This is a genomic window from Burkholderia stagnalis, assembly GCF_039848545.1.
In the GTDB taxonomy this organism is placed as follows: Bacteria; Pseudomonadota; Gammaproteobacteria; order Burkholderiales; family Burkholderiaceae; genus Burkholderia; species Burkholderia stagnalis.
The window spans coordinates 1,181,383-1,235,906 of sequence record NZ_CP156685.1 but is presented as its reverse complement, the minus strand read 5'-3'; the positions used below and the strand labels follow the sequence as shown (position 1 = coordinate 1,235,906).

Sequence of the window (54,524 nt, the reverse complement as noted above, 5' to 3'; positions counted from 1 at the left end):
CATCGAGCGCTATCGCAACATCGGGATCAGCGCTCACATCGATGCCGGCAAAACCACGACTACCGAACGCATCCTGTTCTATACCGGCGTGAGCCACAAGATCGGCGAAGTGCACGACGGTGCGGCCACGATGGACTGGATGGAGCAGGAGCAGGAGCGCGGCATCACGATCACGTCGGCCGCGACGACCGCATTCTGGAAGGGCATGGCCGGCAATTATCCGGAACACCGGATCAACATCATCGACACCCCCGGGCACGTCGACTTCACGATCGAGGTCGAACGCTCGATGCGCGTGCTCGACGGCGCCTGCATGGTGTACGACTCGGTCGGCGGCGTGCAGCCGCAGTCCGAAACCGTGTGGCGCCAGGCGAACAAGTACAAGGTGCCGCGCATCGCGTTCGTCAACAAGATGGACCGCGTCGGCGCCGACTTCTTCCGCGTGCAGCGGCAGATCGGCGATCGCCTGAAGGGCGTCGCCGTGCCGATCCAGATTCCGATCGGCGCGGAGGATCATTTCCAGGGCGTCGTCGATCTCGTCAAGATGAAGGCGATTCTCTGGGACGACGAAAGCCAGGGCGTGAAGTTCACGTACGAGGACATCCCCGCGAACCTGGTCGAGCTCGCGCACGAATGGCGCGAGAAGATGGTCGAGGCCGCGGCCGAAGCCAGCGAGGAACTGCTCGAGAAGTATCTGCACGACCATGAATCGCTGACCGAGGACGAGATCAAGGCCGCGCTGCGCAAGCGCACGATCGCCAACGAGATCGTGCCGATGCTGTGCGGCAGCGCGTTCAAGAACAAGGGCGTGCAGGCGATGCTCGACGCGGTGATCGACTACCTGCCGTCGCCCGTCGACGTGCCCGCGATCCTCGGCCACACGCTCGACGACCAGCAAGCGGAACGTCATCCGAGCGACGACGAGCCGTTCTCCGCGCTCGCGTTCAAGATCATGACCGACCCGTTCGTCGGCCAGCTGATCTTCTTCCGCGTGTATTCGGGCGTCGTCGAATCGGGCAACACGGTGCTGAACCCGACCAAGGACAAGAAGGAACGGCTCGGCCGGATCCTGCAGATGCACGCGAACGAGCGCAAGGAAATCAAGGAAGTGCGCGCGGGCGACATCGCGGCCGCGGTCGGCCTGAAGGAAGCGACGACGGGCGACACGCTGTGCGATCCGGCCAAGCCGATCATCCTCGAGAAGATGGAGTTCCCGGAGCCCGTGATCTCGCAGGCGGTCGAGCCGAAGACCAAGGCCGACCAGGAGAAGATGGGCCTCGCGCTGAACCGCCTCGCGCAGGAAGATCCGTCGTTCCGCGTGCAGACCGACGAAGAGTCCGGCCAGACGATCATTTCGGGGATGGGCGAGCTCCACCTCGAAATCCTGGTCGACCGGATGAAGCGCGAGTTCGGCGTCGAGGCGACGGTCGGCAAGCCGCAGGTCGCGTATCGCGAAACGGTGCGCACGAAGGCAGAGGACGTCGAGGGCAAGTTCGTCAAGCAGTCGGGCGGCCGCGGCCAGTACGGCCACGCGGTGGTCACGCTCGAGCCGAACCCCGGCAAGGGCTACGAGTTCCTCGACGAGATCAAGGGCGGCGTGATTCCGCGCGAATTCATCCCGGCCGTCGACAAGGGCATCACCGAAACGCTGAAGAGCGGCGTGCTCGCGGGCTATCCGGTCGTCGACGTGAAGGTGCATCTGACCTTCGGCTCGTATCACGACGTCGACTCGAACGAAAACGCGTTCCGCATGGCCGGCTCGATGGCGTTCAAGGAAGCGATGCGCCGCGCGAAGCCGGTGCTGCTCGAGCCGATGATGGCGGTCGAGGTCGAGACGCCCGAGGATTTCATGGGCAACGTGATGGGCGACCTGTCGAGCCGGCGCGGCATCGTGCAGGGGATGGAGGACATCGCGGGCGGCGGCGGCAAGCTCGTGCGCGCTGAGGTGCCGCTCGCCGAGATGTTCGGCTATTCGACGTCGCTGCGTTCGGCGACGCAGGGCCGCGCGACCTACACGATGGAGTTCAAGCACTACGCCGAAACGCCGGCGAACGTGTCGGAAGCGGTGATCAACGCGAAGCGCGTCGATTCGAAGTAAGCGCCCGCCGCGCCAGCGGCATGCAGGGCCCGTCCGTTCGCGGACGGGCCTTTTTCATTGGCGCGCCGCATTTTTGACCGGACACCGCGATGTTTTTGCCCGTGCCACAATCCACGGCAATCCCTCATACGAATTCACGCCGATGCCGCCCGCCCCTTCCCTGCGCCGCCTGCTGATGCTCTACGCGGGGCTGCTCGCCGCCAACGCGGCCGTCTGGCTGTGGGCGTTCGCGGTGCTGCGCGACCGGCCGCTGCTGCTCGGCACGGCCGCGATCGCGTACGGGCTCGGGCTGCGTCATGCAGTCGACGCGGATCACATCGCCGCGATCGACGTCGCCACGCGCAAGCTGATGCAGGACGGCCAGCGCCCGCTGACGGTCGGCCTGTTCTTCTCGCTCGGCCATTCGACGATCGTGGTCGCCGCGACGCTCGGCGTCGCGCTGACCGCGTTCGCGTTGCGCGAGCGCTTCGATGCGTTTCGCGAGGTCGGCGGCACGATCGGCACCGCGGTGTCGGCCACCTTCCTGCTGGTGCTCGCCTGCGTGAACCTTGCGATCCTGCGCGACGTGTGGCGGCGCTACCGCGGCGGCCGGCCGGGCGACGCCGGCACCGCGCACACGCATCGGCGGGGCGGCGTCGTCGCGCGCCTGCTGCGGCCGCTGTTCCGGTTCGTCACGAAGAGCTGGCACATGTATCCGGTAGGCGTGCTGTTCGGCCTCGGTTTCGATACTGCAACCGAAATCGGCCTGCTCGCGATCGCCGCCGCGCAGGCGAGCCAGGGGCTGCCGCTCTACGCGATCCTGCTGTTCCCCGCGCTGTTCATGGCCGGCATGACGCTGATCGACTCGACCGACAACGTGCTGATGATCCACGCGTACGGCTGGGCGATGGACGATCCGCAGCGCAAGCTGCTCTACAACGCGAGCATCACGTTCGTGTCGGCGGCCGTCGCGCTGGCGATCGGCGGCATCGAGGCGGCCGGCCTGCTCGCCGACAAGCTCGCGCTGACGGGCCCCGTGCGCGACGCGCTCGATGCGCTCGGTGAACGGTTCGGTGCGCTCGGGTATGGCATCGTCGCGCTGTTCCTGATCTGCTGGATCGCATCGATCCTGTTCCATCGCTGGCAACGCGCGGCCGACGCGACGGCGCGCTGAGCATCGTTCAGACGTTTCATTTCGGAAACAAAACCCCCACCCGGACGTTTCATGCGCGGTTGCGCGGCATGCGGCCGCCTTGCGCCACGGGCGTAGGCGGCCGATGGCACGGATCTCGCAGTTAAGGCCTCGCACGGCGGGCCCGCGTGCCGATCCGCGTTCGCGGCTGGCTTGAAGCAGCACCAGTCCGGACGTCATCGGCCGCCGAAACGACAACGCATCTTTGCTGGCCCCCCTGCACTGCACGCATACAGCCGCGCGGCGACGAGGCATCGCGCGCATAGGGAGGCCAATGATGCATAAGACGAAACAGACGTCCCGCGCGGCGGGACGGCGCTATCGCGCAACCTTGCTGGCCGTGGCCGCGTTTGCGTGCTGCTGCTCGTATGCCGTCGCGCAGGACTCGGGGGCCGTCGGGCCGGTTGCCGCGCCGGCGGGCGGCGACACTGCCCTCACCGCGCCGTTGACGGTGGCGCAGAACGCGGCGCCCGAGACGTCCGCCAGTGCGGAAGCCATGATGATGCTGGCCGACGACGCATCGTCGTGCGCCGCCAATCCGGCTGCGTGCAGCGCGCGCGTGTATGCGGGCGGTGGCGTCGGCGGCAGCGGCGCCGGCGGTAGCGGCGCCGGCGGTAGCGCCGGTGGCGGCAGCACGGGCAGCGGGAGCGGCAGCAGCGGAAACAACGGAAACGGTGCCGTCGGGCCCGCGGGGGTCGGCGGAACCGCGGGCGCGACGTCCGGCGGAACGGGCGGCACGGGCCGCGGGGCCGGCAACGCCGCAGGCAGTGCAGCCGGCGACGGGGGGGCTGGTGGTGGGACTTCGGGTGGCGGCACCTCGGGTGGCGGTACCTCGGGTGGCGGTACCTCGGGTGGCGGTACCTCGGGTGGCGGTACCTCGGGTGGCGGCACCTCGGGTGGCGGTACCTCGGGTGGCGGTACCTCGGGTGGCGGTACCTCGGGTGGCGGTACCTCGGGTGGCGGTACCTCGGGTGGCGGTACCTCGGGTGGCGGGAGTTGTGGTTGCGGAGGCCATGGCGGACATGGTGGCCATGGCGGTGGGAATGGTGATGGAGGCAATGGCGGCGGTCACGGCAACGGGGGCGGCGGCAACGGCGGCGGTCACGGCAATGGTGGCGGCGGCGGTAACGGCGGTGGCAACGGCGGTGGCAACGGCGGTGGCAACGGCGGTGGCAACGGCGGTGGCAACGGCGGTGGTAACGGCGGTGGTAACGGCGGCGGCAATGGCGGTGGTCATGGCAACGGCGGCGGCGGCAATGGCGGTGGTCATGGCAACGGCGGTGGCGGTGGCGGCGGTGCTGGCGGCGGCGGCGGCGGCGGCGGCGGCGGTGGCGGTGGCGGTGGCGGCGGTGGCGGCGGTGGCGGCGGTGGCGGCGGTGGCGGCGGTGGCGGCGGCGGTGGCGGCGGCGGTGCTGGCGGTGGCGGTGCTGGCGGTGGCGGTGCTGGCGGTGGCGGTGCTGGCGGTGGCGGTGCTGGCGGCGGCGGTGCTGGCGGCGGTGCTGGCGGTGCTGGCGGTGCTGGCGGTGCTGGCGGCAACGGCGGCCACGGCAACGGCGGTCACGGTGCGGGCGGCAATGGCAACGGTGGCCACGGCAATGGCGGCGGCAACGGCAATGGCAACGGCAGTGGCGGCGCCGGCAATGGCGGCGCCAATGGTGTCGGCAACGGCGGTGGTAACGGCAATGGCAACGGCGGTGGCCATGGCAACGGCGGCAATGGCGGCAACGGCGGCAACCGCCGCTGACCCGACACGCTGCCCGGCCTGATGCCGTCAGAGCATTTCGAGCGCGCGTTTGCTGCGCGGCGGACGGAAGTACGCGTCAAGCTGCGCGCGCTCGTCATCGCTCAACACGAAATCGAGCGCGGCGCGGTTGTCGCGTACGTGCTCGATCCGCGCCGCCTTCGGGATCGCGAACACGCCTGGCTGCGCCAGCACCCACGCGAGCGCGACGCGCATCACCGACACGCCGCGCACCCGCGCGATCTCGTCGAGCGGCGAGCGCTTCGGCAGACGCGCATGATCGACCGGGCTGTACGCCATCGCGGGCATCCGGCGCGCCGCGAGCCACGGCAGCAGGTCGAATTCCGGCCCGCGCCGCGCGATGTTGTAGAGGATCTGGTTGGTCGCGCACGCCGCGCCGTCCGCTTCGTCGACGAGTTCCACCATGTCGGCCGTATCGAAATTGCTCACGCCCCAGTGGCGAATCTTGCCGGCCCGGCGCAACGCCTCGAAGCCTTCGACCGTCTCCGCGAGCGGCACCGAGCCGCGCCAGTGCAGCAGATAGAGATCGAGGCAGTCGGTACGCAAGCGCCGGAGGCTCGCCTCGCACGCCGCGACGACGCCGCGCCGGCTCGCATGATGCGGGTACACCTTGCTGACGAGAAACACGTCGTCGCGCAGGCCGTCGAGCGCTTCGCCGACGAGCGTCTCGGTCGCGCCCTCGCCATACATCTCGGCGGTATCGATCAGCGTCATGCCGAGCGAGACGCCTTCGCGCAGCGCGGCGATCTCGTCCGCGCGCCGCGCCGGACGCTCGCCCATCTCCCAGGTCCCCTGCCCCAGCTTCGGGATCGTCTCGCCGTCGGGCAGGACGACCGTGGCGATCGTATCTGTCATGTGTTCCTCGCTGCGAATGCGTGACCGCGCGCGGCGGCAGTGGTACGGAATGCGACGCATCAGTGTAGCGATTCGGCCCGGCGCGCGACTGTCATGCGGCAAAAACCGGCTATAACGGCGCCGCATGATGACTTAGAATGGCCGCACCCTGATCGATACCCATTCCATGAAGGCAACGACGGACGACCGCTGGCAGGACCTGCGCCCCGACCCGGACAACGATACCCCGCTCTATCTGCAGCTCGCCCGCAAGCTCGGCGACGCGATTCACGACAACCGCTGGACGGCCGGCGAGGCGCTGCCGTCCGAGCGCGTGCTGTCGGAGGCGCTCGGCGTGTCGCGCATCACCGCGCGCAAGGCGATCGCGCTCCTCGTCGAACAAGGGCTGATCCGGCGCACGCAAGGCGCGGGCAACTTCATCCAGCCGCGCTACGAGGATCCGCTGTCGCGCCTGTCGAGCTTCAGCGAAATGCTCGAACGCCGCGGTTTCAAGCCGAGTTCGCAGTGGCTCGCGCGCGAGATCCAGCCCGCGAGCCGTGATGAAGTGATCCAGCTCGGCCTGTCGCCGGCTGCGTCCGTTACACGATTGAAACGTCTGCGCCTCGCCGACGGCATCGTGATGGCCGTCGAGAACTCCACGCTGCCCGCGACGCTGCTCCCCGATCCGCAGGCGATCGGCGATTCGCTGTACAGCTACCTCGAAGCGCGCGGCACGCCGATCGTGCGCGCGCTGCAGCACTTCCGCGCGGTCAACGCGACCGACGAGATCGCGCTGCAGATGGGCATCGCGCCGCACGACGCGCTGCTGCTGATCACGCGGATCGGCTACACGGCCGACCAGCGCGCGATCGAGCTGACCGACACCTACTGCCGCAACGACTACTACGACTTCGTCGTCGAGCTGCGCAAGTAACGCGCAAGTAACACGCGATGACCGCGCGGGGCGCGGCAGGCGAGCCCGAACGCGCGCTACCCCTGCCCGTCCGAATCGATCCAGCACGGCGCGTCCGTGCCGAGCGGCACCGGCGGCAAAGCAAGGAACGGCGGGGTCGCCGACAGCCGTTCCGCCGGACGCACCGCATCGACGACGCCGAACGGCGACACAATCCGGTCGTACCGGTCGCGCATGTCGTCGGGCGCGATGTCGGGCGCGTGCGCGCCATCCGGCACGAGGCCGAACGATTGCAGCCAGCGGCCGGCCTGCGCGAGCGACAGCCGCACGTGCCAGCTGCCGCCTTCGCGCGCGCGGCGCGCCAGCGCGATCATCGCGCCGAACGCCGCGAGATAGCCGGTCGCGTGATCGAGCGCCTGGCACGGCAGGTGCCGCGGCGCGTCCGCGAGCACAGCCTGCCGCTCACGCCACGCGATCCCGCTCGCGGACTGCACGAGGCTGTCGAAGCCGCGCCGCTGCGCCCACGGCCCCGCATGCCCGTACGCGGAAATCGACACGCACACGATCCCCGGCCGCAGCGCGGCCAGCGCCTGCGGCGCGAAGCCGCGCGCCGCAAGCGCGCCGGGACGGTACGCCTGCACGAAGACATCCGCTTGCCGCACGAGCTGCCGCAGCGTGTCGACGCCCGCGGCCGTGCGCAGATCGAGCCACGCGGAGCGCTTGCCGCGCCCGTTGTCGATCACGAGCGGCGCGATGTTCGGCAGGTGCGGCCCATTGACGAGCAGCACCTGCGCGCCATGCGACGCGAGCGTGCGGCCGGCGACCGGGCCCGCGATGATGCGCGTGAGATCGAGCACGCGCACGCCCGCCAGCGGCCGGCGCGCGTCGTCGCCACCGATCGCCTGCACCGGCGCATCGCCGACGCGCTCGATCTCGAACAGCGGCAGCGCCGCCAGCGCGCGCGCCTGTTCGTGCGCGGCCCATTCGTCAGGTGTTCTGATCAGTGCCGCGCACAGGCCCGCGTCCGCGAGCTCGGTATCGAGCGTCGCGCCGTCGCGCGTGCGGATCGCCGCCGCGACCGATTCCCGCCGGTCGTCGCAGCCGAGCACCCGAAGCACGCCGCGCAGATGATGCGGAAAGTTCGCGTGCAACTGGATCCAGCGCGCATCGCGCGTCTCGTAGAAGCCCGTCACCGGATGGCGCAGCTCGGGCGGCGGCCCGCCGTCGACGCGCAGGTAGCGCTCGCTGCGAAACGCGACGAGCGCGTCGCGCACCGATACGTCGACGCGTTGCACGACGCCCGTGCGCAACCGGTGGCATTCGGCGGCGGCGAGCCCGGCCGCCGCGATCGACGCCGCGGCCAGCGTGCCGACATGGAACGCCGACGGCAGCGCCGGATCCTGCCCGTCGATCGCGACGCGCGCAAGTGCGCCGGGCTCGCCGTGCGCGAGCTGCCAGAGATGGGTCAATGCGAGTCGGGGCGTCATCGGCGCTCGCCACGAGATGGGCACATGGAATCGAGTCTAGAATTCGCGGCAGGCGCGATCAACCTCGATCGCGCGAATCCGGCCGTGACCGCCGGCCGAAGCGGGGCTGCGCGTCATGCGGCCCGACAGGAGCGATCCGCATGACGTCTCTTAGCGCCCCCGAAGCCGCCGACGTGCTCGGCGTCAGCGTGAGCACCCTCTATGCGTACGTGAGCCGCGGCCTGCTGCACTCGCTGCCCGACGGCGCGAGCAAGCGCCGCCGCTACGACGCCGACGAGGTACGCCTGCTCGCCCGCCGACGCGCCGACGCGAAACGCGCGGGCGGCGTCGCCGAACGCTCGCTCGACTGGGGCATGCCGGTGCTCGAATCGCGCATCACGCAGATTGCCGACGGGCGCCTCCTCTATCGGGGCGCCGACGCGATCGCGCTCGCCCGCGACGCGACGCTCGAAGCGGTCGCCGCGCGGCTCTGGGGCTGCCCGCCCGCGCGGCTCGCGGCCGGCGGCGTCGATGTCGTGCAATGGCACGACTGGGCGCAGCGCTGGGCGCATGTCGCGCCGCTCGAGCGCGCGCTCGTGCTGCTGCCCGCCGCGGCCGCGGCGCAGCCGCCCATCGCGTCGCACGATCGCGGCGCGCAACTTGATACCGCCGCACGGCTGCTGCGCGTCACGGCCGCCGCGCTCACGGGCATCACGCCCGGCCACGCGCCGCTGCACCGCCAGCTCGCCGCCGCGTGGCGGGTGCGCGGGCGCGCCGGGGCCGACCTGCTGCGCATGGCGCTCGTGCTGTGCGCGGACCACGAACTGAATTCGTCGACGTTCGCGGTGCGCTGCATCGCGTCGACCGGCAGCCCGCTGTTCGGCGCGATCGCGGGCGGGCTCGCGGCGCTGGCGGGCCCGCGCCACGGCGGCGAAACGTTCCGGGCCGGCCTGCTGCTCGACGAGGCGGCCCGCGCCGCCGATCCCGGCCGCTATCTCGCATCGCGCCTCGCGCACGACGAGCGCGAAGCCGGCGGCCGCACGGCACTCGCCGGCTTCGGCCATCCGCTGTACCCGAACGGCGACCCGCGCGCGCAGGCGCTGCTCGACGCGCTGCACGCCGCGGCGCCGGATCGCCCCGCGCTGCGCGCGGCGCGCGCGCTCGCCGCACGCGTCGAAGCCGACAGCGGGCTGAGGCCGGCGATCGACTACGCGCTCGCGGTGCTGGAACGCACGCTCGCGCTGCCGGACGGCGCCGCGTTCATGCTGTTCGCGGCCGGGCGCACGGCCGGCTGGATCGCGCATGCGCTCGAACAGTACGCCGACGGCAAGCTGATCCGGCCCCGCGCCCGCTACGTCGGCAGCGACGCGTCGGCCTGACGGCCGCGCCCGAGCCACCCGGCCAGCCGCTGTCGCAGCGCGGCGGCAAGCGACGCCGCGTGCGCATCCGGACGGCTCAGCGCGAAGCGCGCGCCGGGCGGCCCGGCGCTGAGCCAGACCCGCGCGCCGGGCGCAAGCGTCAGCACGTCGCCGGGCCGCAGCCAGTGGTCGGCCGGCTCGCCCTCGATCGTCAGCCACAGTTCGCCGTCCGTCACGCGCAGCAGGGTACGGCGCACCGGGCGCCACCGCCCGGCGGGCTCGTCGGCATCCAGTTCGTAGAGTCGCAGTTCACGCATGGCGCCCTCCCGGTCGTCGCGCTTGTCCACACCCGTCCAGTATCCGGACAGTGACAGCACACCGACAGATACGCCCGCAGACACTTCCGGCTGAACTGTACTGGCCTGTCGGGCGATGTGCATCCGGCCGCGCACCGGGCCGCTACTGCGCGGCGCGGCGGCATTCCCTACAATGGCGGCTGTCCCGCGTCCAGCCGCCCACGCCTTCATGTTCCAACGCCCGCCTGCTGCCGCCCCCGGCGAAAAAAACCTCACCGTCATGCTCTGGCTCGTCGCGACGGGCTTTTTCATGCAGACGCTCGACGCGACGATCGTCAACACCGCGCTGCCGTCGATGGCCGCGAGCCTCGGCGAATCGCCGCTGCGGATGCAGTCGGTCGTGATCGCGTATTCGCTGACGATGGCGGTGATGATTCCCGTGTCCGGCTGGCTCGCCGATACGTTCGGCACGCGGCGGGTGTTCTTCAGCGCGATCCTGGTCTTCTCGCTCGGCTCGCTGCTGTGCGCAAACGCGCACACGCTGCCGCAGCTCGTCGCGTTCCGCGTCGTGCAGGGGATCGGCGGCGCGATGCTGCTGCCGGTCGGCCGGCTCGCGGTGCTGCGCACGTTCCCGGCCGAGCGCTACCTGCCCGCGCTGTCGTTCGTCGCGATTCCGGGCCTGATCGGCCCGCTGATCGGCCCGACGCTCGGCGGCTGGCTCGTGAAGATCGCGTCGTGGCACTGGATCTTCCTGATCAACGTGCCGGTGGGCGTCGCGGGCTGCATCGCGACCTGGTATTCGATGCCCGACGCGCGCAACCCGGCGGTCGGCCGCTTCGACCTGAAGGGCTACCTGCTGCTGACGATCGGCATGGTCGCGATCTCGCTGTCGCTCGACGGGCTCGCCGATCTCGGCATGCAGCACGCGGCCGTGCTCGTGCTGCTGATCCTGAGCCTCGCGTGCTTCGTCGCGTACGGGCTGTACGCGGTGCGCGCGCCGCAACCGATCTTCTCGCTCGAGCTGTTCCGGATCCACACGTTCAGCGTCGGCCTGCTCGGCAACCTGTTCGCGCGCATCGGCAGCGGCGCGATGCCGTACCTGATCCCGCTGCTGCTGCAGGTGAGCCTCGGCTACACGGCGTTCGAGGCGGGGCTGATGATGCTGCCCGTCGCGGCCGCCGGGATGTTCTCGAAGCGCATCATCACGCGGCTCATCATGAAGCACGGCTACCGCAACGTGCTGCTCGCGAACACGATCATGGTCGGCGTGATGATGGCGAGCCTCGCGCTGATGCGCGAGTCGATGCCCGTGTGGCTCAAGATCGCGCAGCTCGCGCTGTTCGGCGGCTTCAACTCGATGCAGTTCACCGCGATGAACACGCTGACGCTGAAGGATCTCGGCACCGGCGGCGCGAGCAGCGGCAACAGCCTGTTCTCGCTCGTGCAGATGCTGTCGATGAGCCTCGGCGTGACGGTCGCCGGCGCGCTGCTCGCGACCTTCACCGGGATGCTGCGCACCGTGACGCCGAGCAACACGCTGCCCGCGTTCCATGCAACCTTCGTCTGCGTCGGCCTGATCACCGCCGCCTCCGCGTGGATCTTCGCGCAGCTCGCGCCGGAGATACGCGGCGCCGCGCGCAAGACCGATCCGTCCGAGCGCGCGTGACGCGCGCCCCGCTTCGGACCGCACCCCCGCACGCGACGCACCACGACGGTGCAGCGGCGGCCGCCGCGCGCGCCACGGCGGCGCGCCGCGCCGGTGTGGCGTTGCGCACGCTTCTTGCTCGCCTATTCTGTAGGTAAACTGGCAGCCTTCCCTCGGCCGACATCATGATGAGCATGATCGACATCGATCCCCCCGGCTTTCAGCCGCCCCGCCCCGTCGCCGGCGACGACGGCAACCGGCGCACCGTGCTGTACGGCGGCTACACCGTGTTCAGCGTGTTCCAGCCGGTGTTCTCCGTGTCGCACCGGCGCGCGATCGGCTATCACGCGTCGCTGCGCGCGCACGACGAGGAAAGCCGTCAGGTCGCGTCGCACGAAGTGTTCACGCAGGCCGCGCGGCGCGGCGACCTGCTCGAACTCGGCCGGCTCGCCGAATCGCTGCATCTCGGCAATTTCCATGCATTCGACAGCCATGACGAGTGGCTTTTCCTGAGCCTGCATCCGGCGGCGCTGATGGATACCGTTTACGGCGACGCACTGCTCGCGAACCTGAAGGCGCTCGGCCTGCCGCCGCATCGCGTGGTGCTCGAGGTGCCCGAACAGGCGGGCGGCGAGACGCCGCGCTACGCGGCGATCGTCGACGGCCTGCGCAAGGCCGGCTTCCTGATCGCGCTCGGCGGCTTCGGCGCGAAGCATTCGAACATCGACCGCGTGTGGCACCTGCATCCGGACATCGTGTCGCTCGACCGCGGCATTCTCGCGCAGGCGAGCGAGCACTCGCATCTCGAACGGGTGCTGCCGGGGCTCGTGTCGCTGCTGCACGAATCCGGCCAGCTCGTGCTGATGGGCGGGCTGTCGACCGAGCGCGACGCGCTGATCGCGCTCGAATGCGACGTCGATTTCGTGCAGGGGCAGTATTTCGCGGGCCCGAGCGTCGACCCGGTGCAGTCGCAGGCCGCAGCGGGCAGCATGGATACGCTGTCGGCCGCGCTGCGGCTGCGCGTCGCGGAACGCGAGCGCCAGCAGGCGACGCGGCTCGCGCCGTACGTCGCGGCGCTCGAGGAAGCCAGCACCAAGCTCGCCGCGGGCGGCACGCTGATCGACGCGGCCGCCACCGTGCTCGGCCTGCCCGAAACCGCGCGCTGCTTCCTGCTCGATGCGTCGGGGCGGCAGATCGGCGACAACGTGCTCGCGCGCGGCAGCGTGTCGCAACGCGCGAAGCGCTTCCGCCCGCTGCTGCATTCCGAAGGCGCGAGCTGGGAACGCCGCCCGTATTTCATCCACGCGACGCGCGCGCCGGGCCGCGTGCACCTGACACCGCCCTATCTGTCGATCAACGAGGCGCACCTGTGCGTGACCGCGTCGATCGCCGCGCCATGCGCGGCCGGCATGCAGGTGCTGTGCGTCGACATCAACTGGGAAGCGGCCGCGCACCGCGACTGACGCGCCGCGCACCGCGTCACGCGGCCGCTTCGGCTGCCTTGCGGACGATCAGCCGGTGCACGCGCTTGCCCGACGACGCGCTGACGACTTCGTGCTCGTCGACCACCTGCACGCCGGCGCCGAGCGCGGCGCGCATCCGGGCGCTGTCGAGCGCCGTGTACAGCCGGCCGCGCTCGTCGCGCTGCGAGCCGTTGCCCGCGACCCGCCAGCTCAGGTACAGCGTGCCGCCGGGCGCGAGCAGCTCGACGAGCCGCGCGGCGGCCGCCGCCGCCTCCACATGATCCAGATGCATGACGACGGTCTCGCACAGCACGTTGCGGAACGCGCCGGACGGCACGCCGGCCAGCGCCGGCAGCACCGCCTGTTCGAACCGCAGCGCCGGGTAGCGGCGGCGCGCCTCGTCGAGCAGCGCGGCGCTCGCATCGTAGCCGTGCACGTCGTAGCCGCACGACGCCAGCCATGCGGCGTCGCGCCCCGCGCCGCAGCCGATGTCCGCCGTCGGCCCCGGCGCGAAATACTGCTCCAGCAGCGCGTACATGTCGTCGGGCGGGCCCTCGTCGAGCCAGGTCTGCGCATATTCGGCCGCGTGGGCATCGTAGGCGTCGAGGGTCGGGCGATCCACCATGGCGCGTGCGCTCCGCAAAGGCGTCACATGACGCCATCGACATCTTAGTCCTTGCTTCGCATGCGCTGTGGCCCCGCGCGATGCCGCCGCGTGCGCGTCGCGACAGTCATCCGGCCAGCGCGGCGCGCAACGCGTCCGCGCCATGACGGCCGCTGCACCGCCGCCTCGGCGTCGTGCACGAGCGCGCACAGGCGGGCGTTGACCGGTGGATCGCGTCGCCGATCCGCGCGCGGCCGATCAACTGCACGGGCGCCCCGGCCGCCGCGAGCCGCCCGCCGAGATAGCAGCCGACGGCGCCCGCGCCGACCACGCAGATGCGCGGCATCGCGGCGTTCACACGTGCGCGTCGTGCGCGCCGCCGTGCACGGGCCCGGCCCGCTGCTCGACCGCGCGCCGCACGTCGCCGCGCAGCCCCGCGAAAAACGCGACCTCGGCGACCACGAACAGCGGCCCGACCATCAGCCCGACGAGATCGTCGACGAACGCCGGCTTGCGCCCCTCGAAGTAATGCCCGACGAACTGCACGATCCAGCCGACGACGAACGCGCCGATGCCGATGCCGAGCCATTGCGCGGTCGGCAGCACGGCGAGCGTCTGCCCGGCCCACAGGCCGAGCGCGAACAACGCCGTCATCACGACGCCGAAGCGCAGGTCGAGCCGCAGGTAGAACGCGGCGAACGCAAGCGCGAGCAGCAGCGCCGGCGACAGCGCGACGCCCGCCAACGTGCCGAGCGCGGGCCGCGACAGCAGCACCTCGACCGCGAACACGATCATCGGGATGCCGACCAGGTGGGTCGCGATGTTGCGCGCGTCGCGGTGATAGGCCGCGTACTGGGACAGATGGTCCTCGAGCGTCTTCATGCCGTCTCCTTGTCGTGGGGTTGCGCGCTATGATGCCCGTCACGCCCGAGAACCTCTGTCGGCTACCCGACATCGCGCCGCCCATGCCCGAGCCCCTCGACCGATACCTGCCGCAACTCGACGCGCACCCGTGGTTCGGCGCACTGCCGGCGGCCCTGCGCGCGGCGCTCCTCGCGCGCGCCGCGTTGCGCCGGCTGCCGGCCGGCCACGCGCTGTTCCGCCGCGGCGGCCCGCCGTGCGGGCTGTACGCGGTGCTGGACGGTGCCCTCACGATAGGCGCGGTCGATCCGCAGGGCAAGGAGGCGCTGCTGACGGTGGCCGAGCCGGTCACGTGGTTCGGCGAGATCGCGCTGTTCGACGGCCTGCCGCGCACGCACGACGCGATCGCGCTCGACGACGCGCTGCTGCTGCACGTGCCGCAGCCGGCGCTGCTGGCGCTCCTCGACGCGACGCCGCCATACTGGCGGCAATTCGCGCTGCTGATGGCACAGAAGCTGCGGCTCAGCTTCCTGACCGTCGAGGCGATGAGCGTGATGCCGGGCGCGCAGCGGCTCGCCGCGCGCCTGCTGATGATCGCCGAAGGCTACGGCGGGATCAGCGCCGGCCGCACGCGCATCCGGCTGTCGCAGGAGAAGCTCGCGGCGATGCTGTCGCTGACGCGGCAGACCACGAATCAGCTGCTGAAGTCGCTCGAAACGGACGGCGTCGTACGGCTGCACGTCGGCGAGATCGAACTGGTCGACGTCGCCGCGCTGCGCCGCGCGAGCGGGCTACCGGAATAAGCACGGCGGCCAGGCCGTTTACTCAGCGTTCCTCTGCGTTCGGAGCGCAATCATGAGACAGGTCCATACGGCGCTCGGCGCTGCGTTGGCGGCTGTCGTGCTGGCAGGTGTCGTCGCGTGCGGCGGTTCATCGCACGAAAGACAATACGCAGTCAGCGCGCTGGTCTCGGACGGCGCCGTTCCCGCCGCCCACGTGGATGCCAACCTGAAGAATCCGTGGGGCATTGCGTTCAATCCGAAGGGCTTCGTCTGGGTCGCGGACAACGGCACGCAGCGTGCGACGCTCTATGACGGCAACGGCGTGCCGCAGTCGCTCGTCGTGACGATTCCGCCCGGCACGAGCGGCGACCCCAGCCCGACCGGCATCGTGTTCAACGGCACGACCGACTTCGTCGTGACCCAGGGCGCCAAATCGGGGCCCGCGGCGTTCATCTTCGCGGGAGAAGGCGGGACGCTGACCGCGTGGTCGCCCGCAGTCAACCCGACAGCGGCGATCACGGTGTTCGACAGCGGCGGCGCCGCCGTCTACAAGGGGCTCGCGATGGCCGGCAACAACGGTGCGAACTTCCTGTATGCGACGGATTTCCACAACAACAGGATCGACGTGTTCGACCGGACCTTCGCGAAGGTCACGCCGGCCGGCGCGTTCCAGGATCCGTCCTTGCCGGCGGGGTTCGCGCCGTTCGGCATCCAGGCGATAGGCTCGAAGCTGTTCGTCACCTACGCGAAACAGGACGCGGCCGCGCACGACGACGTGGCCGGCGCGGGCGTCGGCCTGGTCGACGTGTTCAGCCCGTCGGGACAATTCCTCCAGCGCTTCGCCACCGGCGGGCCGCTGAATGCGCCGTGGGGCGTCGCGCTGGCGCCCGCGGATTTCGGCCGCTTCAGCCATGCCGTGCTGGTCGGCAACTTCGGCGACGGCATGCTGCATGCGTTCGATGCGACTTCCGGAATGTTGCTCGGAACGCTGCAGCAAGGCGACGGCAGCGCGATCGTCGAGCCGGGGCTGTGGGGCATCGCGTTCGGCAACGGCCTCAACAATCAGCCCGCCAACACGCTGTTCTTCGCGGCCGGCCCGAACGACGAAGCGGATGGTCTGTACGGCCGCATCGACGTCGGTCCGTGAGTGCGGTCGCCGGGCGCGGCTTGCGGCGCCCGTGCAATGAAAAAGCCCTCGCGATGGAGGGCTTTTGGATCGGTCACGGCGCGCGACTGGCTGCCGTTTCCGGACGTCTGTCGCGATGCGACAGCGCCGTGTGACTTACGCGAAGTTCTTCGCTGCGAAGTCCCAGTTCACGATGTTCCAGAACGCTTCGACGAACTTCGGACGTGCGTTGCGGTAGTCGATGTAGTACGCGTGTTCCCACACGTCGATCGTCAGCAGCGCCTTGTCGGCCGTCGTCAGCGGGGTAGCTGCGTTGCTCGTCGACACGATGTCGAGCGAACCGTCGGCCTTCTTCACGAGCCATGCCCAGCCCGAACCGAACGTGCCGACCGCGGCCTTCGTGAACGCTTCCTTGAACGCGTCGTACGAACCCCACTTCGCGTTGATCGCGTCGCCCAGCGCGCCCGTCGGTGCGCCGCCGCCGTTCGGCGACAGGCTGTTCCAGAAGAACGTGTGGTTCCAGATTTGCGCGGCGTTGTTGAAGATGCCGCCCGACGACTTCTTCACGATCTCTTCCAGCGACAGGTTTTCGAATTCCGTGCCGGGGATCAGGTTGTTCAGGTTCGTCACATAAGCCTGGTGATGCTTGCCGTAGTGGTACTGGATCGTTTCTTGCGAGATGGTCGGCGCAAGTGCGTCTTCAGCGTACGGGAGCGGCGGGAGCGTATGAGCCATGGCGATTCCTTCGTTGAGTATGTAGGGAGGCTGTGTTGAATGCTGCCGAGCGTCCGATTGTAGGCGAGGACGAATAACCCCGCAAACCCGTGGGCCATTTATCCGCGGTATGCGGAAAACCGGCGTTTACGCAACGTCCGGACGGACGAGCGCGACCGCGCGCGCCCGTTCCGCGGGTGGTGCATCGCCGCTGCGCGCCGCCCTGCCCGCGTGGTCAGAACGTATCGGTCAGCCGCGGCTGCACGTCCGCCAGCGACACGTCCGCCGAGCCCTCGGCGAGATGCACGGTCAGCCGGCGCTGCGGCTTCAGCGCGCTCGGCGCGCGCACCGCGCGGCCGGTCTGCGTGTCGATCAGCGCCGCATAGCCGCGCTCGAGCGTGCGCTGCGGGCTCAGCACCTCGAGCCGCGCCGCGCACGCGGCGACGCGCGCGGTGTCGCGCTCGTGACGCCGCTGCACCGCGACTGCCAGCCGCTGCGACAGCCCCGCGAGCGCGAGGCGCGCCTGCGCCGGGTCGGGCCGCGCGCGCTGCCAGCGCAGCTGCGCGAGCGCGAAACGCGCACGCGCGTCGCGCACGGGCCGCGCGGCCGCGGACGCGAGGCGCACCGCGAGCTGCTCGACGTGCGTGCGCTGCCGCTGCAGCCGCTCGGCCGGGCTGACGAGCCGGCGCGCGAGCCAGTCGAGCTGCTGCGCGCGCAGTTCGAGCGTGCGGCGCATCCCGCGCGCGAGCGCGCCCTGCCGGTCGCCGACCTCGCGCAATAGCAGCGCGCGCTGCGGGCTGGCCAGCTCGGCCGCGCCGGTCGGCGTCGGCGCACGCAGGTCGGCCGCGAAATCCGCGATCGTGAAATCGGTTTCGTGCCCGACGCCGCTGACGACCGGCAACGCGCTCGCCGCGATCGCGCGTGCGAGCGCTTCGTCGTTGAACGACCACAGATCCTCGATCGAGCCGCCGCCGCGGCACACGAGCAGCACGTCGACCTCGCGCCGCGCATTGGCGGTCTCGACCGCCGCGACGAGCTTCTCGGCCGAGCCGGCGCCCTGCACGGGTGCCGGGTAGACGATCACCGGGATGTGCGGCGCGCGGCGCGCGAGCGTGGTCAGCACGTCGCGCAGCGCGGCGGCCTGCAGCGACGTGACGATGCCGATCGCGCGCGGATGCGCGGGCAGCGGCCGCTTGCGCTCGGGCGCGAACAGGCCTTCCGCCTCGAGCTGCGCCTTGAGCCGCAGGAACGCCTCGTAGAGCCGCCCCTGCCCGGTGCGCCGCACCGCTTCGACGTTGAGCTGCACCTCGCCGCGCGGCTCGTACATCGTGACCACCGCGCGCACCTCGATGCGGTCGCCTTCGCGCGGCGTGAATTCCGCATACTGCGCCCGGCCGCGGAACATCACGCAGCGCATCTGCGCCTGCGGGTCCTTGATCGAGAAATACCAGTGGCCGCTCGCGGCGCGCGTGAAGTTCGACACTTCGCCCGCGATCCACAGGAGCGGGAACGAGCGCTCGAGCATCGTGGAAATCGCACGATTGAGCGCCGAGACGGGAATTACTTCGTCGCCGCCGCGCGTCGCGCCCGGCGAGGCAAATGAGGAGTCGGAAAGCATGGACGATCGGATGAATGCTGGCGGCGACACGATAGTCCGACATCCGCGCGGCGTCCAGCGCCCGCGCGCCGGCGCCTGGGTGCATTGCACAACGCGAAAAGTGTCCACATCTTGACAATCCTCGGCAAAAAGCCCCGCAAATCGCCCCGAAAATCCAGACAATTCGAGGCAACGCATTGATTCTTATAAATTTTTAATTCTTGCGGAATGATTCTCATCCGATTCGAAGCCCGCCGCACGGGCGTGTGCGGCAATCGGGCGACGGGTTTTTCACAGAGTTATCCACAGGCGCGTACGATCCGGCCCTGCCGGTGGCCGTGCGCCGCGGCGCTTGCCGCGCCGGCGCGCCGCGCGCTAGAGTGCCGCCTTCCGCAGACCCCGCGGCTCGCGCCGCTCCCCGGAGAATCCGCCTTGACGAACCCGTCCCACGCGACGGCGCGCCGCGCGCCGTGCCCTGCCCGATGAGCGCGCCCGGCGGCGGCCCGCTCGCCCGTCTCGAGACGCGCCTGACGCGCGAATGGCAGCGCCGCGGCGCGCTCGCGTGGGCGCTCACGCCGCTCGCGTGCGTGTTCGGCCTGTGCGCGGCGCTGCGCCGCACGGCGTATGCGCAGGGCTGGAAGCAGCCGGTCGACGTCGGCGTGCCGGTCGTCGTAGTCGGCAACGTGACCGTCGGCGGCACCGGCAAGACGCCGACCGTGATCGCGCTCGTCGACGCGCTGCGCGCGGCGGGCTTCACACCCGGCGTCGTGTCGCGCGGCTACGGCGCGCAGGTCCGCACGCCGACCGCCGTGACGCCGGCCTCGCGCGCCCGCGACGCCGGCGACGAGCCGCTGCTGATCGCCCGCCGCACCGGTGCGCCGGTGTGGGTGTGTCCCGATCGCGTCGCGGCGGCGCAGGCGCTGCGCGCCGCGCATCCGGAAGTCGACGTGATCGTCAGCGACGACGGCCTGCAGCACTACCGCCTCGCCCGCACCGTCGAACTCGTCGTGTTCGACCACCGGCTCGGCGGCAACGGCTTCCTGCTGCCGGCCGGGCCGCTGCGCGAGCCGCTGTCGCGGCGCCGCGACGCGACCCTCGTCAACGATCCGTACAGCGGCGCGCTGCCGCCGTGGCCCGACACCTATGCGCTGGCGCTCGCGCCCGGCGCGGCCTGGCATCTCGACCAGCCCGCGCTGCGCCGCCCGCTGTCGCAGTTCGCCGGCGAGCGCGTACTGGCAGCCGCCGGCATCGGCGCGCCGGAACGCTTCTTCGCGACGCTGCGCGCGGCGGGCCTCGCGCCGCAGACCCGCGCGCTGCCCGACCACTACGCGTTCGCCGACAATCCGTTCGTCGACGACGCCGTCGACGCGATCCTGATCACCGAGAAGGATGCAGTAAAATTGGGCGCTTCCTGGCGCGACGCTCGAATCTGGGTCGTCCCCGTCGAAGCCGCGCTCGATCCTCGCCTCATTGCCCTCGTTGTGGAGAAACTCCGTGGACGCTCGCCTGCTTGAAATCATCGTGTGCCCTGTTTGCAAAGGCCCGCTCCACTATGACCGCGCCGCGCAGGAGCTGATCTGCAACGCCGACAAGCTCGCCTATCCGATTCGCGACGGCATCCCCGTGATGCTGGTCGACGAGGCGCGCCAGACCGTCGAAGGCACGCCGGTCGATCCGGCCGGCCGCTGAGCCCGGCCCGGGCCCCCGGCGGCCCGGCCAGCCTGCGGGCGCCCGGCACGGGCGCCCGCCGTATCACTTACACGATTCCTGCCCGATGACTCACCCGCAGCCCTTCATCGCCGTCATTCCCGCCCGGCTCGCGTCGACACGCCTGCCGAACAAGCCGCTCGCCGATCTCGGCGGCAAGCCGATGGTGGTGCGCGTCGCCGAACGCGCGCGCGAAGCGGGCGCGCAGCAGGTGCTCGTCGCGTCCGACGCGCAGAGCGTGCTGGACGCCGCGCGCGCGCACGGCTTCGAAGCGGTGCTCACGCGCGCCGACCATCCGTCGGGCACCGACCGCCTCGCCGAAGTCGCGGCCGCGTTCGGGTGGAGCGACGATACCGTCGTCGTCAACGTGCAGGGCGACGAGCCGCTGATCGATCCGGCGCTGGTCCGCGACGTAGCGTCGCACCTCGCCGCGCATCCGGCCTGCGCGATCGCGACCGCCGCCCATCCGATCCACACGGCGGCCGACGTGTTCAATCCGAACGTCGTGAAGGTTGCGCTCGACGCGCAGGGCGTCGCGCTCTACTTCTCGCGCGCGCCGATCCCGTGGAGCCGCGATGCGTACCAGCCGCACTGGCCCGACGTCGCGGCCATGCCGGCGCCGGCGTTCCCGGTGTACCGGCATGTCGGCCTGTACGCGTACCGCGCGCGTTTCCTGCGCACCTACCCGTCGCTGGCGCAGGCGCCGATCGAGCAGGCCGAGCAGCTCGAACAGCTGCGCGCGATGTGGCATGGCGAGCGGATCGCCGTGATGATCACCGCGCACGCGCCGGAGGCCGGCATCGACACGCCCGCCGATCTCGCACGCGTGCAGGCCCTTTTTCGGCCGGATTCAAAATTACCCGTGGCATAATCAGGCGGTTGTGCGAGCGGTCCGCGATCCCCGCGAGCGCGCTTGACCCCGCCGCGGCCCTGCCGGCAGCCGCGCGTCGCTGAGGCGACGCGCCGCGTCAGACCGGTCCGCCGCATGCCGGGCAAGCCGCCGCACGTTCGGTCGCCGGCGCCTTCGAGCCTCGCCAGACGAATCTACATACTTGGAGATATCACCATGCGTTTGATCCTGTTGGGCGCGCCCGGCGCGGGAAAGGGCACCCAGGCAAACTTCATCAAGGAAAAATTCGGCATCCCGCAAATCTCGACGGGCGACATGCTGCGCGCGGCCGTGAAGGCCGGCACGCCGCTGGGCGTCGAGGCGAAGGGCTTCATGGACGCGGGCAAGCTCGTTCCGGACGAGCTGATCATCGGCCTCGTGAAGGAGCGCCTGAAGGAAGCGGACTGCGCGAACGGCTACCTGTTCGACGGTTTCCCGCGCACGATCGCGCAGGCCGACGCGATGAAGGACGCCGGCGTCGCGATCGACTACGTGCTGGAAATCGACGTGCCGTTCTCGGAAATCATCGAGCGCATGAGCGGCCGCCGCACGCATCCGGCATCGGGCCGCACGTACCACGTCAAGTTCAACCCGCCGAAGGTCGAGGGCCAGGACGACGTGACGGGCGAACCGCTGATCCAGCGCGACGACGACAAGGAAGAGACGGTCAAGAAGCGTCTCGAAGTGTACGAAGCGCAGACCAAGCCGCTCATCACCTACTACGGCGACTGGGCGCAGCGCGGCGAGGAAAACGGCCTGAAGGCGCCGCAGTACCGGAAGATCTCCGGTCTCGGCACCGTCGACGAGATCCGCGACCGTGCGTTCGACGCGCTGAAGTAAGCACCGCGTCCCGCATCGCGAAGCCGCCTGTTTCAGGCGGCTTTTTTTTCGCGCCGGCATGGTTCGGACGATCGTCGGATTCGGGCCGGCCGGCGAACGCACCCCGTACAATCGGCCGAATCGAACCGGACCGGCCGCCTGCCCGCTCGCAGTCGCGCTGGCATGCCCTACCAGCAAGGAGACAGTCATGGAGATTCGCGGGAACGTGTTTCTGATCACGGGCGGCGCGTCGGGCCTCGGCGCCGGCACCGCGCGGCTGCTCGCGCAGGAAGGCGGCAAGGTCGTGCTCGCCGACCTGAACGAAGCGGCCGGCGAAGCGCTCGCGCAGGAACTGGGCGGCGTGTTCGTGCGCTGCGACGTGTCGCGCGAAGACGACGCGCAGGCCGCGGTCGACGCCGCGACGCGCGCCGGCTCGCTGCGCGGTCTCGTGAACTGCGCGGGCATCGCACCCGCCGCGAAGACCGTCGGCAAGGACGGCGCGCATCCGCTCGACGTGTTCGCGAAGACGATCAGCGTGAACCTCGTCGGCACCTTCAACATGATCCGTCTCGCCGCCGTCGCGATGGCCGCGAACGCGCCGAACGCGAACGGCGAGCGCGGCGTCGTGATCAGCACCGCGTCGGTCGCGGCGTTCGACGGCCAGATCGGCCAGGCTGCGTATGCGGCGTCGAAGGCCGGCGTCGCCGGCATGACGCTGCCGATCGCGCGCGACCTGTCGCGCAACGGCATCCGCGTGATGACGATCGCGCCCGGCCTGTTCGAGACGCCGATGCTGCTCGGCATGCCGAAGGACGTGCAGGACGCGCTCGGCGCGATGGTGCCGTTCCCGCCGCGGCTCGGCAAGCCGGCCGAATATGCGATGCTGGTCCGGCAGATCGTCGAGAACCCGATGCTCAACGGCGAGGTGATCCGCCTCGACGGCGCGATCCGGATGCAGCCGAAGTAAGCGCCGACCACGTATGACAAAACGCCCGCCGTGCGCGCGATGCGCAGGGCGGGCGTTTCACATGCGTGCGCGGCGCGCGCTCAGTCTTCGGCGCTGCGCTCCATCCGCTGCCGCAATTCGCTCACCTGCGACTCGACGACGGTCGCATCGTCGGCGTCCGGCCGCTCGCCGAGATACTGCTCGAGATCCTCGAGCGCGGGCCGCAGGTAGTCGAGCCGCGCATACGCGAAGCCGCGGTCGCGTATCTCGTCGAGCTGCCCCGGCAACAGGATCACGAGCCGCTGCTGCACCGCCAGCAGCCGCTGCCAGCGTTCCGTCTGAAGATAGATCGTCTTCAGGTTGCGCAGCATCCGCGCGATGATCTCGCGGCTCGTGGCCGGCTGCAGCAGCGCGCGCAACGCGCTGTCGACCGCGCCGGCCGCGCGCGCGACATACGGCTCCAGCATCTCGACCATCTCGGCCTCGGACAGCGAATGGCCATTCGTCGGATCGATGATCAGGTCGCCGTCCGACAGCGTGACGCGCAACAGGAAGTGGCCGGGAAACGAGACGCCGCGCGCCGGCACGCCGACCTGCTCCGCGAGCTCGAGATACAGCACCGACAGCGAGATCGGAATGCCGCGCCGCCGCTTCAGCACCATGTTCAGGTGGCTGTTGTCAGGGTCGTAGTAGTCGTTGTGATTGCACGCGAAGCCCAGTTCGCGGAAGAAGAACTCGTTCAGCGCGACGATCCGGTCCTTCAGGCCGGCGTCGTCCGGCAGCCGGCGGCGCAGGCGCGCCGCGAGCATGTCGAGCTCGGCGAGCGTGCCCTGCAGGTCGAGATCCGGGTAAGCGTCCTGTGCGAGCGACAGCGCCGCCTCGGTGACGGGCAGACTGTCGTCGTCCGCCACCAGCGTGCTGAAGTAGTCGAGAACGCGGGTCATTGCGGTCGTCACTTGGCGCGCCTTCTGAAGTAAGCGTATTTGAAGCCCATCACCCACAACATACCGAAATATAGTGCAGCGAACAGCACGAGGCAGGCGGCCATCAGCGCGATGCGCGCGAGCGGCTCCGTGCGCAGCCCGGTCCAGTCGAAGGTGAGCGCGAGCCAGTGCATCGTGCCGGCAAGCACGAGCGATGCGCCGGCGAGCTGCGCGAAGAAGCGCAGCCAGCCCTCCGACGGCTGGTAGATGCCGCGCCGCCGCAGGCCGAGGAACAACATTAGCGAATTCAGGCACGCGCCGACGCCGATGCTGAGCGTAAGGCCCGCATGGCCGATCAGCGGCACGAACACGTAGTTCGACAACTGCGTGATCACGAGCACGCCGATCGCGATCTTCACCGGCGTCTTGATGTCCTGCTTCGCATAGAAGCCCGGCGCGAGGATCTTGATCAGGATGATGCCGACAAGCCCGATCCCGTAGGTCGCGAGCGCGCGCGCGACCATCGTCACGGTGTGCGCGTCGAACTTGCCGTAGTTGAACAGCGTAGCGGTGAGCGGCGTCGCGAAGAAGAACAGCGCGAGCGCGCTCGGCGCGGCCAGCAGGAACGTGACGCGCAGGCCCCAGTCGAGCAGCGCCGAATACTCGGTGGCGTCCGCGTCGACGTGCGCCTTCGACAGGCTCGGCAGCAGGATCGTGCCGAGCGCGACGCCGAGCAGCGCGGTCGGGAATTCCATCAGGCGGTCCGCGTAGTTGATCCACGACACCGCGCCCTGCCCGAGCCGCGACGCGATGTTGGTGTTGATGATCAGCGACAGCTGCGCGACCGACACCGCGAAGGTCGCCGGCACCATCTTCGCGAGCACGCGCTTCACACCGGGATGCCGCAGCGCGCGCAGCGGGTTGAGCCCGATCAGCGGCACCATGTCGATCTTCTTCAGGCCCGGCAATTGCACGATGAACTGCAGCACGCCGCCGGCGATCACCGCCCACGCGAGCGCATACACGGGCACCTTCAGGTGCGGCGCGACGAACACCGCCGCGACGATGAACGCGACGTTCAGCAGCACCGGCGCGAACGCGGGCAGCGAGAAGCTCTTGTACGTGTTCAGCACGCCGGACGCGAGCGTCGTCAGCGAAATGAACACGATGTACGGGAACATGATGCGCGTCATCGTGACGGCCAGCGGGAACGCCTGGCCGTCGGTGCGCAGCCCGGACGCAACCGCGTACACGACCCAGGTCGCGCCGGCGATGCCGGCCACCGACAGCACGGCGAGCGCCCACGCGAGCACGGTCGACATCGCGTCGACGAGCGCCTTCGTCGCGTCGTGCCCCTGCTGGTTCTTGAACTCGGCGAGGATCGGCACGAACGCCTGCGAGAACGCGCCCTCCGCGGACAGGCGGCGCAGCAGGTTCGGAATGCGGAACGCGACGTAGAACGCGTCGGTATATTGACTGGCGCCGAACGCACAGGCGATCAGCGTCTCACGGGCCAGACCGGTCACGCGCGACAGCAGCGTGAAGCCGCTGACCGTCAGCAGGGCTCGGAATAGATTCATGGGGCGCTTATTATACGGACGTTGCGCGGCCCGGCACCGCCCGACACCGAAATCGGCGCCCGCCGCACCGGCCCGCCGCCGCAACCGACGCCAAACTTGCCACGCGCTTGATTTTGTTGCTATAATCCGCCGTTTCTGAGCCTGTTGCATGCGCGGCGCCTGCCGCTTTCGTGTCTCGGTCTCGGATAAAACCAACGTTTTTTTTGCGCCCCTGGGCAATCGCTCTCAGGGGACGGATCGAAAAGCAGCGCTTGGCCGTCAGGCTCCAAGCTCTGGAAACAGGACAGGATAAGGAACCGTCATGGCTAACTCCGCACAAGCACGCAAGCGCGCCCGCCAGGCAGCGAAGGCTAACTCGCACAACTCGGCGCTGCGCTCGAAATTCCGTACCGCGATCAAGGCTGTTCGCAAGGCTGTCGACGCCGGCGACCAGGCAAAGGCTGCCGAGCTGTTCAAGGCTGCCGTGAAGACGATCGACACGATCGCCGACAAGAAGATCGTTCACAAGAACAAGGCCGCTCGCAGCAAGAGCCGCCTCGCCGCAGCCGTCAAGGGCCTGCAGGCAGCAGCGTAAATCCGGTGTGCCCGCCTCGCGCGGGCGCCCTGTTTCCTGCGATCGACGAAAAAGCCCGCATCTGCGGGCTTTTTTGTTGGGTTCGGCGGTTCGCCGGGTTGAGTCTCCATCAACGCGCGCTCGCGCGGATCGACGCACCGGCCGGGCGCAATGTGCGCCCGCGCGCGGCCGTTACTTCTTTTCGCTGTAGTCGGGCAGCTCGCACGCCTCGGTGACGACGAGATTGTTGTCCTTCGCGAAGTTCAGCACGAAATCGAAGGCCATCGGCTCGACGTCGCGCAGACGGGAATCGAGAATCACGCACTTCGTGCCGCCCAGCATCGTCGGGCGCACGTACAGCGAATACTTCAAGCGCGCATTCGGACCGCTTGCACCGGGCCCGAAACATGCCATCACGCCCGCGAGGCGCTCCGACCAATCGCTCGGGCGAAACGTTTTCCCATCTTTCGTGATGCCCTGAATGAAGTATTCGGTCGGAGGGGTTTCAGCCATGTTGTTACCCAGGTGACGGCCCGGCGATGCGCAGGCGACGGCCTGGACACGCAAACACGAAGCAGGAGGAAGCCGGGATGCCCGCGCCGGATGCCTGAAAAGAGGCCGTCCGCGCGATCCGCCCGGCACGCCGCACCGGATTTGTGCAGCGCACAGCTTGTGTCCGGCAGAACGGGGAAATGCTTGCCTGCCGGGCTTGAGAAAACTTTGCGATTATACCGCAGCGCGCCATCGTGCGTCGTTTCGCTCACCCTTCCCGGCACCCGGACGCGGTGCGCAAGCATCGCGCCCCGGTTTTTCTGCTGGCTCGTCAAAGCACAGAAAATCCATTATGCTGCGTTGAAGTTATCCACATCCGACGGCGGCGCCGTCCGGCCCCGGCGGCCGGGTCGAACCCGCCGCATTTCGTTTCATGACCGCCAAGACCATTCGTCACTACCTGCAGTTCAAGGATTTCTCGCTGGACGACTACGAGTACGTGCTCGAACGCACGGGAATCCTGAAGCGCAAGTTCAAGAACTACGAGACCTATCATCCGCTGCATGACCGCACGCTCGCGATGATCTTCGAGAAGAGCTCGACGCGCACGCGCCTGTCGTTCGAGGCCGGGATCTTCCAGCTCGGCGGCCATGCCGTCTTCATGAGCACCCGCGACACGCAGCTCGGCCGCGGCGAGCCGGTGGAGGATTCCGCGCAGGTGATCTCGCGGATGGTCGACATCATCATGATCCGCACGTTCGAACAGGAGATCATCCAGCGCTTCGCGGAAAACTCCCGCGTGCCGGTGATCAACGGCCTGACGAACGAATACCACCCGTGCCAGGTGCTCGCCGACATCTTCACGTACTACGAGCATCGCGGCCCGATCCGCGGCAAGACGGTCGCGTGGGTCGGCGACGCGAACAACATGCTGTACACGTGGATCCAGGCCGCGCAGATCCTCGGATTCAAGCTGCGCCTGTCGACGCCGCCGGGCTATGCGCTCGACATGAAGCTCGTCGCGCCGGACAGCGCGCCGTTCTACGAAGTCTTCGACGATCCGAACGAAGCCTGCAGGGGCGCCGACCTGGTGACCACCGACGTGTGGACGAGCATGGGCTTCGAGGCCGAGAACGAGGCGCGCATGCAGGCATTCGCCGACTGGTGCGTCGACGAGGAAATGATGGGCCACGCGAACCCCGATGCGCTCTTCATGCACTGCCTGCCCGCGCACCGCGGCGAGGAAGTGACGGCCGGCGTGATCGACGGCCCGCAGAGCGTCGTCTGGGATGAAGCGGAAAACCGCCTGCACGTGCAGAAGGCGCTGATGGAGTTCCTGCTGCTCGGCAAGCTGAAGCACTGACGCGCCCGCGCGCGGCAGCACGCTCGCGCCAATGAAAAAGCGCCGATCGTCGATCGGCGCTTTGCTTTTGCGCAGCCGAAATCGCCTGCGCGGGTGCGTCAGGCCCGGCCTACAGGCACACCGGCTCCGGCTCCAGCTCGACGCCGAATTTCGCGCGCACGTCGTCCTGGATCGCCCGCGCGAGCGCGATCACGTCCGCGCCCGTCGCGCCGCCGCGATTGACGAGCACGAGCGCCTGCCGCTCGTGCACGGCCGCGGCGCCGAGCGCGCGCCCTTTCCAGCCGCAGCGGTCGATCAGCCAGCCGGCCGCGAGCTTCACCTGCCCGTCCGGCTGCGGATACGACACGATGTCCGGCGCGTGCGCGCGCAGCGCGTCGAACTGCACCGCGCCGATCACCGGGTTCTTGAAGAAGCTGCCCGCATTGCCGAGCGCGAGCGGATCGGGCAGCTTCGCGCGACGGATCGCGACCACCGCGTCGAATACGTCGCGCGGCGTGGCCGCGTCCGGCGCGACGCCGCGCGCAGCAAGTTCGCGCGACACGTCCGCGTAGCCGAGCCGCGGCGTCCAGCGCTTCGGCAGCCGGAACGTCACCGACACGATCGCGAAGCGCCCGCGGCCTTCGCGCTTGAAGAAGCTGTCGCGATAGCCGAACGCGCAGCGCGCGGCATCGAAGCGCTCGCTGCGGCCCGTCGCGAGCTCGACGGCGACGAGCGAATCGAAATACGTCTTCATTTCGAGCCCGTACGCGCCGATGTTCTGGATCGGCGCGGCGCCGACCGTGCCCGGGATCAGCGCGAGGTTCTCGAGCCCGGCCATGCCCTGCTCGAGCGTCCACTCGACGAATGCGTGCCAGTTCTCGCCGCCGCCCGCCTCGACGACCCACGCGTCGTCGTCCTCGCGCACGACGCGGCGCCCGGCGATCTCGTCGAGCAGCACGAGGCCCTCGAAATCGCGCGTGAACACGACGTTGCTGCCGCCGCCGAGCACCAGCAGCGGCAGGTTCGCGACGCGTGCATCGCGATGCAGCGCCTCGAACTGCCCGGCGTGCGTCACGCGCGCGGCCAGCCGCGCGGATACGTCGAACCCGAACGTGTTGTGCGCGGCGAGCGGGTGGTCGGGGAGCAGCGACAGGGTGGAATCGGCTGGAAGCATCGGCAATCGCGGTCGGGCGTGCCCGGTCGGCGCGCGGCCGGCCTTGGGCAAACGAAGGGGCATCGGTAAAATGGCGAATAGTCCGCAATTATAGCGAGTGCCCGCGCGCAAGCCGGGCGCGCGCGTTTTCCAGGGAGAATGCCATGCCATCGTTCGACGTCGTCAGCGAAGCGAACATGATCGAAGTGAAGAACGCCATCGAGCAGTCGAACAAGGAAATTTCGACGCGCTTCGATTTCAAGGGCTCCGACGCGCGCGTCGAGCAGAAGGAACGCGAGCTGACGCTGTTCGCCGACGACGATTTCAAGCTCGGCCAGGTCAAGGACGTGCTGATCGGCAAGCTGGCCAAGCGCAACGTCGACGTGCGCTTCCTCGACTACGGCAAGGTCGAGAAGATCGGCGGCGACAAGGTCAAGCAGGTCGTGACGGTCAAGAAAGGCGTGACGGGCGATCTCGCGAAGAAGATCGTGCGCCTCGTCAAGGACAGCAAGATCAAGGTGCAGGCGAGCATCCAGGGCGACGCGGTGCGCGTGGCGGGCACCAAGCGCGACGACCTGCAGAGCGTGATCGCGATGCTGCGCAAGGACGTGACCGACACCCCGCTCGACTTCAACAACTTCCGCGACTGACCGGTCGCGCGCTGCCGCCGGGCCGCCTTGCGCGCCCGGCGCGTTTCTTCAGGCCCCAGACCGTTCCGTCAGGCCTTCCCGCCGTCCTGCGCGTTGCCGTTCGCGGCCGCCTTCTTCTTGTCGCCGATCCGGCTTTCCTGCCCTGCCAGCAGCTTCGAGATGTTGCTGCGATGGCGCCACACGAGCAGCACGCTCATCGCGAGCACCGCCCACGCGACCGGGTTGTGGTGCGTGCCGAACAGGAACACGTCGAACACCGGCGCGAACACCGCCGCGACGAGCGCCGCGAGCGACGAGTAGCGGAAGAAGAACGCGATGATCAGCCAGGTCAGCGCGGTGGCGAGCCCGAGCACCGGATGCACCGCCAGCAGCACGCCGGCCGCGGTCGCGACGCCCTTGCCGCCCTGGAAGCGGAAGAACACCGGGTACAGGTGGCCGAGGAACACGGCGATCGCGACGCACGCGATCGCGACGTCGGGCAGGCCGAGGCGCCGCGCGAGCCAGACCGCGATCCAGCCCTTGAAAGCGTCGCCGACGAGCGTGAGGATCGCGGCCTTCTTGTTGCCGCCGCGCAGCACGTTGGTGGCGCCGGGATTCTTCGACCCGTACGAACGGGGATCGGCCAGGCCCATCGCGGCGCTGACGATGACGGCAAACGACACCGAACCGATCAGGTAGGCAACGAGGGTGGCGAGCAGGATCTGCATGCGGAGGACTCTTCTTTCAACGTATCGATGGACGGACGGCTGCGCGGCGGCAAGCCGAAGCGGCGCTCATTCTACCGAAGCGGCGGGGGCTGCCACGAAGGTGAAACCCTCAGTCGACGCTCGCGCACTGCACCGGCTTCGCGCCGAGCAGCGCCGTCAGCACGGCGGGCGCGAGACTGACGAGATAGCCGCGGCGGCCGCCGTTCAGGTAGATCGTCGGCAACTCGAGGATCGTCGCCTCGACGTACACCGGCATCGCCTTGCGGGTGCCGAACGGCGACGTGCCGCCGACGAGATAGCCCGAATGGCGGTTCGCGACCTCGGGCTTGCACGGCTCGACGCGCTTCGCGCCGATCTGCCGCGCCAGGTTCTTGGTCGACACCGTGCGGTCGCCGTGCATCAGGACGATCAGCGGCTTCGCCTGCTCGTCCTCCATCACGAGCGTCTTCACGACGACGTGCTCGTCGACGCCGAGCTGGCGCGCGGACTCGCCGGTGCCGCCGTGCTCGACATAATCGTACGGATGCTCGCCGAACGCGACGCCGTGGCGGCGCAGCAGCTGGGTTGCGGGCGTTTCGGACACATGTCTGGATTTGCTCATGGCGGCATTCTAATGGGGAACGGCCACCGGCACCGCCGGCGGTATACTCGCGGCCCGCCGGCCCGTCACCCGGGCGGCAGCGCCGGCACCCCGCCATCATCATTGCGCGCGGCGCGACGCGCTATTGACCGAATGGCCGATTGTGGCGCGCGCGCCGGCGTGGCACGATCGCTCGCACGCTTTGTCCCGCCGCGCGCCGGTCGCCCGGCTCATCTTCTGGAAACACCATGACCTCGTCCCCCCGCCCTGGCGCACCGCTCGACATCGACGCCCTGCTGGCCGCGCTGCCCGGCCGCATCGCCGACGTTCCCGCGCACTGGGCCGCCCGGACGCCCGAACGCGCGGCGCTGATCGAGGACGCGCGCCGCCTGTCGTATCGCGATCTGTCGGCGGCGGTCGACGCCGCCGCCGCGCAGCTTGCCGCGTACGGCGTGCGCGGCGGCGACCGTGTGATGATCGTCGCGGAAAACTGCGTCGCGCAGGTCGTGCTGCTGTTCGCGACGGCCCGCCTCGACGCGTGGGCGCTGATGTCGAACGCGCGGCTGTCGGCCGCCGAGCTCGACGCGATCGCCGCGCACGCGCGCCCGAAGCTGATCGCGTTCGGCGACGAAGCGTCGCCCGACGCGCGCGCGCATGCGGCGCGCCACGGCGCGACGCCCGCCGCCGCGCCGGCGATCGACGTCGGCGCGTGGTCGTATCGCGTCGATGCCGGCGCGCCCGGCGAGCCGGTGGCCGCGGACGGCGCGGCGCAATGCGCGGCGCTGATCTACACGACCGGCACGACCGGCACGCCGAAGGGCGTGATGCTGTCGCATCGCAACCTGCTGTACGTCGCGGCGACGTCGAGCGCGCTGCGGCGCGTGTCGCCCGACGATGTCGTCTATACGGTGCTGCCGGTGTCGCACGTGTACGGCCTCGCGTCGGTGTGCCTCGGCAGCCTGTATGCGGGCGCGACGCTGCGGCTCGCGCCGCGCTTCTCGCCGGAGGCCGTGCGCGTCGCGCTGGCCGACGAAGGCGTGACGATCTTCCAGGGCGTGCCCGCGATGCACGCGAAGCTGCTCGAGCATCTGCACACGCACGGCCACGCATGGCGCGCGCCGCGCCTGCGCTTCGCGTATTCGGGCGGCTCGCCGCTCGATGCCGACCTGAAGGCGCGCGTCGAGCGGCTCTACGGCGTGCCGCTGCACAACGGCTACGGGATGACCGAAAGCAGCCCGACGATCGCGCAGACGCCGCTCGACGCGCCGCGCACCGATTCCTCGGTCGGCGTGCCGATCCCGGGCGTCGAGATGCGGATCGTCGGGCCGGACGGACGCGACCTGCCGCAGGGCGAGATCGGCGAGATCTGGGTGCGCGGCCCGAACGTGATGCTCGGCTACTACCGCAATCCGGACGCGACGCGCGCGGCGGTCACGCCGGACGGCTGGCTGAAGACCGGCGATCTCGCGCGGCAGGCCGCCGACGGCGCGGTGACGATCGCCGGACGCAGCAAGGAGCTGATCATCCGCTCGGGCTTCAACGTGTATCCGGTCGAGGTCGAACAGGTGCTGAACGCGCACCCGGATGTCGTGCAGGCGGCCGTCGTCGGCCGCCCGATCGAAGGCAACGAGGAAGTGCTCGCGTTCGTCGAGCTCGTGCCGGGTGCGACGGCCACCGAAGCCGCGCTGCACGACTGGTGCGCGGCGCGGCTCGCGCCGTACAAGCGCCCCGCGCACATTCGCGTGCTCGACGCGCTGCCGGCCGCGTCGACCGGCAAGGTGCTCAAGCACAAGCTGCGCGACATGGTCTGACGCGCGCCGGCCGCCGGGCCGGCCGCGCCTGCGCCTGCGCCCGCGCCTGCGCCTGCGCCTGCGCCTGCGTGGGCGTGGGCGTCGGCGTCGGCGTCGGCGCAGGCTAGCCGCGCGGATGGTGCTGCGCGTGCAGCGTGCGCAGGCGCTCGCGCGCGACGTGCGTATAGATCTGCGTCGTCGAGATGTCGCTGTGGCCGAGCAGCATCTGCACGACGCGCAGGTCCGCGCCGTGGTTCAGCAGATGGGTCGCGAACGCATGCCGCAGCGTGTGCGGCGACAGGTGCGCGCGCACGTCGGCCTGCCGCGCATGGCGCTTGATGATGTTCCAGAACTGCTGGCGCGTCATGCCGTCGCCGCGCGCGGTGACGAACAGCGCGTCGGCCGCGCGCGCGCCGAGCAGCGCCGGCCGCGCGTCGCGCAGGTAGCGCTCGATCCAGCCGTGCGCGACTTCGCCGAACGGCACGAGCCGCTCCTTCGAGCCCTTGCCCATCACGCGCACGACGCCTTCGTTGAGCCCGACCTCGACCGTCTTCAGCGTCACGAGCTCGCTCACGCGCAGCCCGCTCGCGTACATCAGCTCGAGCATCGTGCGGTCGCGCAGGCCGAGCGGCGTGTCGACGTCGGGCGCGCCGAGCAGCGCCTCGACCTGCGCCTCCGACAGCGTCGACGGGAACCGCGCCGCCTGCTTCGCGGACGTGATGCGCAGCGTCGGGTCCGCGCTCGCGCGATGCTCGCGCACGGCCCAGCCGTAATAGCGGCGGAACACCGACAGCCGCCGGTTCGACGACGTCGCCTTGCCGTCGCTGCGCGACGCGATGTAGCCGGTCACCATCATCTCGTCGGCGCGGTCGAGCGGCGCGTCGTGCGTCGCCGCGAGCCACTGCGCAAACAGCGCCAGATCGCGACGGTACGCATCGAGCGTATTGCGCGCGAGGCCGTGCTCGAGCCACAGCGCGTCGCAGAACACGTCGATCGACGCCCGGCTCGCGAGCAGCACGGGCGACGGCGCGGCCGATTCGTCCTCGGCGTCCGGGGAAAGCAGCGGTTCGCTCATCGGTACGGCACGCCCTCGTGCGCGAGCAGCCAGCGCTTCACCCGCAGGTAGTAGCCGTCGTCGTCGTGGTGCGCGAAGCCGCCGAGGCCGCCGGACGCGACGACGCGATGGCACGGGATCACCAGCGGGAAATAGTTCGCGCCGCACGCCTGGCCAACCGCGCGCGGCGCGCTGCCGACCTGCTTCGCGACCTGTCCGTAAGTCAGCACGACGCCCGGCGGGATAGCGCAAATCGCGTCCCACACGCGGTGCTGGAACGCGGTGCCGACCTCGGCGAGCGGCAGGTCGAAACTCGCCGACGCGCGTTCGAAATAGCGTTCGATCTGCTCGACCGCGCGCTTCGCGAGCGGCGTATCCGCATCGACGTTCTTCACCGATACGGGCAAGTAGACGATCTCGCGCACCACCGACGCATCCGTTCGGACGCCGATCTTGCCGAATGGCGCATCGATCACTGCATTGAACATCGTTATCTCCTGTCGACCCGGGCGAGCGCACCCGCGCGGGGTTGCGTCGGCCCTGACGGCCGCTGTCGCATCGAACCGACACTGTACGCCGCCTTCATGCCGCACGCAGCGCCCACTCGACGTGCTCGCGCACGAGCGGCGACGGATCGTCCGCGCGCGCGCGCAGCGCGGCGACGATCGCGTCCCGCGCGCCCGGCGCGAGCCGCCCGGCCGGCGCGCGCAGCGCGTTGCCGAGCCCGACCGCGAGGTTGCGCAGCCAGCATTCGTGGCCGATGCGCCGGATCGCGCTGCCCTGCATCCGCGTATCGAACTCGTCCGCGCTCCAGCCGAACAGCTCGACGAGCGTCGCGCGATCGAGCCCGTGCCGCACGTCGAAATCGGCGACCGGCGCCGCCTGCGCGAACTTGTTCCACGGGCACACCAGTTGGCAGTCGTCGCACCCGTACACGCGATTGCCGATCAGCGGCCGCAGCGGCTCGGGGATGCTGCCTTTCAGTTCGATCGTCAGATACGAAATGCAGCGCCGCGCATCGACGCGGTACGGCGCGACGATCGCGCCGGTCGGGCACGCGCCGATGCAGCGCGTGCAGCTGCCGCAATGCGCGCCCGGGGTTTCGGGCGCCGCGTCGGGCGCGGTCTGCGCATCGGTCGGCAGCGGGATGTCGACGTAGATCTCGCCGAGGAAGAACAGCGAGCCCGCGTCACGCTGCAGCAATAGCGTGTGCTTGCCGCGCCAGCCGATGCCCGCCTTCTGCGCGAGCTCGACCTCGAGCACCGGCGCGGAATCGGTGAACACGCGGTGGCCGAACGCGCCGATCTCGCGCTCGATGCGCTCGGCGAGCGTCTGCAGGCGGTTGCGCAGCACCTTGTGATAGTCGCGGCCGCGCGCATAGATCGACACGACGGCCGCCTGCGGATCGTCGAGCCGCGCCAGTTCGCGTGCGCGCCAGTCGTGCGGCGCAAGCGCGCCGGACGTGTCGTCATGCGTGTCGCCCGCGAGCGTGTCGGCCGGCAGATAGGCGAGCCGGGCCGAGATCACGCGTCGCGTACCGGCCACAAGTTCGGCCGGCCGCGCGCGTTTCATCCCATGTTTCGCCATATAATCCATTTCGCCGTGGCATCCGGCTTCCAGCCAGGCGGCGAGGCCCGCTTCGGCATCCGAGAGATCGGTATCGCTGATGCCGATCGCCCCGAAACCCAATTCGCGCCCCCACGCCCTGATGCGCGCGGCGAGCGCAGTCAACGCCGCATCGTCGAGGACGCACGGCGCCGCGCCTTCGACCTCGGTCGAATGCGTATCGGATGCGGCGAGTTCCGGTAATCGGTTCATCGCACTATTTTACGAGAATGCCAGCTCCGCACAGCCATACGCCACCTGCCGCCGCGCTGCCCGCCCCGCTCGCGGAGCGCGTGATCGCGCTCGCCGACGAAGCAGCGACCGAGGCCTTCGGCGCACGCTTCGCGCAGGCGCTCGACGCAGCGCGCGCCGAACTGGCCCGCGCGCACGCGTTCGACGGCCTGCAGATCCAGCTGATCGGCGATCTCGGCGCAGGCAAGACGTCCCTCGTGCGCGCGATCCTGCGCGGCCTCGGCCATCGCGGCCGCGTGCGCAGCCCGACCTACACGCTCGTCGAGCCGTACGCGCTCGAACGCGAAGATGGGGAACTCGAGGTCTATCACTTCGATCTGTACCGTTTCAACGATCCGGCCGAATGGTCCGACGCGGGCTTTCGCGAGTATTTCAATTCCAGCGCGATCTGCCTCGTCGAATGGCCGCAACAGGCGGGCACGCTGCTCGGCGTGCCCGATCTGGTCTTCTCGCTCGACGTGGACGGCGACGGCCGCGCCCTCACCGTCCGGGCGTACAGCGCTTCAGGAATCGCATGTCTCGAAAGATGTTGATCAAACCGTTCCGCTCGATCGAATCGGCGGCCACCGCGACGCACAACTGGCGGCGCCGGCAGATCCTGTGCGCGGGCGCGTCGACGCTGGTGCTCGGCCTCGCGGTGCCGCGGCTCGCGCACGCGACGTCGGTGCTCGGCGTGCGGGTGTGGCCCGCGCGCGATTACACGCGCGTGACGATCGAATCCGACCAGCCGCTGCAGAATACCCAGCAGCTGCTGCAGGGGCCCGACCGCCTCGTCGTCGACCTGAACGGGCTTGATCTCGACCAGGCGCTGCGCGACCTCGTGTCGAAGATCGCGCCGAACGATCCGCAGATCCACTCGGTGCGCGTCGGCCAGTACCAGCCGCACGTCGTGCGGATGGTGTTCGACCTGAAGGGCTCGGTGAAGCCGCAGGTGTTCACGCTGCCGCCCGTCGGCACCTACAAGTACCGCCTCGTGTTCGACCTGTATCCGGCCGTCGCGCCCGATCCGCTGACCGACCTGATCGCGCAGACCGAACGCAAGGAACAGCAGCTCAACGAAGCCGCGCGCGCGCAGCAGGTGCAGCCGCCGACCGCGCTGAGCGGCCCGACGCAGCCGCCGGCGGGCAACGACAACAGCGACGCGTTCTTCCAGCGCTTCGCGCAGAACTCCCCGGGCGCGACGCCGACGCCGCGCACGCCGCCGGCCGCGACGGGCGGCACGCCCGCCGCGCCGGCGAAGCCCGCGATCAAGCCGCCGCCCGTCATCGCGCGCAAGGATGACGACGACGCCGACGACGACACCTACAAGTTCACCGCGCCGAAATCCGGCAAGGGCGGCACGGTGCGCCTGCTGACGGTCGCGATCGACCCGGGCCACGGCGGCGAGGATCCGGGCGCGATCGGCGGAAACGGCACGTACGAGAAGCACGTCGCGCTCGACATCGCGAAGAAGCTGCGCGCGAAGATCGACGCCGCGCCGAACATGCGCGCGATGATGACGCGCGACGCCGACTTCTTCGTGCCGCTCAACGTGCGCGTGCAGAAGGCGCGCCGCGTCGGCGCGGATCTCTTCGTGTCGATCCACGCGGACGCGTTCACGACGCCGTCGGCGCGCGGCTCGTCGGTGTTCGCGCTGTCGGACCACGGCGCGTCGAGCGCGGCGGCCCGCTGGCTCGCGAACAAGGAAAACGCGTCGGACCTGATCGGCGGGATCAACATCAAGACCCAGGACGCGGCCGTGAGCCGCGCGCTGTTCGACATGTCGACCACCGCGCAGATCCGCGACTCGCTGCGCTACGGCAACTACGTGCTGAAGGAAGTCGGCGGCATCAACAAGCTGCACAAGGGCTCGGTCGAGCAGGCCGGGTTCGCGGTGCTGAAGGCGCCCGACATTCCGTCGATCCTCGTCGAGACCGCATTCATCAGCAACCCGGACGAAGAGCGCCGCCTGAACGACGACAGCTACCGCGACGAGATGGCCGACGCGATCTTCCGCGGCATCAAGCGCTATTTCGCGGCGAACCCGCCGCTCGCGAAGAACCGGATGGCCTGACCGGCGTTCGCATCGCGCCGCCGGCCGGGCACCGCACGGCCGGCGCGCATCACTGCGCCGCGACGCGGCGCATCAGCTTCCCGCCGAACACGTTCACCGCGAGCCCGCCCATCACGAGCGCCGCGCCGATCAGTTGCGCGCGCGTGAGGTGCTCGTCGAGCAGCAGCGCCGACGACGCGAGGCCGATGATCGGCACCAGCAGCGAGAACTGCGCGACCTGCGCGGCCGGATAGCGCGACAGCAGGCGGCTCCACAGCCCGTAGCCGAGCAGCGTCGCGACGAACGCGAGATAGACGACCGCGAAGATCGACGCGCCGGTCAGCCCGGCGAGCGCGGCCGCGATGCGCTGCGGCCCCTCGAAGCCGAGCGACAGCAGGAAGAACGGCACCGGCGGCACGAGGCTCGCCCACACGACCAGCGACACGAGGTCGGCCTGCCCGACCTTCTTCGTCACGATATTGCCGAGCGCCCACATCGCGGCCGCGCAGATCGTCAGCAGGAAGCCGGCCAGCGTCATCGCGCGGCCGCCCTGCGACGCGATCACGACGAGGCCGCCGGCGGCGATCGCCAGGCCGAGCAGGTTCTGCACGCGCAGCCGCTCGCCGAGGAACACCATCGCGAACACGAGCGTGAAGAACGCCTGCGACTGCAGCACGAGCGAGGCGAGCCCGGCCGGCATCCCGACATACATCGCGGTGAACAGGAGCACGAACTGGCCGAGCTGGATCGTCGCGCCGTACAGCACGAGCAGCCGCCACGAAATCTGCGGCCGGCGCACGAAGAACACCGCCGGCACCGCCGCGAGCGTGAAGCGCAGCGCGCCGAGCAGCATCGGCGGCATGCCGTGCAGGCCGACCTTGATCACGACGAAATTCACGCCCCACGCGAGGATCACGACCAGCGCCAGCAGCAGATCCTTCGGGGCCATCATCTCCGTCTCCTTGTCTTGTCGTGTCGCAGCGTATGAAGGTGGCCAGTTTACCGGCCTTTGGCGCGCCTGCCGGAATCCCGCGCACGCGGCAGGGATTCGGCGCGGCCGCAAGAATCGTACCGCGCGATGCACCGCGCGCAGCCGGCCGGGCGCCAAGTACAATGACCCGCATCCCCGCCGCGTCGACAGGATCCGCCATGACCGACTCCATCCAAGCCCTGCTGAAGCCGCACGTGCGCGACATCGGCAACCTGCAGGTGCGCCGCACGCTGCCGGCGCTCGCCGCACGCCTCGTCGGCCCGTTCATCTTCTTCGATCACATGGGGCCCGCGACGCTGCCGGCCGGCACGGGCCTCGACGTGCGCCCGCATCCGCACATCGGGCTCGCGACCGTCACCTACCTGTTCGACGGCGCGATCCTGCACCGCGACAGCCTCGGCTCGCTGCAGGAAATCGTGCCCGGCGACGTCAACTGGATGACGGCCGGGCGCGGCATCGTCCATTCGGAACGCACGCCCGACGCGCTGCGCGAGCGCGGCCACACCGTGCACGGGATCCAGACCTGGGTCGCGCTGCCGCTCGAGCACGAGACCGACGAGCCGTCGTTCGAGCACCATGACGCCGGAACGCTGCCGAAACGGGCTGCGGACGGCGTGTCGCTGACGGTGATCGCCGGCGACGCGTTCGGCCTGCGCTCGCCCGTCACGACCTTTTCGCGCACGCTGTACGTCGCCGCCGAGTTCGCGCCCGGCGGCAGCCTCGTGCTCGATGCGTCCCACCAGGAGCGCGCGGTCTATCTGGTCGAAGGCGACCTGGCGATCGACGGCACGCCGCTCGAAACCGCGCAGATGGCCGTGCTCGTGCCGGGCGCGACCGTCGCGCTGACGAGCGGCGCCGGCGCGCGCGTGATGGTGCTCGGCGGCGACCGCCTCGAGGGCGAGCGCTTCATCGACTGGAATTTCGTCGCGAGCAGCCGCGACGCGATCGAGCGCGCGAAGGACGCCTGGACGCGGCAGGAGATGGGCAAGGTGCCCGGCGAAACCGAATGGATTCCGCTGCCCGAACGCAAGCCGCGTTGAAAAAACCGGCCGCCGCCCCCATCCTGCCCTCATTCGAACTCAAGAGAACGAACGCCATGGACACCACGCTTGCCACTTTCGAGAAAGACGTCATCGAGGCGTCGCTGGACACGCCCGTGCTGGTCGACTTCTGGGCGCCGTGGTGCGGCCCGTGCAAGACGCTCGGCCCGCTGCTGGAAAAGCTCGAAAGCGACTACGCGGGCCGCTGGAAGCTCGTGAAGGTCAACGTCGACGAGAACCAGGAACTGGCCGCGCACTTCCAGACGCGCAGCATTCCGCACGTGATCGCGTTCGCCGACGGGCGCCCGGTCGACCAGTTCGTCGGCGTGCTGCCCGAGGGGCAGCTGCGCGCGTTCCTCGACCGGCTGCTGCCGGCGCCGGAAGAAGCCGAACATCGCGCCGCGCAGGTCGCGATGGCGGAATCGCGCTTCGACGACGCGCGCGGCCACCTCGAGGCCGCGCTCGCGCTGAACCCCGGCTTCGACGACGCGCGGCTCGACCTGATCGAGCTCCTGCTCGCGCACAACCAGGTGGACGCGGCGCGCGCCGAGACCGAACGGCTGTCGCCGCAGGTGACGCAGGGCGGCGATGCGCGCTACCAGGCGATCATGACCCGTTTCGACGCGCTCGACGCGACCGCCGACCTGCCGCCGACCGACGCGCTCGAAGCCCGCATCGCGGCGAATCCGGCCGATCTCGACGCGCGATTCGATCTCGCACAGAGCCTGATCGCACGGCGCGCCTATGAAGGCGCGCTCGAGCAGTTGCTGGAAATCGTGCTGCGCGACCGCGCCTACGGCGACGACGTCGGCCGCAAGACGATGATTTCGGTGTTCGAGCTGGCGGGCGACCGCCCCGATATCGTCGCCGCGTGGCGGCGCAAGCTGAGCATGGCGCTCAACTGACCGGAACCGGGGCCGGCACGCGGCCGCGCGCCAGCCCCGCCGTCATGCGACGGCCCGCGCCGCGATCGCCCGCAGCGCATGCGCGGCGGCCGCGAAGCCGAAGCTCGCGGTCACGCACACGCTCGAGCCGAATCCCGCGCAGTTCAGCCCCGCGACATGCGCGGCCGCGGACGGCTCCGCGCCGTCCTCGAGGTCGCAGGCGGCCGCTTCCGGATAGATCAGCGGCTCGTCCGAATACACGGCGCTGATCTTGAAGCGCGCCTTCGGCCCGCGCGGAAAGCCGTGCTGCTTGCGCAGCTGCGCGCGCACCTTCGACAGCAGCGGATCCTGGATCGTCAGCGCGAGATCGTCGATGCGGATCCGGGTCGGGTCGAGCTGGCCGCCCGCGCCGCCGACCGTGACGAGCGGCTGCCCTTTCGCGACGCACCACGCGATCAGCGCGACCTTCGTGCGCACGCTGTCGATCGCGTCGATCACGTAGTCGAAGCCGCCGCCGAGCAGCGCGTCGAAATTGTCCGGCTCCGCGAAATCCTCGATCCGGTTCACGCGGCAGGCGGGATCGATCAGCGCGATCCGCTCGGCCATCGCATCGACCTTCGGCTTGCCGTAGTTGCCGTCGAGCGCGTGGATCTGCCGGTTCGTGTTGCTTTCGGCAACGTTGTCGAGATCGACGAGCGTCAGCGTGCCGATCGCGCTGCGTGCGAGCGCCTCGGCCGTCCACGAGCCGACCCCGCCGATGCCGATCACCGCGACGTGCGCGCGCTCGAACGCGGCGAGCGCCGGCGCGCCGTACAGCCGCGCGATGCCGCCGAAGCGCCGCGCGCGATCCACGTCAAGCTGATTCGTCGGGCTCGGGGTAAGATCAGAAGTTATCGGGGCGGCGTGTGTGGAGGACATGGCGGCAAGGAAAGCGTAAGTCGTGCAGCCCCGTATTTTGCCTGATCTCCCCGCCACCACGCGCCACTGTGCACGCACGTTTCTTGCGCCTTCGCTATACTGGCCCCAGATTGAAGCGTTTGCATAACATGACGACACTCGCTGATCTCCGCATCAATTATTCGCGTGCTTCGCTCGACGAAGCCGACGCCGCCCCGAACCCCTTCGCCCAGTTCGACCGCTGGTTCAAGGAGGCGCTCGCCGCCAAGCTTCCCGAGCCGAACACGATGACGCTCGCCACCGTCGGCGAGAGCGGCCGGCCATCGGCACGGATCGTCCTCATCAAGGCCGTCGACGAACGCGGGTTCGTGTTCTTCACCAATTACGAAAGCCGCAAGGGCCACGACCTCGCCGCGCATCCGTATGCCGCGCTGCTGTTCTACTGGATCGAGCTCGAGCGGCAGGTGCGCATCGAAGGCCGCATCGAGAAGACGACCGACGAGGAAAGCGACCGCTATTTCGCGTCGCGGCCGCTCGGCTCGCGCATCGGCGCGTGGGCGTCGGAGCAGAGCGCGGTGATCGACAGCCGCGCGACGCTCGAAGCGCGCGAAAAGGAAATCAGCACGCGCTACGGCGACGACCCGCCGCGGCCGCCGCATTGGGGCGGCTATCGCCTCGTGCCCGAATCGATCGAGTTCTGGCAGGGCCGCCCGTCGCGGCTGCACGACCGGCTGCTGTATACGCGCGACGCGGCGGCGCCGCACGGCTGGACGATTTCGCGCCTGTCGCCGTAAGCGCCGCCACGCGCGCTGCCGACACGTATTTCGTATTGCAACCGGGCGCCCGCCGAACGGGCGGGCGCCGGTCAAGAAGCTTGGCTGTATTCGATTCAACGGACAACGGAGATTCCAAATGTTCTGGGAAAAGAAGCTGGCACAGTGGGCGGACGAAGTACGGGCGAAGGCGAACATTCCGGCGCGTCTCGTGTTGTGGAACGGCGATCAGCTCGATTTCGGCACGTTCGCCGCGCCGCAGGTCACGCTGAAGGTCAACAGCGCGTCGGCGCTGCCGCTGCTGCTCGAACCGAGCCTCGACAACCTCGGCGAGGCGTACGTGAAGGGCAAGATCGACATCGACGGCAAGCTGTCGGACATCATCAACATCGGCTACTCGCTCGCGCGCAGCACGGTGACGAGCGCGAGCAAGCTCGCGCGCGTGAGGCGCTACTTCAGCCACACGAAGAACACCGACAAGAAAGCGATCCAGTATCACTACGACGTGTCGAACGAGTTCTACAGGCTGTGGCTCGACGAGAACATGGTCTACTCGTGCGCGTACTTCGAGAACGGCGACGAGGATCTCGCGACCGCGCAGATCAAGAAGATCGACCACATCCTCACGAAGATCCAGCTGCAGCCGGGCCAGCGCCTGCTCGACATCGGCTGTGGCTGGGGCGCGCTGGTGCTGCGCGCGGCGAGCAAGTTCGGCGCGCAATGCCTCGGCGTGACGCTGTCGCAGAACCAGTTCGACCTCGCGACCGAGCGCGTGAAGGCGGCCGGGCTGCAGGACCAGATCGAGATCCGCCTGCAGGACTACCGCGAGATCGACGGCCAGTTCGATCGCATCACGAGCGTCGGGATGTTCGAGCACGTCGGCCGCAAGAACCTGCCGCTCTACTTCTCGCGCGTGCGCGAGCTGCTCGCCGACGACGGCATCGCGATGAACCACGGCATCACGTCGACGGATGCCGAAAGCGGCGAAACCGCGCTCGGCGGCGGCGAGTTCATCGACCGCTACGTGTTCCCGGACGGCGAGCTGCCGCACATCAGCCTCGCGCTCGAGGCCGCGCAGCGCGGCGGGCTCGAAGCGATTGACGTCGAGAGCCTGCGGCGGCACTATGCGCGCACGCTCGACATCTGGACCGACAACTTCGAGGCGAAGGCCGAGGAGGCCAGAAAGCTCGTCGACGACGAAAAATTCCGCATCTGGCGCGTGTACCTCGCCGGCTGCGCGTATGCGTTCGAGCACGACGACGTGTCGATCTTCCAGATCGTGTGCCGCAAGGCCGGGCAAAGCGCGAAAACGCTGCCGTGGTCGCGGCGCTATATGTACGAACACGCGCTGCCGCGCTAGGCGGCGCTTCACGCACGGCATGCATGGATGACGGCAGGACGCGGCGCAAGGCGCCGCCAGGACGGAAACAACACGACGATTCGGACGGAACGCCCGCCGACGGACAGTTCGACCTGTTCGGCGCGGCGCCCGATGACGCACGCGCCGTTCCCGCCGCGGATGACGACACCCGTGCGAACGCCGGCAGTGACGTCGATCCGACGCCGGACGACGACGACGGCGGCGCACCGCCGACGCGATCGCATGCGCCACGCCGCCCAGCCGACGAAACCTCCCCGCCCTCCACCGGCCTGCTGTGGGACGAGCCCGCGCCGCCGCCCGTGTCGAAGAAAGGCAAGCGCCGGCGCGGCGTACCGCCCGCGCCGATCGCGCCCGACGTCGCGGCCGCCGCGGCCGGGCTGCCGCCGAACGTGCGGCTCGGCACGTCGTCGTGGTACTTCCCCGGCTGGAACGGCATCGTCTACGACGGCGACTTCGCGCAAACCAAGCTGTCGCGCGAAGGGCTCGAAGCATATGGCGCGCATCCGCTGCTGAAGAGCGTGAGCCTCGACCGGTCGTTCTACGGCCCGCTGTCCGTCGCAGACTACCTTCGCTACGCGCAGCAGGTGCCGGACGATTTCCGCTTCGTCGTCAAGGCGCCCGCGTCGGTCACCGATGCGGTCCTGCGCGGCCGGCGCGGCGAGCCGTCCGGGCCGAATCCGACCTTCCTGAACGCGCAGCTCGCCACCGACGAGTTCGTCCGGCCGTGCCTCGACGGGCTCGGCGCGAAGGCCGGCGTGCTGGTGTTCCAGTTCTCGCCGCTGCCGGACACGCTGCTCGCCGACCCGGCCGCGCTGATCGACCGGCTCGGCGCGTTCTTCGCGGCGCTGCCGCCGCTGCCGCCCGAACCGGACGCGCCGCGCTATGCGATCGAGATCCGCGATGCGAGCCTGCTCACGCCGCGCTTCATCCGCGCGCTCGCCGCGCACGGCGTGCGCTATTGCGTGGGCCTGCACGCACGGATGCCCGACCCGCTCAGGCAGGCGGCCGCGCTCGCGCTGCTCGACGGCGACGCGCCGGGCCCGCTGATCGTGCGCTGGAGCCTGCACGGCGGCTTCAAATACGAACAGGCAAAAGCGAAGTACGAGCCGTTCGACCGGCTCGTCGACGAGGATCCGCACACGCGCTCGGCGCTCGCCGAGCTGGCCGCGCGCTATGCGATGGCGGGCCAGCCGGTGATCATCACGATCAACAACAAGGCGGAGGGGTCCGCGCCGCTGTCGTGCATCGCGCTGGCGCGCGAGATCGCCGCCGCGTGCGCGAACTGGCGCGGCGAGGCGGCCTGACGGCGAGCGCCGGCCGGCCCCGCGGCCGTGTCGGCGTGTCGGCGTGTCGGCGTGTCGGCGTGTCGGCGTGTCGGCCGTATCGGCCGTATCGGCCGTATCGGCCGTATCGGCCGTATCGGCCATGTCGGTCGTGTCGGTCGTGTCGGTCGTGTCGGTCGTGTCGGTCGTGTCGGTCGTGTCGGTCGTGTCGGTCGTGTCGGTCGTGTCGGCCGATCAAGCGCCGCGCGACGACTTCAGCCGGTGCGCGAACTTCTGGCGGAATTTCGCGAGCTTCGGCCCGATCACGACCGAGCAATAGCCCTGGCCCGGATTGCGCGCGTAGTAGTTCTGGTGGTAATCCTCGGCCGGCCAGTAGTTGCCGTCGAGCGGCACGACCTGCGTGACGATCGGCTGCCCGAACACCTGCTCGCGCTCCAGCGCGCGGATCACGTCGAGCGCGGTGTCGCGCTGCGCGTCCGAATGCGTGAACACCACCGACCGGTACTGCGTGCCGACGTCGTTGCCCTGACGATTGAGCTGGGTCGGGTCGTGCGTCGCGAAGAAGATCTCGACGATCTCGCGATAGCCGATGCGCGCCGGGTCGAACGTGACGTTGACGACCTCCGCGTGCCCGGTGTCGCCGTCGCACACGTCGCGGTAGCCCGGGTTGCGCGTGTGGCCGCCCGCGTAGCCCGATTCGACGGCCGTCACGCCGTCGACGTCCAGAAACACCGCTTCCGTACACCAGAAGCACCCGCCTCCCAAAGTCGCGGTTTCAAGCATCTCGTTCACCATCCGTTCATACAAATAGCCGTTGAGAAGGGAGCGGGCGGGAAATGCACGCCGGCTCCCGGCGTTCGTCATGCGCGGTCCGTCCAGTATAGAAACGGGACGGGCGGCAGGTGCAGCAGTATCGCATTCGCGTTCGAATCGCGTTTGGGTTGCCGGCCTCGCGCGCAATCACGTCGCCGTGCATTCTCGACTACACTAGCCGACACCCGCCGCGAACTGGCAGCGTTCCCCGGCGGGACACTCGACGCACGCTTCATCCCGATGCACCGCCGTCCGCTGCGACAGCGCGCTGGATGCTTCAGCGGCCTCACTCGCCTCGACGGCTCGCTCGAGCCAGGGCCGGCAGCCACGCCCGCCGGCCCACCGTTGATGATTCACCCGACGCACGGCATTTGTTTCGTTTCTCGATGGAAGGACGGCGCCGCCCGCTCGCGCTCGGGCACCGCGGCTGCCGGCAGCTCCGCCCGGCCGCGGCGGCCAACCCGCCCGGTCGTCTCACATAACAAGGCTGCACGCGGCGCCCACGATCGCGCCGCGCGATGCGGCTCCCAACCGAGGGCTCTACCATGACCATGCGGCCTGATCCGACGTTTCACGCATCGCCCGAACTCGCGATGCGCGCGCCGGCCGAATCGTTCGCCTACACCCTGCTGCTCAGCCCCGACTTCTCCCGCCCCGACGCGCTCGCCGTCATCGACGTGAAGCCCGGCTCGGAGACCTACGGCCAGATCGTGCATACGGTGACGATGCCGACCACCGGCGACGAATTCCATCACTTCGGCTGGAATGCGTGCTCGTCGGCGCTGTCGCCGCTCACCGGCCACGCGTTCCTGCAGCGCCGCTACCTGATCATCCCGGGCCTGCGCTCGTCGCGCATCTACGTCATCGACACGCATCCGCACCCGACCCAGGCGCGCATCCACAAGATCATCGAACCCGACGAAGTGTTCAGCAAGACCGGCTATTCGCGGCCGCACACGGTCCATTGCGGCCCCGAAGGGATCTACGTGAGCACGCTGGGCGGCGCCGGCAAGGACGGCACGGACGGGCAGCCGGGCATCTTCATCATGGACTGCGAGACCTTCGACGTCGTCGGCCGCTGGGAGATCGACCGGGGTTCGCAGGACAAGCATTACGACTTCTGGTGGAACCTGCCGCGCGACTACATGGTGTCGAGCGAATGGGCGCTGCCGCCGCAGTTCGAGAACGGCATCGTCCCCGAGGAACTGCTCGCAAACCGGTACGGGCACCGGCTGCATTTCTGGGACCTGCGCGCGCGGCGCAACGTGCAGACCATCGACCTCGGCGCGCAGCACCAGATGGCGCTGGAGGTGCGGCCCGCGCACGATCCCGCGCGCGAATACGGCTTCCTCGGCGTCGTGATCGACACGACGAACCTCGAGGGGTCGATCTGGACCTGGTGGCGCGAAGGCGGCCGGTTCCACGTCGAGAAGACCGCGACGATCCCGGCCGAGCCCGCGCCCGCGGACCAGCTGCCGCCGCTGCTGAAGCCGTTCGGCGCGGTGCCGCCGCTCGTGACCGACATCGACCTGTCGCTCGACGACCGGTTTCTCTACGTGTCCTGCTGGGGCACCGGCGAAATGCGCCAGTACGACGTCAGCGACCCGCGCAAGCCGAAGCTGGCCGGATCGGTCCATATCGGCGGCATCGTGCGGTGCACGCCGCACGCGAACGGCAAGCGCTTCGCGGGCGGGCCGCAGATGGTCGAGATCAGCCGCGACGGCAAGCGGGTCTACTGGACGAACTCGCTGTACTCGACGTGGGACGACCAGTTCTACCCGGACGGCGTGCCGGGCGCGCAAGTGATGGCGCATGCGGGGCCCGACGGCGGCCTCGCGCTTGCGAACGACTACTGGGTGGAGTTTCCGGACGGCTACCGCGCGCACCAGATCCGGCTCGAAGGCGGCGATTGCTCGACCGATTCGTTTTGCTATCCGTCGGCCCGGCCGTGAGCGGCATGCTGCCGTCGCAGCTCGGCCTCTGGTCGGCGGTGCTCGCGAGCGGCCTCTATCACGGGTTCAATCCCGCGATGGGCTGGCCGCTCGCGGTGTCGAACGGGCTGATGGCGCGCCGCACCCGCGCGCTGGCCGCGGCGCTCGGCTATCTCGCGCTCGGCCACGCGCTGGCGGTGCTGGCGATGATGCTGCCGTTCGGCGCGCTCGCCGCGCTGGTCGCGTGGCAGACGCCGATCCGGCTCGGCGCAAGCGTGCTCGTGATCGGCTGCGGCGCGGTGCTGCTGATCCGGCCACGCCACCCGCGCGTGCTCGCGCGGATCCCGCCGTCGCGGCTCGGCCTGTGGTCGTTCGCGGTCGCGATCGCGCACGGGGCCGGGCTGATGCTCGTGCCGATCTATCTCGGGCTGTGCGGGATCGGCCTCGATCGCGCGCACCGGGCCGCGGCGGCGCTGATCAACGCCAGCCTCGGCATGGCGCTCGCCGTGGCCGTCACGCATGCGGCCGCGATGCTCTCGGCCGGCGGCCTGATGGCCTGGCTCGTGTACCGCTACCTGGGGCTGCGATTCGTGTCGCGGAGCTGGTTCAACCTCGATACGGTGTGGGCGTCGAGCCTGATCCTGATCGGCGCGCTGTCGCTGGGGCTCGAAGCCGCCGCCTGACAAACCGGCGGCCGCTGCCGCCGCCCGCGCCGCGCCGGTTCCGTCCGCGCGGCGCGATTCCGCTAAAATCGTGCCATGCGTCCCACTTCCAGACCGATCGCCTTGTCGCCCGTCATCCGCCTCGCCCGCTTCCCCCGCCGCGCGCCCGGCGCGCCCGCTTCGTTCCGCAAGGCCGCCCGATGACCCGCGCGACCCCGCCGAACTTCGATGCCGCCGCGTTCCGGCAAGCGCTCGGCCAGTTCGCGACCGGCGTGACCGTCATCACGACGCGCGCGCCGTCCGGGCAACTGGTCGGCATCACCGCCAGCTCGTTCAATTCGGTCTCGCTCGACCCGCCGCTCGTGCTGTGGAGCCTCGCGCATAAATCGGCGTCGATGCCGGTGTTCCGCGGCAACAGCCACTATGTCGTCAACGTGCTCGCGGCGTCGCAGCTCGAGCTGTGCAAGCGCTTCGCGACCTTCAAGGGCGACCGCTTCGAGGGCATTGCGCACGCGGCCGGCAACTCCGGCATGCCGGTGCTCGACGGTGCGATCGCATGGTTCGAATGCCACAACCGCAGCCGCTACGACGAAGGCGACCACGTGATCTTCGTCGGCGAGGTCGAGCGCTGCGGCGTGCATCCGGATGCCGCCGCCGCCGCGCCGCTCGTGTTCCACGGCGGCGCCTTCCACGGCCTCACACGGCTTTGATCGCGCCGGTGCGCGCAAGCGCGACCGGCGGGCCTGCCTCGTCCTTCAGCGTCTGCAGCACGATGTTCGAGCGGATGTCCATCACGCCCGGCGCCTTGTACAGGCGATTGAGCACGAAATCGGAATAGTGCTTGAGATTGTGCGCGAGCACGCGCAGCAGGTAGTGGCTCTCGCCCGTCACGACGAACGCGCCGACCACCTCCGGCCATTCGCGCAGTTCCTCGGCGAAGCGTTCGTGCCATTGCGTCTGCTCGTTGCGCATCGACACCTGCACGAATGCCTCCAGCTCGAAGCCGAGCTTCTCGCGGCTCAGGCAGGCGCGGTAATGCTCGATGACGCCCTGGTCTTCCAGCAGGCGCATGCGCCGCAGGCAGGCCGATGGCGACAGCGAAATCCGTTCCGCCAGGTCCAGGTTGCTGATTCTGCCTTCCTCCTGCAGGACCGCCAGAATCCGGCAGTCGGTGGCATCGAGCGTGATCGCGTGCATTTTTGGTCCCCGTTTTCCCTGTGATTCGAATTATCTGCCAATCTGGCGGTTTGTCCACGGCTATTTCGCAAGCACTTTCTGCGAGCGTCCGCCTATCATGCGAAGCATCAATTCGCCGATTCGTCATGCCATGGACACACTCTGGGACATCTCCCCGCCCGTCGATCCCGCCACCCCCGTGTGGCCGGGCGACACGCCCGTCACGGTCGAACGCGTGTGGCGGATGGAAGCCGGCTCGCCCGTCAACGTCGCGCGCCTGACGCTGTCGCCGCACACCGGCGCGCACACCGACGCGCCGCTGCACTACGACGCCGACGGCGCGCCGATCGGCGCAGTGCCGCTCGACGTGTACCTCGGCCCGTGCCGCGTGATCCACTGCATCGGCACATCGCCGGTCGTCACGCCGGACGCCGTCGCGGCCGCGCTCGACGGCGTGCCGCCGCGCGTGCTGCTGCGCACCTATGCGCAGGCGCCCGCCGCGCAATGGGATCCGGCTTTCTGCGCGGTCGCGCCCGCGACCATCGACCTGCTCGCCGAACATGGCGTGAAGCTGATCGGCATCGACACGCCATCGCTCGACCCGCAGGAATCGAAGACGATGGATGCGCATCGTCGCATCCGCGCGCACCGCATGGCGATCCTCGAAGGCATCGTGCTCGACGCGGTGCCGCCCGGCGACTACGAACTCATCGCGCTGCCGCTCAAGCTCGCGACGCTCGACGCGAGCCCCGTGCGCGCCGTGCTGCGCAAGCTGCCCGGCCGCCCCGACTGAATCACCCGCAACCCGCACCCGACCATCATGATCAAGACCCGTGAAGACGCGCTCGCGCTCGACCGCGACGACCCGCTCGCCCCGCTGCGCGACCAGTTCGCATTGCCAAGCAACGTGATCTACCTCGACGGCAATTCGCTCGGCGCGCAGCCGCGCGCGTCGGCCGCCCGCGCGCAGCACGTGATCGGCGCCGAATGGGGCGACGGCCTGATCCGCAGCTGGAACACCGCCGGCTGGTTCGCGCTGCCGCGCCGCCTCGGCAACAAGCTCGCGACGCTGATCGGCGGCGCGCCCGACGAGACCGTCGTGACCGACACGATCTCGATCAACCTGTTCAAGCTGCTCTCCGCAATGCTGCGCTATCAGGCCGAGCGCGCGCCCGAGCGCCGCGTGATCGTGTCGGAGCGCTCGAACTTCCCGACCGACCTGTACATCGCACAGGGGTTGATCGAACAGCTCGGCGGCGACTACGAACTGCGCCTGATCGACGATCCGGCCGAGCTGCCCGACGCGCTCGGCGAGGACACCGCGGTCGCGATGATCACGCACGTGAACTACCGCACCGGCTACATGCACGACATGCCGGCCGTCACGCAGCTCGTGCACGACGCGGGCGCGCTGATGCTGTGGGATCTCGCGCATTCGGCGGGCGCGGTGCCGGTCGACCTGAACGGCGCGCACGCGGACGGCGCGGTCGGCTGCACGTACAAGTACCTGAACGGCGGCCCCGGCTCGCCCGCGTTCGTGTGGGTGCCGGCGCGCCACCACGCGCATTTCTCGCAGCCGCTGTCCGGCTGGTGGGGCCACCGCGCGCCGTTCGCGATGCAGCCCGAGTTCGCGCCCGATCCCGGCATCGCGCGCTTCCTGTGCGGCACGCAGCCGATCGTGTCGATGTCGATGGTCGAATGCGGGCTCGACGTGTTCCTGCAGACCGACATGCACGCGATCCGCCGCAAGTCGCTCGCGCTGACCGACGCGTTCGTCGCGCTCGTCGAGGCGCGCTGCGAAGGCCACGCGCTGAAGCTCGTCACGCCGCGCGCGCACCAGCAGCGCGGCTCGCAGGCGAGCTTCGAACATCCGCACGGCTACGAAGTGATGCAGGCGCTGATCGCGCGTGGCGTGATCGGCGACTATCGCGAGCCGCACGTGCTGCGCTTCGGCTTCACGCCGCTCTATATGCGCTTCGTCGACGTGTGGGACGCGGTCGAAACGCTGCGCGACATCCTCGACACCGGCGCGTGGAAGGCGCCCGAGTTCGCCACGCGCGGCGCGGTGACCTGAGCGGCCCCGGCCGGCGCGTGCGATGCGCACGCGCCGGCGGGCCATGCGCCCCGCCGCCCCCTCTTTCAATCCTGGAGACAGTCGTGAACTCTGGTCATATGCAGCCGCCCGGCAACGACGCGCCGGCGGGTTGCCCGTTCTCGGGCGCTCAAACGGCACGCCCCGCGCACGAAGCGCCGCACGTGCCGGGCGAAGCCGGCGAGCAAGCCGGCTGGCACAACGCGCAGCTCGATTTCTCGAAGTCGATGAGCTACGGCGACTACCTGTCGCTGAACAAGATCCTCGATGCGCAGCATCCGCTGTCGCCCGATCACAACGAGATGCTGTTCATCATCCAGCATCAGACGAGCGAGCTGTGGATGAAGCTCGCGCTGTTCGAGCTGCGCGAGGCGCTCGGCGCGGTGCATCGCGACGCGCTGCCGCCCGCGTTCAAGATGCTCGCGCGCGTGTCGCGCATCCTCGAGCAGCTCGTGCAGGCGTGGAACGTGCTCGCGACGATGACGCCGTCCGAGTATTCGGCGATGCGGCCGTATCTCGGCCAGTCGTCGGGCTTCCAGTCGTACCAGTACCGCCAGCTCGAATTCCTGCTCGGCAACAAGAACGTGCAGATGCTGCAGCCGCATGCGCATCGCCCGGACATCCTCGAACAGGTGCGCGCGACGCTCGAGGCGCCGTCGTTCTACGACGAGGTCGTGCGCCTGCTCGCGCGGCGCGGCTTCCCGATCGCGCCCGAGCGGCTCGCGCGCGACTGGACGCAGCCGACGCAGCACGACGAAACGGTCGAGGCCGCGTGGCTCGAGGTGTACCGTCATCCGCAGCAATACTGGGAGCTGTACGAGATGGCCGAGGAACTCGTCGATCTCGAGGACGCGTTCCGCCAGTGGCGCTTCCGCCACGTGACGACCGTCGAACGCATCATCGGCTTCAAGCAGGGCACCGGCGGCACGAGCGGCGCGCCGTACCTGCGCAAGATGCTCGACGTCGTGCTGTTCCCCGAGCTCTGGCACGTGCGCACGACGCTGTAACCTGCCGCCCGCCCGGCGCCGTCATGGCGACGTGCGGGCCGCTTCCCCCCTTCCCGCCGAGCCGATCGCGCTCACCCCGCCGCGCCGCCGTCGCCAGCGGCTGCCCGGCCTCGCCGCAGCGCACCATCGAAAGTCCACGTCCCTGCCTTGACTTTCGCTCGCCCCGATACGATCATTCGCCCACATAGAGAGCAAATGATCTATCGCGACCGCAGGCGGCCGCCCGCCTGCATGGGATCCGGGCGGCGTGCCCAGGCGCCAACCCCGGTCGACAGGAGACATCAGATGAGCGATTCGTCCCCCGCCCACGCGCCCGTGCTGCTGCACATCGGCGCGGGCTCGTTCCACCGCGCGCACCAGGCGTGGTACCTGCATCGCGTGAACGCGGCCGTGCCGGCCGCCGAGCGCTGGTCGCTCGTCGTCGGCAACATCCGCGACGACATGCGCGCGACGATGGACGCGCTCGCCGCGCAGCACGGCGTCTATACGCTCGAGACGGTCACGCCGCAAGGCGAGCGCGCGTACGAGACGATCCGCGCGATCACGCGCGTGCTGCCGTGGTCGATCGATCTCGCCGCGCTGATCGACGCGGGCGCCGATCCGGCTTGCCGGATCGTGTCGTTCACCGTCACCGAAGGCGGCTACTACCTCGACGAGCACAACCGGCTCGACCTCGCGAACCCCGACCTCGCAGCCGACCTGCAGGGCGCGCGCACGACGCTGTACGGCGCGCTCGCGGCCCTGCTCGCCGAGCGGATGAAGCGCGGCGCGGGCCCGCTCACGCTGCAGAGCTGCGACAACCTGCGCAGCAACGGCGCGCGCTTTCGCGCGGGCATGCGCGCGTTCCTCGAACGGCGCGGCATGGATGAACTGCTCGCGTGGTTCGATGCGAACGTCGCGTGCCCGAGCGCGATGGTCGACCGGATCACGCCGCGCCCGACCGACGACGTGCGCGAGCGCGTGCGCGCGGCGACCGGCGTCGACGACGCGTGCCCGGTGATGGGCGAAGCGTTCATCCAGTGGGTGATCGAGGACCGCTTCGCGGCCGGCCGGCCGAAGTGGGAGCTGGCGGGCGCGGAACTCGTCGACGACGTGCACCCGTACGAGGAAGCGAAGATCCGCATCCTCAACGCGACCCACAGCTGCATCGCATGGGCCGGCACGCTCGCGGGCCACACCTACATCCACGAAGGCACGCACGACGCGGCGATCCGCCGCTTCGCGCACGACTACGTGACGCAGGACGTGATCCCGTGCCTGAGCCCGAGCCCGCTCGATCTCGCGCGCTACCGCGACGTCGTGCTCGAACGCTTCGGCAATCCGTACGTGCTCGACACGAACCAGCGGGTCGCCGCGGACGGCTTCTCGAAGATTCCCGGCTTCATCGCGCCGACGCTCGCCGAATGCTTCGCGCGCGGCGCGGCGCCCGTCGCGACCGCGGTGCTGCCCGCGCTGTTCCTGCGCTTTCTCGAACGCTGGGCGCGCGGCGCGCTGCCGTATGCGTACCAGGACAGCGTGATGGACGAACACGCGGCGCGCGCGATCGTCGGCGCGGGCGACCCGGTCGCCGCACTGTGCGCGGACCGTCAGCTATGGGGCTCGCTCGCCGGCAACGCGGCGCTGTTCGAAGCGATGCGCGCGGCGCTCGCGCGCGTCGACGCCTGGCTCGCGCCGCGCTGACGCGCACGCGGCGCGGCGCGCGCGTCGGGTCAAACCGGCATTGGCACACGCCGTCCCGCGCGGCTAAAGTAGCGGCTCCCCCCTGACGGAACGGATCGCACATGTATCTCGGCATCGACCTCGGCACCTCGGAAGTGAAGGTGCTGCTGC

55 protein-coding genes and 1 pseudogene (2 of these 56 only partly in view) are annotated in these 54,524 nt (G+C 69.7%); 34 read left to right on the top strand and 22 right to left on the bottom strand.

Features of this window, described 5'->3' with window-relative positions; all coding sequences use genetic code 11:
- Together fusA and ABFO07_RS05875 are read left to right on the top strand one after the other, a co-directional pair.
- On the top strand, positions 1–2,098 hold the 3' portion of the coding sequence (fusA, locus tag ABFO07_RS05880) for an elongation factor G (RefSeq protein ID WP_059559422.1). Its footprint begins 17 nt before the window's first position; the window shows 2,098 of its 2,115 coding nt (coding positions 18–2,115); its start codon lies off the left edge, out of view; the stop codon is at positions 2,096–2,098.
- A 142-nt stretch (positions 2,099–2,240) separates the two neighbouring features.
- The gene (locus ABFO07_RS05875) at positions 2,241–3,251 is read left to right on the top strand and encodes a HoxN/HupN/NixA family nickel/cobalt transporter (RefSeq protein WP_059884018.1); all 1,011 of its coding nucleotides are present in this window, start codon (positions 2,241–2,243) and stop codon (positions 3,249–3,251) included.
- A gap of 336 nt (positions 3,252–3,587) precedes the next feature.
- Here the strand turns inward: ABFO07_RS05875 and ABFO07_RS34685 are convergent, their stop codons facing one another.
- Positions 3,588–3,935 carry a hypothetical protein gene (locus tag ABFO07_RS34685; protein ID WP_430733050.1) on the bottom strand — a complete coding sequence of 116 codons (348 nt, stop codon included), beginning with the start codon at positions 3,933–3,935 and terminating at the stop codon, positions 3,588–3,590.
- Between the two features lie 347 nt (positions 3,936–4,282).
- Between ABFO07_RS34685 and ABFO07_RS34680 the strand changes: the two genes are divergently transcribed.
- Positions 4,283–5,035: a hypothetical protein gene (locus tag ABFO07_RS34680; RefSeq protein ID WP_430733049.1), complete on the top strand. Its 753-nt coding sequence runs from the start codon at positions 4,283–4,285 to the stop codon at positions 5,033–5,035.
- A 5-nt stretch (positions 5,036–5,040) separates the two neighbouring features.
- Here ABFO07_RS34680 and ABFO07_RS05865 read toward each other — a convergent pair whose 3' ends face one another.
- Complete coding sequence (locus tag ABFO07_RS05865; RefSeq protein ID WP_347468545.1) at positions 5,041–5,886, bottom strand: aldo/keto reductase; 846 nt, start codon at positions 5,884–5,886, stop codon at positions 5,041–5,043.
- Between the two features lie 166 nt (positions 5,887–6,052).
- On the opposite strand from ABFO07_RS05865, the gene ABFO07_RS05860 reads away from it, so the two are divergent.
- Positions 6,053–6,799 (top strand): GntR family transcriptional regulator, encoded by a 747-nt coding sequence (locus ABFO07_RS05860; RefSeq protein ID WP_059909042.1) that lies wholly within the window; start codon positions 6,053–6,055, stop codon positions 6,797–6,799.
- A gap of 56 nt (positions 6,800–6,855) precedes the next feature.
- Here ABFO07_RS05860 and ABFO07_RS05855 read toward each other — a convergent pair whose 3' ends face one another.
- Entirely contained in the window at positions 6,856–8,265 is a 1,410-nt protein-coding gene (locus ABFO07_RS05855; protein WP_347468544.1) for a CoA transferase, read from the bottom strand.
- Positions 8,266–8,405: 140 nt separating this feature from the next.
- Here ABFO07_RS05855 and ABFO07_RS05850 point away from each other — a divergent pair, with 140 nt between their 5' ends.
- Positions 8,406–9,623, top strand: coding sequence for a citrate/2-methylcitrate synthase (locus ABFO07_RS05850; RefSeq protein ID WP_347468542.1), 1,218 nt, complete (start codon positions 8,406–8,408; stop codon positions 9,621–9,623).
- Here the strand turns inward: ABFO07_RS05850 and ABFO07_RS05845 are convergent.
- On the bottom strand, positions 9,596–9,919 hold the full coding sequence (locus ABFO07_RS05845; RefSeq protein ID WP_059987884.1) for a DUF2917 domain-containing protein: 324 nt from the start codon (positions 9,917–9,919) through the stop codon (positions 9,596–9,598). The two genes, ABFO07_RS05850 and ABFO07_RS05845, sit on opposite strands and share 28 nt — an antisense overlap.
- 208 nt (positions 9,920–10,127) lie before the next feature.
- On the opposite strand from ABFO07_RS05845, the gene mdtD reads away from it, so the two are divergent.
- A complete protein-coding gene (gene mdtD, locus ABFO07_RS05840; RefSeq protein ID WP_059958359.1) occupies positions 10,128–11,564 on the top strand; it encodes a multidrug transporter subunit MdtD in 1,437 nt (478 codons plus the stop codon).
- Positions 11,565–11,731: 167 nt separating this feature from the next.
- Entirely contained in the window at positions 11,732–13,006 is a 1,275-nt protein-coding gene (locus tag ABFO07_RS05835; RefSeq protein WP_059909077.1) for an EAL domain-containing protein, read from the top strand.
- Positions 13,007–13,022: 16 nt separating this feature from the next.
- Here ABFO07_RS05835 and ABFO07_RS05830 read toward each other — a convergent pair whose 3' ends face one another.
- The 3 genes and pseudogenes from ABFO07_RS05830 to ABFO07_RS05820 all read right to left on the bottom strand — a co-directional run bounded on the left by ABFO07_RS05830 (position 13,023) and on the right by ABFO07_RS05820 (position 14,492).
- Positions 13,023–13,631, bottom strand: coding sequence for a class I SAM-dependent methyltransferase (locus ABFO07_RS05830; protein WP_059923450.1), 609 nt, complete (start codon positions 13,629–13,631; stop codon positions 13,023–13,025).
- A 208-nt stretch (positions 13,632–13,839) separates the two neighbouring features.
- Positions 13,840–13,956: pseudogene (locus ABFO07_RS05825) on the bottom strand (2-dehydropantoate 2-reductase N-terminal domain-containing protein); the annotation flags it as partial.
- A gap of 8 nt (positions 13,957–13,964) precedes the next feature.
- On the bottom strand, positions 13,965–14,492 hold the full coding sequence (locus tag ABFO07_RS05820) for a DUF962 domain-containing protein (protein WP_059923448.1): 528 nt from the start codon (positions 14,490–14,492) through the stop codon (positions 13,965–13,967).
- Between the two features lie 83 nt (positions 14,493–14,575).
- On the opposite strand from ABFO07_RS05820, the gene ABFO07_RS05815 reads away from it, so the two are divergent.
- Both ABFO07_RS05815 and ABFO07_RS05810 read left to right on the top strand, forming a co-directional pair.
- Complete coding sequence (locus ABFO07_RS05815) at positions 14,576–15,274, top strand: Crp/Fnr family transcriptional regulator (RefSeq protein ID WP_060026840.1); 699 nt, start codon at positions 14,576–14,578, stop codon at positions 15,272–15,274.
- Between the two features lie 52 nt (positions 15,275–15,326).
- Complete coding sequence (locus tag ABFO07_RS05810) at positions 15,327–16,400, top strand: TIGR03118 family protein (RefSeq protein ID WP_060014524.1); 1,074 nt, start codon at positions 15,327–15,329, stop codon at positions 16,398–16,400.
- A gap of 135 nt (positions 16,401–16,535) precedes the next feature.
- On the opposite strand, the gene sodB is transcribed toward ABFO07_RS05810, so the two are convergent.
- Together sodB and xseA are read right to left on the bottom strand one after the other, a co-directional pair.
- A complete protein-coding gene (gene sodB, locus ABFO07_RS05805) occupies positions 16,536–17,114 on the bottom strand; it encodes a superoxide dismutase [Fe] (protein ID WP_017333980.1) in 579 nt (192 codons plus the stop codon).
- A 214-nt stretch (positions 17,115–17,328) separates the two neighbouring features.
- Positions 17,329–18,711: an exodeoxyribonuclease VII large subunit gene (gene xseA / locus ABFO07_RS05800; protein ID WP_059557311.1), complete on the bottom strand. Its 1,383-nt coding sequence runs from the start codon at positions 18,709–18,711 to the stop codon at positions 17,329–17,331.
- Between the two features lie 461 nt (positions 18,712–19,172).
- Here xseA and lpxK point away from each other — a divergent pair, with 461 nt between their 5' ends.
- The 5 genes from lpxK to ABFO07_RS05775 all read left to right on the top strand — a co-directional run bounded on the left by lpxK (position 19,173) and on the right by ABFO07_RS05775 (position 23,072).
- Entirely contained in the window at positions 19,173–20,204 is a 1,032-nt protein-coding gene (lpxK, locus tag ABFO07_RS05795) for a tetraacyldisaccharide 4'-kinase (RefSeq protein ID WP_059909059.1), read from the top strand.
- Positions 20,185–20,379 (top strand): Trm112 family protein, encoded by a 195-nt coding sequence (locus ABFO07_RS05790; RefSeq protein ID WP_059557307.1) that lies wholly within the window; start codon positions 20,185–20,187, stop codon positions 20,377–20,379. The genes lpxK and ABFO07_RS05790 overlap by 20 nt, the downstream gene beginning before the upstream one ends.
- 85 nt (positions 20,380–20,464) lie before the next feature.
- Positions 20,465–21,268: a 3-deoxy-manno-octulosonate cytidylyltransferase gene (gene kdsB, locus ABFO07_RS05785; protein WP_059909061.1), complete on the top strand. Its 804-nt coding sequence runs from the start codon at positions 20,465–20,467 to the stop codon at positions 21,266–21,268.
- A gap of 195 nt (positions 21,269–21,463) precedes the next feature.
- Entirely contained in the window at positions 21,464–22,126 is a 663-nt protein-coding gene (gene adk, locus ABFO07_RS05780; RefSeq protein WP_026045123.1) for an adenylate kinase, read from the top strand.
- Between the two features lie 187 nt (positions 22,127–22,313).
- Positions 22,314–23,072, top strand: coding sequence for an SDR family NAD(P)-dependent oxidoreductase (locus ABFO07_RS05775; protein WP_059879966.1), 759 nt, complete (start codon positions 22,314–22,316; stop codon positions 23,070–23,072).
- An 80-nt stretch (positions 23,073–23,152) separates the two neighbouring features.
- Here ABFO07_RS05775 and ABFO07_RS05770 read toward each other — a convergent pair whose 3' ends face one another.
- Complete coding sequence (locus tag ABFO07_RS05770; RefSeq protein WP_059802199.1) at positions 23,153–23,995, bottom strand: SirB1 family protein; 843 nt, start codon at positions 23,993–23,995, stop codon at positions 23,153–23,155.
- 8 nt (positions 23,996–24,003) lie between these two features.
- Positions 24,004–25,554 carry a murein biosynthesis integral membrane protein MurJ gene (gene murJ / locus ABFO07_RS05765; protein ID WP_347468541.1) on the bottom strand — a complete coding sequence of 517 codons (1,551 nt, stop codon included), beginning with the start codon at positions 25,552–25,554 and terminating at the stop codon, positions 24,004–24,006.
- Between the two features lie 301 nt (positions 25,555–25,855).
- On the opposite strand from murJ, the gene rpsT reads away from it, so the two are divergent.
- Positions 25,856–26,128, top strand: coding sequence for a 30S ribosomal protein S20 (gene rpsT, locus ABFO07_RS05760; RefSeq protein WP_006398494.1), 273 nt, complete (start codon positions 25,856–25,858; stop codon positions 26,126–26,128).
- Between the two features lie 171 nt (positions 26,129–26,299).
- Here the strand turns inward: rpsT and ABFO07_RS05755 are convergent, their stop codons facing one another.
- Positions 26,300–26,620 (bottom strand): DUF3579 domain-containing protein, encoded by a 321-nt coding sequence (locus ABFO07_RS05755; protein WP_059557297.1) that lies wholly within the window; start codon positions 26,618–26,620, stop codon positions 26,300–26,302.
- Positions 26,621–27,032: 412 nt separating this feature from the next.
- On the opposite strand from ABFO07_RS05755, the gene argF reads away from it, so the two are divergent.
- On the top strand, positions 27,033–27,962 hold the full coding sequence (argF, locus tag ABFO07_RS05750) for an ornithine carbamoyltransferase (protein ID WP_059557294.1): 930 nt from the start codon (positions 27,033–27,035) through the stop codon (positions 27,960–27,962).
- A gap of 109 nt (positions 27,963–28,071) precedes the next feature.
- On the opposite strand, the gene murB is transcribed toward argF, so the two are convergent.
- Entirely contained in the window at positions 28,072–29,121 is a 1,050-nt protein-coding gene (gene murB / locus ABFO07_RS05745) for a UDP-N-acetylmuramate dehydrogenase (RefSeq protein ID WP_347468539.1), read from the bottom strand.
- A 137-nt stretch (positions 29,122–29,258) separates the two neighbouring features.
- Here murB and ABFO07_RS05740 point away from each other — a divergent pair, with 137 nt between their 5' ends.
- Complete coding sequence (locus tag ABFO07_RS05740) at positions 29,259–29,744, top strand: YajQ family cyclic di-GMP-binding protein (protein ID WP_059802043.1); 486 nt, start codon at positions 29,259–29,261, stop codon at positions 29,742–29,744.
- Between the two features lie 68 nt (positions 29,745–29,812).
- Here the strand turns inward: ABFO07_RS05740 and plsY are convergent, their stop codons facing one another.
- Positions 29,813–30,451, bottom strand: coding sequence for a glycerol-3-phosphate 1-O-acyltransferase PlsY (gene plsY, locus ABFO07_RS05735; protein ID WP_059802045.1), 639 nt, complete (start codon positions 30,449–30,451; stop codon positions 29,813–29,815).
- Positions 30,452–30,560: 109 nt separating this feature from the next.
- Positions 30,561–31,052, bottom strand: coding sequence for a Cys-tRNA(Pro) deacylase (ybaK, locus tag ABFO07_RS05730; RefSeq protein WP_059802047.1), 492 nt, complete (start codon positions 31,050–31,052; stop codon positions 30,561–30,563).
- A gap of 227 nt (positions 31,053–31,279) precedes the next feature.
- On the opposite strand from ybaK, the gene ABFO07_RS05725 reads away from it, so the two are divergent.
- Positions 31,280–32,842 carry a class I adenylate-forming enzyme family protein gene (locus ABFO07_RS05725; RefSeq protein ID WP_347468538.1) on the top strand — a complete coding sequence of 521 codons (1,563 nt, stop codon included), beginning with the start codon at positions 31,280–31,282 and terminating at the stop codon, positions 32,840–32,842.
- A gap of 103 nt (positions 32,843–32,945) precedes the next feature.
- Here the strand turns inward: ABFO07_RS05725 and xerD are convergent, their stop codons facing one another.
- The 3 genes from xerD to queG form a co-directional block, all read right to left on the bottom strand.
- Entirely contained in the window at positions 32,946–33,896 is a 951-nt protein-coding gene (xerD, locus tag ABFO07_RS05720; RefSeq protein WP_059879668.1) for a site-specific tyrosine recombinase XerD, read from the bottom strand.
- Entirely contained in the window at positions 33,893–34,363 is a 471-nt protein-coding gene (locus tag ABFO07_RS05715; protein WP_059958375.1) for a methylated-DNA--[protein]-cysteine S-methyltransferase, read from the bottom strand. The genes xerD and ABFO07_RS05715 overlap by 4 nt, the downstream gene beginning before the upstream one ends.
- A 94-nt stretch (positions 34,364–34,457) precedes the next feature.
- On the bottom strand, positions 34,458–35,693 hold the full coding sequence (gene queG, locus ABFO07_RS05710; protein ID WP_347468537.1) for a tRNA epoxyqueuosine(34) reductase QueG: 1,236 nt from the start codon (positions 35,691–35,693) through the stop codon (positions 34,458–34,460).
- 17 nt (positions 35,694–35,710) lie between these two features.
- On the opposite strand from queG, the gene tsaE reads away from it, so the two are divergent.
- A complete protein-coding gene (gene tsaE / locus ABFO07_RS05705; RefSeq protein ID WP_060160423.1) occupies positions 35,711–36,265 on the top strand; it encodes a tRNA (adenosine(37)-N6)-threonylcarbamoyltransferase complex ATPase subunit type 1 TsaE in 555 nt (184 codons plus the stop codon).
- Positions 36,247–37,785, top strand: coding sequence for an N-acetylmuramoyl-L-alanine amidase (locus ABFO07_RS05700; protein ID WP_347468536.1), 1,539 nt, complete (start codon positions 36,247–36,249; stop codon positions 37,783–37,785). The genes tsaE and ABFO07_RS05700 overlap by 19 nt, the downstream gene beginning before the upstream one ends.
- A 49-nt stretch (positions 37,786–37,834) precedes the next feature.
- Here the strand turns inward: ABFO07_RS05700 and ABFO07_RS05695 are convergent, their stop codons facing one another.
- Complete coding sequence (locus tag ABFO07_RS05695; protein ID WP_124490286.1) at positions 37,835–38,713, bottom strand: EamA family transporter; 879 nt, start codon at positions 38,711–38,713, stop codon at positions 37,835–37,837.
- Positions 38,714–38,913: 200 nt separating this feature from the next.
- Between ABFO07_RS05695 and ABFO07_RS05690 the strand changes: the two genes are divergently transcribed.
- Positions 38,914–39,795 (top strand): pirin family protein, encoded by an 882-nt coding sequence (locus ABFO07_RS05690; RefSeq protein WP_347468535.1) that lies wholly within the window; start codon positions 38,914–38,916, stop codon positions 39,793–39,795.
- A 56-nt stretch (positions 39,796–39,851) separates the two neighbouring features.
- Complete coding sequence (gene trxA, locus ABFO07_RS05685; RefSeq protein WP_059557270.1) at positions 39,852–40,700, top strand: thioredoxin; 849 nt, start codon at positions 39,852–39,854, stop codon at positions 40,698–40,700.
- Positions 40,701–40,742: 42 nt separating this feature from the next.
- Here trxA and tcdA read toward each other — a convergent pair whose 3' ends face one another.
- Entirely contained in the window at positions 40,743–41,597 is an 855-nt protein-coding gene (gene tcdA, locus ABFO07_RS05680; protein WP_060149683.1) for a tRNA cyclic N6-threonylcarbamoyladenosine(37) synthase TcdA, read from the bottom strand.
- A 128-nt stretch (positions 41,598–41,725) separates the two neighbouring features.
- On the opposite strand from tcdA, the gene pdxH reads away from it, so the two are divergent.
- The 4 genes from pdxH to ABFO07_RS05660 all read left to right on the top strand — a co-directional run bounded on the left by pdxH (position 41,726) and on the right by ABFO07_RS05660 (position 45,332).
- Entirely contained in the window at positions 41,726–42,370 is a 645-nt protein-coding gene (pdxH, locus tag ABFO07_RS05675) for a pyridoxamine 5'-phosphate oxidase (RefSeq protein ID WP_059802057.1), read from the top strand.
- Between the two features lie 118 nt (positions 42,371–42,488).
- A complete protein-coding gene (locus ABFO07_RS05670; protein ID WP_059802059.1) occupies positions 42,489–43,709 on the top strand; it encodes an SAM-dependent methyltransferase in 1,221 nt (406 codons plus the stop codon).
- A gap of 23 nt (positions 43,710–43,732) precedes the next feature.
- Positions 43,733–45,034, top strand: a complete 1,302-nt coding sequence (locus ABFO07_RS05665) for a DUF72 domain-containing protein (protein WP_347468532.1) — start codon at positions 43,733–43,735, stop codon at positions 45,032–45,034.
- Positions 45,035–45,101: 67 nt separating this feature from the next.
- Positions 45,102–45,332, top strand: a complete 231-nt coding sequence (locus ABFO07_RS05660; protein WP_347468531.1) for a hypothetical protein — start codon at positions 45,102–45,104, stop codon at positions 45,330–45,332.
- Here the strand turns inward: ABFO07_RS05660 and msrA are convergent.
- Positions 45,248–45,808 (bottom strand): peptide-methionine (S)-S-oxide reductase MsrA, encoded by a 561-nt coding sequence (msrA, locus tag ABFO07_RS05655; protein ID WP_059557259.1) that lies wholly within the window; start codon positions 45,806–45,808, stop codon positions 45,248–45,250. The genes ABFO07_RS05660 and msrA overlap by 85 nt on opposite strands.
- A 563-nt stretch (positions 45,809–46,371) precedes the next feature.
- On the opposite strand from msrA, the gene ABFO07_RS05650 reads away from it, so the two are divergent.
- The 3 genes from ABFO07_RS05650 (at position 46,372) to ABFO07_RS05640 (ending at position 49,129) form a co-directional block, all read left to right on the top strand.
- Complete coding sequence (locus ABFO07_RS05650) at positions 46,372–47,778, top strand: selenium-binding protein SBP56-related protein (RefSeq protein ID WP_347468529.1); 1,407 nt, start codon at positions 46,372–46,374, stop codon at positions 47,776–47,778.
- A gap of 5 nt (positions 47,779–47,783) precedes the next feature.
- A complete protein-coding gene (locus tag ABFO07_RS05645) occupies positions 47,784–48,440 on the top strand; it encodes a hypothetical protein (protein ID WP_155636389.1) in 657 nt (218 codons plus the stop codon).
- A gap of 179 nt (positions 48,441–48,619) precedes the next feature.
- Complete coding sequence (locus ABFO07_RS05640; RefSeq protein ID WP_059802068.1) at positions 48,620–49,129, top strand: flavin reductase family protein; 510 nt, start codon at positions 48,620–48,622, stop codon at positions 49,127–49,129.
- On the opposite strand, the gene ABFO07_RS05635 is transcribed toward ABFO07_RS05640, so the two are convergent.
- The gene (locus ABFO07_RS05635) at positions 49,116–49,616 is read right to left on the bottom strand and encodes an Lrp/AsnC family transcriptional regulator (protein WP_017334015.1); all 501 of its coding nucleotides are present in this window, start codon (positions 49,614–49,616) and stop codon (positions 49,116–49,118) included. The genes ABFO07_RS05640 and ABFO07_RS05635 overlap by 14 nt on opposite strands.
- Positions 49,617–49,746: 130 nt before the next feature.
- Here ABFO07_RS05635 and kynB point away from each other — a divergent pair, with 130 nt between their 5' ends.
- From kynB to xylB, 5 genes are all read left to right on the top strand, one after another.
- Positions 49,747–50,388, top strand: a complete 642-nt coding sequence (gene kynB, locus ABFO07_RS05630) for an arylformamidase (protein ID WP_060014539.1) — start codon at positions 49,747–49,749, stop codon at positions 50,386–50,388.
- A 27-nt stretch (positions 50,389–50,415) separates the two neighbouring features.
- Positions 50,416–51,669 carry a kynureninase gene (kynU, locus tag ABFO07_RS05625; protein WP_430733046.1) on the top strand — a complete coding sequence of 418 codons (1,254 nt, stop codon included), beginning with the start codon at positions 50,416–50,418 and terminating at the stop codon, positions 51,667–51,669.
- Positions 51,670–51,767: 98 nt separating this feature from the next.
- Complete coding sequence (gene kynA / locus ABFO07_RS05620) at positions 51,768–52,694, top strand: tryptophan 2,3-dioxygenase (RefSeq protein WP_059557248.1); 927 nt, start codon at positions 51,768–51,770, stop codon at positions 52,692–52,694.
- Between the two features lie 285 nt (positions 52,695–52,979).
- Positions 52,980–54,374, top strand: a complete 1,395-nt coding sequence (gene dalD, locus ABFO07_RS05615; RefSeq protein ID WP_059985296.1) for a D-arabinitol 4-dehydrogenase — start codon at positions 52,980–52,982, stop codon at positions 54,372–54,374.
- A 101-nt stretch (positions 54,375–54,475) separates the two neighbouring features.
- Positions 54,476–54,524 carry the beginning of a xylulokinase gene (xylB, locus tag ABFO07_RS05610; RefSeq protein WP_059923436.1) on the top strand. Its footprint extends 1,433 nt past the window's final position, so 49 of the gene's 1,482 nt are visible here — the first part of the coding sequence; it begins with the start codon at positions 54,476–54,478; its stop codon lies beyond the right edge, outside the window.

What these genes read in the sequence shown, in the direction of transcription:
- tcdA (WP_060149683.1), bottom strand. Translation starts at nt 41,597, where the DNA reads ATGTCCTCCACACACGCCGCCCCGATAACTTCTGATCTTACCCCGAGC.
- ABFO07_RS05640 (WP_059802068.1), top strand. Translation starts at nt 48,620, where the DNA reads ATGACCCGCGCGACCCCGCCGAACTTCGATGCCGCCGCGTTCCGGCAA.
- ABFO07_RS05865 (WP_347468545.1), bottom strand. Translation starts at nt 5,886, where the DNA reads ATGACAGATACGATCGCCACGGTCGTCCTGCCCGACGGCGAGACGATC.
- ABFO07_RS05830 (WP_059923450.1), bottom strand. Translation starts at nt 13,631, where the DNA reads ATGGTGGATCGCCCGACCCTCGACGCCTACGATGCCCACGCGGCCGAA.
- ABFO07_RS05855 (WP_347468544.1), bottom strand. Translation starts at nt 8,265, where the DNA reads ATGACGCCCCGACTCGCATTGACCCATCTCTGGCAGCTCGCGCACGGC.
- argF (WP_059557294.1), top strand. Translation starts at nt 27,033, where the DNA reads ATGACCGCCAAGACCATTCGTCACTACCTGCAGTTCAAGGATTTCTCG.
- dalD (WP_059985296.1), top strand. Translation starts at nt 52,980, where the DNA reads ATGAGCGATTCGTCCCCCGCCCACGCGCCCGTGCTGCTGCACATCGGC.
- plsY (WP_059802045.1), bottom strand. Translation starts at nt 30,451, where the DNA reads ATGCAGATCCTGCTCGCCACCCTCGTTGCCTACCTGATCGGTTCGGTG.
- tsaE (WP_060160423.1), top strand. Translation starts at nt 35,711, where the DNA reads ATGCCAGCTCCGCACAGCCATACGCCACCTGCCGCCGCGCTGCCCGCC.
- kdsB (WP_059909061.1), top strand. Translation starts at nt 20,465, where the DNA reads ATGACTCACCCGCAGCCCTTCATCGCCGTCATTCCCGCCCGGCTCGCG.
- ABFO07_RS05740 (WP_059802043.1), top strand. Translation starts at nt 29,259, where the DNA reads ATGCCATCGTTCGACGTCGTCAGCGAAGCGAACATGATCGAAGTGAAG.
- ABFO07_RS05695 (WP_124490286.1), bottom strand. Translation starts at nt 38,713, where the DNA reads ATGGCCCCGAAGGATCTGCTGCTGGCGCTGGTCGTGATCCTCGCGTGG.
- ABFO07_RS05845 (WP_059987884.1), bottom strand. Translation starts at nt 9,919, where the DNA reads ATGCGTGAACTGCGACTCTACGAACTGGATGCCGACGAGCCCGCCGGG.
- ABFO07_RS05755 (WP_059557297.1), bottom strand. Translation starts at nt 26,620, where the DNA reads ATGGCTGAAACCCCTCCGACCGAATACTTCATTCAGGGCATCACGAAA.
- trxA (WP_059557270.1), top strand. Translation starts at nt 39,852, where the DNA reads ATGGACACCACGCTTGCCACTTTCGAGAAAGACGTCATCGAGGCGTCG.
- ABFO07_RS05850 (WP_347468542.1), top strand. Translation starts at nt 8,406, where the DNA reads ATGACGTCTCTTAGCGCCCCCGAAGCCGCCGACGTGCTCGGCGTCAGC.
- msrA (WP_059557259.1), bottom strand. Translation starts at nt 45,808, where the DNA reads ATGGTGAACGAGATGCTTGAAACCGCGACTTTGGGAGGCGGGTGCTTC.
- ABFO07_RS05770 (WP_059802199.1), bottom strand. Translation starts at nt 23,995, where the DNA reads ATGACCCGCGTTCTCGACTACTTCAGCACGCTGGTGGCGGACGACGAC.
- ABFO07_RS05690 (WP_347468535.1), top strand. Translation starts at nt 38,914, where the DNA reads ATGACCGACTCCATCCAAGCCCTGCTGAAGCCGCACGTGCGCGACATC.
- xerD (WP_059879668.1), bottom strand. Translation starts at nt 33,896, where the DNA reads ATGAGCGAACCGCTGCTTTCCCCGGACGCCGAGGACGAATCGGCCGCG.
- ABFO07_RS05635 (WP_017334015.1), bottom strand. Translation starts at nt 49,616, where the DNA reads ATGCACGCGATCACGCTCGATGCCACCGACTGCCGGATTCTGGCGGTC.
- ABFO07_RS05875 (WP_059884018.1), top strand. Translation starts at nt 2,241, where the DNA reads ATGCCGCCCGCCCCTTCCCTGCGCCGCCTGCTGATGCTCTACGCGGGG.
- ABFO07_RS05700 (WP_347468536.1), top strand. Translation starts at nt 36,247, where the DNA reads ATGTCTCGAAAGATGTTGATCAAACCGTTCCGCTCGATCGAATCGGCG.
- ABFO07_RS05725 (WP_347468538.1), top strand. Translation starts at nt 31,280, where the DNA reads ATGACCTCGTCCCCCCGCCCTGGCGCACCGCTCGACATCGACGCCCTG.
- lpxK (WP_059909059.1), top strand. Translation starts at nt 19,173, where the DNA reads ATGAGCGCGCCCGGCGGCGGCCCGCTCGCCCGTCTCGAGACGCGCCTG.
- ABFO07_RS05860 (WP_059909042.1), top strand. Translation starts at nt 6,053, where the DNA reads ATGAAGGCAACGACGGACGACCGCTGGCAGGACCTGCGCCCCGACCCG.
- ABFO07_RS05835 (WP_059909077.1), top strand. Translation starts at nt 11,732, where the DNA reads ATGAGCATGATCGACATCGATCCCCCCGGCTTTCAGCCGCCCCGCCCC.
- ABFO07_RS05665 (WP_347468532.1), top strand. Translation starts at nt 43,733, where the DNA reads ATGGATGACGGCAGGACGCGGCGCAAGGCGCCGCCAGGACGGAAACAA.
- adk (WP_026045123.1), top strand. Translation starts at nt 21,464, where the DNA reads ATGCGTTTGATCCTGTTGGGCGCGCCCGGCGCGGGAAAGGGCACCCAG.
- ABFO07_RS05715 (WP_059958375.1), bottom strand. Translation starts at nt 34,363, where the DNA reads ATGTTCAATGCAGTGATCGATGCGCCATTCGGCAAGATCGGCGTCCGA.
- ABFO07_RS34680 (WP_430733049.1), top strand. Translation starts at nt 4,283, where the DNA reads ATGGCGGACATGGTGGCCATGGCGGTGGGAATGGTGATGGAGGCAATG.
- mdtD (WP_059958359.1), top strand. Translation starts at nt 10,128, where the DNA reads ATGTTCCAACGCCCGCCTGCTGCCGCCCCCGGCGAAAAAAACCTCACC.
- xseA (WP_059557311.1), bottom strand. Translation starts at nt 18,711, where the DNA reads ATGCTTTCCGACTCCTCATTTGCCTCGCCGGGCGCGACGCGCGGCGGC.
- ABFO07_RS05645 (WP_155636389.1), top strand. Translation starts at nt 47,784, where the DNA reads ATGCTGCCGTCGCAGCTCGGCCTCTGGTCGGCGGTGCTCGCGAGCGGC.
- ABFO07_RS05775 (WP_059879966.1), top strand. Translation starts at nt 22,314, where the DNA reads ATGGAGATTCGCGGGAACGTGTTTCTGATCACGGGCGGCGCGTCGGGC.
- murJ (WP_347468541.1), bottom strand. Translation starts at nt 25,554, where the DNA reads ATGAATCTATTCCGAGCCCTGCTGACGGTCAGCGGCTTCACGCTGCTG.
- kynU (WP_430733046.1), top strand. Translation starts at nt 50,416, where the DNA reads ATGATCAAGACCCGTGAAGACGCGCTCGCGCTCGACCGCGACGACCCG.
- ABFO07_RS05815 (WP_060026840.1), top strand. Translation starts at nt 14,576, where the DNA reads ATGCCCGAGCCCCTCGACCGATACCTGCCGCAACTCGACGCGCACCCG.
- pdxH (WP_059802057.1), top strand. Translation starts at nt 41,726, where the DNA reads ATGACGACACTCGCTGATCTCCGCATCAATTATTCGCGTGCTTCGCTC.
- ABFO07_RS05820 (WP_059923448.1), bottom strand. Translation starts at nt 14,492, where the DNA reads ATGAAGACGCTCGAGGACCATCTGTCCCAGTACGCGGCCTATCACCGC.
- ABFO07_RS05810 (WP_060014524.1), top strand. Translation starts at nt 15,327, where the DNA reads ATGAGACAGGTCCATACGGCGCTCGGCGCTGCGTTGGCGGCTGTCGTG.
- kynB (WP_060014539.1), top strand. Translation starts at nt 49,747, where the DNA reads ATGGACACACTCTGGGACATCTCCCCGCCCGTCGATCCCGCCACCCCC.
- rpsT (WP_006398494.1), top strand. Translation starts at nt 25,856, where the DNA reads ATGGCTAACTCCGCACAAGCACGCAAGCGCGCCCGCCAGGCAGCGAAG.
- ABFO07_RS05670 (WP_059802059.1), top strand. Translation starts at nt 42,489, where the DNA reads ATGTTCTGGGAAAAGAAGCTGGCACAGTGGGCGGACGAAGTACGGGCG.
- ABFO07_RS05650 (WP_347468529.1), top strand. Translation starts at nt 46,372, where the DNA reads ATGACCATGCGGCCTGATCCGACGTTTCACGCATCGCCCGAACTCGCG.
- ybaK (WP_059802047.1), bottom strand. Translation starts at nt 31,052, where the DNA reads ATGAGCAAATCCAGACATGTGTCCGAAACGCCCGCAACCCAGCTGCTG.
- queG (WP_347468537.1), bottom strand. Translation starts at nt 35,693, where the DNA reads ATGAACCGATTACCGGAACTCGCCGCATCCGATACGCATTCGACCGAG.
- kynA (WP_059557248.1), top strand. Translation starts at nt 51,768, where the DNA reads ATGCAGCCGCCCGGCAACGACGCGCCGGCGGGTTGCCCGTTCTCGGGC.
- sodB (WP_017333980.1), bottom strand. Translation starts at nt 17,114, where the DNA reads ATGGCTCATACGCTCCCGCCGCTCCCGTACGCTGAAGACGCACTTGCG.